The sequence below is a fragment of the Janthinobacterium sp. BHSEK genome, assembly GCF_056174685.1.
Map to the genome: position 1 here is coordinate 1 of NZ_JBWBYV010000005.1, position 56,364 is coordinate 56,364.

Consider the following 56,364-nt stretch of genomic DNA (forward strand, 5'->3'; position numbering starts at 1 on the left):
CTCACCCGTTCGCCACTCGCCACCAGAGCAAGCTCCGTGCTGCCGTTCGACTTGCATGTGTAAGGCATGCCGCCAGCGTTCAATCTGAGCCAGGATCAAACTCTTCAGTTTAATCTCTGTTACTTTGCCCTTTTACAGGCACCGTCATTGCTGACGGGTCGCTCACTCAAAAAACTGACAGGCTACTTCCGAAGAAGTATCCTATTTCATTATTTCTTGTGAACATTTGATATTTTAAGTATTACAGCAATCCGAAGATCACTGCTGCACTACATCAAATGCCCACACTTATCGACTGTTAATTGTTAAAGAACTGTATTCGGTTACTGCTTTCGCGCTATCGACAAAGCGTTGTGTTTGTCAGCTGCGAAGAAGGAAGAGTATGAAGCATTTCAGCACAATCGTCAACTCCTTCTTTTTACTGCATCGCCGTTTCCGGGGATCCTCAACTGCCGCATTTGACTGCGTCTCATTGGGGAGGCGAACTATAGCAAAGCGCCCCCGGAGTAGCAAGGCTTTTCCGGACGAATTGCATCGAACTGCTACAATTTCGCCCCCTCAGCGCAAATTCGCGTCCCACCATAGAAGATTCACCATGAAACAACAAGCTCAAGGATCAGGCCTGACCCTGAAACGAGCTGGCTTTACCACTGGCTTCGGCGTGCTCGCCGCCACCCTCGGTTCCGCAGTCGGTCTCGGCAATATCTGGAAGTTCCCCTATCTGACAGGCGCCAATGGCGGCGCCGGCTTCCTGCTCATCTATCTGCTCGCTACCTTATTAGTAGGACTGCCCGTGATGATCGCGGAAATCACCCTCGGACGCCGCGCCAAGGTCAATCCGATCTCCACCATGGAACAGCTGGCACCCAAGGGCAAGCCCTGGTGGCTGGTCGGCCTCATCGGCATGGTCGCCGCCTTCCTGATCGTCGCGTTCTACTCGGAAGTGGTGGGCTGGGTGTTTGCCTATATCGCCAAGGCCATCGACGGCTCCATCCTCAGCAGCGACAAACTTGTGACGGAAGCGGCCTTCGCTTCGCTGATCAGCAATCCTTTGCAATCGCTGTTGTGGCAATGGGGCGTGCTGCTGTTTATCGGCGGCATATTGATGCTGGGCGTGACCAAGGGCATCGAGGCGATCGCCAAGAAACTGATGCCGCTGCTGTTCCTGTTGTTGCTGCTGCTGTGCGCGGTCAGCCTGTCGCTCGATAAGGCGGGCGAGGGACTGGCGTTCCTGTTCCGTCCTGATTTTTCCAAGCTGACGGCTTCCGTCGTGCTGACGGCCATGGGCCTGGCCTTCTTTAAATTGTCCGTCGGCATGGGCACGATGATGACCTACGGCAGCTATTTCCGCGATGACCAGAATATCCCCGTGACCACCTTGCGCGTGATGGCGGCCGACCTCGGTGTATCGATGCTGGCCGGTATCGCCATCTTCCCCGCCGTGTTTACGTTTGGCTTCGCTCCCAGTGCGGGACCGTCGCTCGTGTTCATCACGATTCCCGCCGTGTTTTCGCAAATTCCCATGGGACAAGTGCTGATGGTGGTGTTCTTCATCCTGGCCGCCGTCGCCGCCACGGGGGCGATGCTGTCGCTGATGGAAGTGCCCGTGGTGATTTTCCATGAACGTTTCGGCTGGACGCGCACCAGAGCCACCATGGTGACCATGCTGCTGCTGGCCGTGCTCGGTTCCGTGTGCGCGCTGAGTAACAGCACCCTGGCGGACTTCAAGCTATTCAATTTGAATATGTTTGATCTGTTCGACTTCGTCTCGTCGAATATCTTCCTGCCCGTGGGCGGCATCGCCATTGCCTTGTTTACAGGCTGGGCCTGGGGCAAGCAGCATTTCATCGAGGCGATCAGCAATCATGGCCAGTTGCAGAATAGAACTCTGGCGCACGTGCTGCTGTTCCTGCTGCGTTTTGTCTCGCCCGTGCTGATCCTGATCGTGATGCTGAAGGGTTTAAAGGTCTTCTAATCAGAGTACCCGGGTGTAGGTCTGGCGCACCAGCACCCGGTCGCCGCAATCGAAATGCCACCACTCGCTGTTGATGCCGAAGAAGCCCGCCTGGAACATGGCGTCGCGCAACAAACGGCGGTGTGCCACTTGCTCCTCCGTGATTTCCCCCTTCTCCAGCAAGACCAGCTCCAGCACCGGATGCGAGCGCTCACTCAGGTCGTCAAAGCCTGTCCCCATATCCAGTTCCTGCCCGTCGGGCCCCACGATGGTGATGTCGAGCGCCATGCCGAACGAGTGGATCGAGCCGCGCGACGGCTCGGCGATATAGCCGAGCAACTCCGTTCCCTGCAGCGCATCCCACAATTGCTGCTGCACCCGCTGCGGGCGCAGGGCGTCGAGCACCAACAGATGATGATCGGGGCGCTGCGCGGCCAGCCAGGCCACGGCCTGCTCCAGCGCGGCGGCCGCGTCGCGGTGCAGCCAGGAGCAATCGATGGGGCTGTATAAGTCGCGGCCAACGAAATTGTCGGGCGTGGCATAGCGCAAGTCGACGGCGATGCCGGCGATGCTGCTCAGATGGCGAAATTGCGGATCGCTGCCGACCGCTTCCAATTGCAAACTTGCAACAGACATCAGACTCCTCTTTCCAGGCAGTTGCGCGCCGCCACGCCGATGCTGTCGGCCAGGCGCCGCGCGCCATGCGACAGCGGCGAGTGGCTCGCCGTCAATAAATATAGTTGGATCGGTATCGTGGGCGCCCAGGGGCGGCGCTGCAGCCGCTCGGGCGAGCCGGACGCGGCCGTAAACGGGTCGACCACGGCCATGCCGGCGCCCGCTTCCACCAGGGAACGGGCGATTTGATAGGTCTGCACCACAGTGGAAAACACGGGGTGGATATCCTGCGCCTCGCAGGCGGCGACCACCAGTTCGCCCAGCGGATCGTTGTCCGCATGGCCGATCAATTCGCCATTCAGGCCATGCGCCGTCAACGGTGTGCCGCAATCGGCCGCATGCCAGGTGCCGGCTGGCGCGATCACCGTCATGACACCCTGCGCGATCGGTTCGGCCACGATGCCCGGATGACGCGGGTCTTGCAGCGATACGGCCAGATCCGCTTCACCGAGGCGCAAGGTATTGACGATCTCGCCCGTGTGGTGAGTAGCCAGCTGGCAACGCGTGTGAGGAAAGTCGCGCCGCCACTGCGTCATGGCAAATGGCAAGACGCTGATGGCGATCGTCGGCGTGGACACCAGGCGGATGGTTTCCACCGCGTGGCCCTTCAGGCTGGCCGCCAGGCGGCGGATGCCCAATAAATCGCGGTTGAGCTTTTCCGTTTCGACAAACAAACGGTGCGCCTCGGGCTTCGGGTACAGCTTGCCCCGCACGCGCTCGAACAGCGGCATGCCCAGTTGCAACTCGCAATGCTGCAAGACCTTGGTCACGGCCGGCTGCGAGATATGCAGCACCTGGGCGGCGCCGCTGATGGTGCCAACTTGCATGATGGCGTGAAACACTTCGATATGACGCAGCCGCATGAGCTATTCCTTTACCTTGCTTTGGCCGCCTGGGCCGTAACGTTCAGCATATAAGAAAAAGTCATGGGCTGAAATGGCCATGCTACTTTGCTACAACAGCTGCGGCCGGCGTCGTCAGCACTTCCAGCAGGGCTGCCGTCTCGCCGTCGGGCATGCCGTCAAAGCGCGTATTGCGGTACTTCATCTGGAAGGCGATCAGCACATTGCGCGTCGCTTCGTCGAACACGCCCGTATTCGGCGTCGCATAGCCATGCTGGGCCAGCTTTTTCTGGAACCAGACGGCGTCCGGCACTTGCTGCTCAAAAATGAGGCGTTGCGCGGCCACGCGGTTGGCATCGGGCCAGACGATCAGGCCCGCATCGGCCAGCTGGCGCCATGGAAACAACGGACCCGGGTCCTGCTTGCGCTGCGGGGCGATTTCGTTGTGGCCCAGGATATTTTCCGGCGCGATGTTGTAGCGGGCCTGGATATCTTTTAACAGCGGAATCAGCTCATCGATCTGTGCCTGGGGAAACGGATACCAAAGGCGGCCTTCCGGCGTGTCCTTGTAGCCAGGGTTGACGATTTCGATGCCGATCGAGCTGACATTCAACTGTGTATAAGTCTTCCAGTTACTCACACCCGCGTGATTGGCCTGGCGCGATTCGTCGACCAGCACGTAAAACTTCGGCTTGTCCGTGTCCGTCAGCAAATAATGGCTGCTGACCACTTGTTCCGTCAGGATCTTGATCGAGCGGGGCAGGTCGCTGACCGTGTAATGGATGACGATGAATTTGACGCGCGGGCTCTGGCTGCGCGCATTCAAGCTATGGTCGAGGTGCGGCGCGGGCGTGGTGCAGGCGGAAAGCAGGGCCACCAGCAGGGCGAGGGCGATTTTTTTCATGAAAGATCCGTGTTCGGGTTAATAAAATATTCAGTTCTTGCCAATGCGCTGGCTCGCCGTCCTGGCCGCCAGCTTGGCCGCGGCCTCATGCGAACGGGCAACTTTTTGCTCCATCATCAACGATACAGGCAAAGCGGCGCGCATGGCAGCCGCGATGGCCGGGTGCAATTGCGCCGCGCGCCCGGCCAGCACCACAGGACGGGGGCCATAGCGCGCCGCCAGGGCCAGCGCCAACCGCGCCAGTTCCTGTCCCGCGCGCCGCAAGATGTCCAGCGCCAGCGGGTCGGCATCCGCACTGGCGGCCACGGCCAGCGCCAGCCGCCCGATGGCGCCCCGATCCTGGCCATACATGAAGGCGCGCGACAGCGACCAGTCGCTGCCGCCCAGTTGCGCAAACACGGCCCCGGCCATGGGCGAGCTGTGCCAGCTGCCGGGCGCCTCGTCTTCGCGGCGCCAGATGTGGCGCAAGGCTTCGCGGGCGATCCAGTAGCCGCCGCCGCCATCGTCGAGCAGCACGCCGCGCCCGCCGGCGCGGTGAAACACGCCGTCCGCATCGATCCAGGCGGCGATCGAACCCGTGCCAGCGTAGACCAGATAACCCTCGCCTGGTTCAAAACTGTCGCGGTAGGCGATGTCGATATCGTTGCCGATGCGGACGTCGCCGGCATCCAGCGCCAGCAAGGCGGACAACATTTGTGCCAGCACAACATCGTCGCCGCCAAAGCCCGTCAAACCGGCCACCACGGCGCGCGGCTGGCCGAGGGCCAGCACTTGCTTGCACAATGTTGCAAACGTGGCATGCACAGTAGCGCGGCCCGCATCGCTGCTCATTAGCAAGGCAGACAAGCCTTCCACGGCGCCGTCGGCCACGATGGCGCCGTCCCCGCTAGCCAGGGCCCAGCGCGTCTGCGTGCCGCCCGCGTCGATGCCCAGGCCCAGCACGGGCACCGCATTATTGGCTGTAGGGAAGGAAATCATGGCATGAGTGTAAAGCCAAGCGGGTCTTGCAGGCATGAAAGCTTGCGCATGTTTCATGCCTGCAGGTTATGGACTGCCGGTGAACGGTCAACAATTACTTGGCGGGGGCCGTAAACGGTGCGCGCACGGTGACGCGGGGGCTTTCGTTGCCGAGGCGGTCCACGGCGCTGACCACCACCGCATTGACTTTACCGATGGCGTCGTCGACCAGGGTCAGCTCGCCCTGCACGCCCGTGACCACGGTGAAGCGCCAGTCTTCGCCGTAGCGGGCCCAGACGGCATACTGGGCCACGGGTTTGCCGCCGCCCGACGTCAACTTGACGTTCAGGCTGCTGGAATCGCGGCGCAAGGCCAGCACAGGCGTGCCCGGTGCTTCCTTGCCCAGCCATGGCGTGGCGGGGATCAGGGCAGGGCTTTGATACACGCTCGCCTTGAGTTGCTCGCTGACACCCTTGCGGTTCTGCATCAGCGGCACCATGCTGAAATGCACTTGTCCATTCGCGCCGGGGCGCGTGCGCGTCACTTCGATCTGCTTGATGATCTCTTGCGGCGTGAAGGACTTGGCGGAATTGTCGATGCGGCTCGTATATAAACCGGGCCACACGTGACGGCCATACGGATTCTGCGCCAGCCAGTAGTCGAGCAGCACGCCGAACGCCTGCGGCGCCTGCGCCACGGGCCAGTACAGCTGCGGCGACAGATAATCGAGCCAGCCCTTGGCCAGCCACAGTTCCGCATCCGCATACAGTTTATCGTACTGGCTGAAGCCGACGATGCCGGCAGGGCGGCGGTCCGGGCGGCCGATGCCGAACGGGCTGATGCCGAAACGCACCCAGCTCTTTTCACGGTGGATGCCGGTATATAAGGCTTCGATCAGCTGGTTGACGTTCTGGCGGCGCCAGGAAGCGCGATCCAGCTGGCCGCCGGCCAGCAGATATTGCTGCCAGGAAGGTTCATCGGGAAATGGCAGTTCGCGCTTGGCGCCGCCATTGCCCGCGTCCAGCGCGGCCGTTTCGGCTCCCGCACCGGCGCCAGGCGCGTCGATCGGGTATGGATAAAAGTAATCGTCGATGTGCACGCCGTCGATATCGTAGCGGCGCACCACGTCCAGCACCACGTCCGTCGTATGCTTCGAGGCGGCCGCATCGCCCGGGTCCATCCACAGGTAGCGGCCGTATTGCTTGACGGACGCCGGGTTGGTGGACGCAAAACTATCGCGCGCCAGCGGCGACTTGGCCGTCGCGTGGCGGGCCCGGTAGGGGTTGAACCAGGCGTGCAATTCCAGGCCGCGCGCATGCGCCTGGGCCACCCAGAAAGCCAGCGGGTCATACATGGGCAATGGCGGCTGGCCTTGCTTGCCCGTCAGGTATTCCGACCATGGTTCCAGTTGCGATGGGTAAATCGTGTCGGCGCTGGGACGCACCTGCAGCACAATCGCGTTCAGATTCAAGGACTTGGCGCGGTCGAGGATGGCGATGGCCTCGGCTTGCTGCTTGGCGACAGGCAAATTGCTGCGGCTGGGCCAATCGATATTGGCCACCGTCGAGACCCAGGCGGCGCGAAACTCGCGCGGCGCCGGCGGCGGCACTTCGCCCGTGATGTGCTGCACGGGCGGCACGGCCGGCAAGCCCGCTTCGCCTGGCGTCACTGCGGAAGGCAGTTTGGTGCTGGTACAGCTGCTGAGCAATGTGGCGGTGGCCAACGCGGCCAGCACGCCGGCCGTGGCGCCCAGGCGTTTTTTGAAAGTAGACAACAAAACAATTCCTTGCAGTGGTGAAGCGCAGGTCTATCGGTGCGGGCATTTTACTGTGCGCCCGCCATCCTTGCGGGCGCACGGTTCAAAAGAATCAGGCCTCGGCCTTCTTGCCGAATTCCGGGTCGATCTTGACCAGCGCGGCCATGATGAAAGCGGGAATGGTGGCGATGCAGACCCAGATGAAGAAGTGCTGGTAACCAAGCATTTGCTGTATCCAGCCGCTGGCCATGCCCGGCAACATCATGCCCAGGGCCATGAAACCCGTGCAAATGGCGTAATGGGCCGTTTTATGCGCGCCATCGGAGACCATGATCATGTACAACATGTACGAGGCGAAACCGAAGCCATAGCCAAATTGCTCCAACGCAATACCACTGGCGATCACATAGATGTTGCTGGGCAAGGCGCTGGCCAGATAGACGAAGACCAGGTCGGGCAGGTGGACGGACAACACCATGATCCACAGGCAACGCTTCAAGCCGAAGCGGGAAATGATGAATCCGCCCAGCAAGCCGCCGAGGGTCAGGGCGATTACGCCGATTGTGCCGTAGACGAGACCCACCTGTTCCGTGCTCAGCCCCAGGCCGCCCTTGACGATAGGGTCGAGCAGGAAGGGCGCGGCCAATTTGAGCAATTGCGCTTCGCCGAGGCGGAACAGCAGCAAGAAGCCAAGGATGACGAGAATATCCTTCTTCTTGAAGAAGGCGGCAAAGGTGGCGATGAACTCTTGCAGCGGAGAAATGCCGGCGCCCTGGATGCTGGGGCGGTCGTCCTTCGGTTTCGGCAAGACAAAATAGTGGTACAGGAAGAGGGCGATGAACAGGCCCGCCAGGATCGCGAACACGACGGACCAGGCCAGCTGCACATTGCCCGTCGCATGCGTCAGATAGCCAGCCAGATACACCAGGCCGCCCTGGCCCGCGATCATCGCCAGGCGGTAAAACGTGCTGCGCACGCCGACGAAGGCCGCCTGCTGGTGCTCTTCCAGGCCCAGCATATAAAAGCCGTCGGCGGCGATATCATGCGTGGCGGAACTAAAGGCCATCAGCCAGAAGATGGCCAGGCTGATCTGGAAGAAATGGGGCAGCGACGTCGTCAGGGCCACCAGCGCCAGCGCGGCGCCGATCACCAGTTGCAAGCCGACGATCCAGAAGCGCTTGGTGCGGTACATATCGATGAAGGGCGACCACAGGGGTTTGATAACCCACGGCAAGTACAGCCAGCTCGTGTACAGCGCGATATCCGTATTGGAAAAGCCGTAATTCTTGTACATGATCACGGACAAGGTCATGACCACTACATAGGGGATGCCCTGGCCGAAATACAGGGAAGGGATCCACAGCCACGGATTTTTCGCGCGCGCCGGGACGGGTTGTTTCACTAGCTCCATACATCCTTCTTTGTCTCCCAGACAGAAGAATGCCGCGCCATCGGATCACGCCGCCAGTGCCGCCCGCACACTGCCGCCCGCGCCGGCCAACAATGCCTGTGCCTGGTTTGTGTTGATTTTTTTGATCAAGGCAACAATCGCCACCTTGACGTGATAGTGGCATTGCTCCAGCACGGTCCTGGCCTGCACCTCGCTGGCGCCCGTGGCATGCATGGTCAGACGCACCGCCCGCCAGATCAGCTTGGCGTTGGTCGGCTTCAAGTCTACCATCAAGTTTCCGTAAGTTTTGTGCAAACCCACCATCAGGGCGCTGGAAATCGTGTTCAGGGTGATTTTTTGCGCCGTGCCCGCTTTCAGCCGTGTGCTGCCCGAAATGACTTCCGTGCCCGTGTCGAGCACGATGCCATATTGCGCCTCGTGCGCCACGGGGGCGTCCACATTGTTGGCGATGCCTATCGTCAAGGCACCGGCCTTGCGCGCGGCCAGCAGCGCGCCCAGCACATACGGCGTGGCGCCGGAGGCGGCCAGCAGGATCACGACGTCATTTTCTTGCGGCAACAAGGCCAGCACATCCCGCTCGCCTTGCTGTACATCATCTTCCGCCCCTTCGACGGCCGTGAACATGGCGCCCGCGCCGCCGGCCAGGATGGCGACGGCCCGCTCGGGCGGCCAGGAAAACGTGGGCGTCAATTCAACGCTGTCGAGCACGCCCAGACGGCCCGACGTGCCCGCGCCCACGTACAGCAAGCGTCCGCCGGCGGCGATGCGGGGCAGGGCGGCCGTGATGGCGGCCCCGATTTGCGGCGACGCCAGCCGCACGGCTTCGACGGCCCAGAACTGGTCATCGACCAGCGCCGCCACCAGTTGCTCCACCGGATACAGGTCCAGATCCGGATGCCGCCGGCTCGGGGTTTCAGTTTTCAACATGATTTCAGAACATGGTTGAAGGTGAAACCAGTTTAATACCAACGAGCAAGATCAACCATGAAAGGTTGGCGGGCGGGCATAACGGGAGTTTATGGCTGGCGCAGGAACCTGGTGTCCTACTTGTACTTCGATACGCTCCCGTTTATGTCTATACTTGGGTTCGACGCCCAAATTCACGACACGCCCCATGATCGCTCGCCAATTGCTGTTCCTGTTTAGCGCCCTTGGCGCCATCAACGGCATTTTCCTGGCCGTCTATTTTTTCAGCCGTCGGCCTCGCTGCCTGGCCGACTGCATGCTGGGTGCATTGCTGCTTGCCGTGGGGGTGCGCACCGCCAAATCCGCCTTCCTCTACTTCAACCCTGCGATCGCCATCGAATTCCGACAGCTGGGCCTGTCGGCTTGCCTGCTGATCGGTCCCTTGACCTATCTGTACGTGCGCTCTTTCCTGGCCGGACTCGCGCAACAGCCTGCCGGCCAACAATGGCGCTGGCATCTCGGCCTGTCCTTCCTGCTGATAGGCATAGGCGTTGCCTTTCCGTATTCCGCGTATCGTCCTGTGTGGGACCGTTCAAGTCATGCCATTCATCTGTTCTGGCTATGCTACCTGCTGGCGACCGCCAGCTTGCTCTGGCAAACCCGCCATGCATGGCTGAATGACGGACAGCGGATGGCGACCAGCAGCATGCTGATGCTGAGCGTCTTTGCGGGCAGCTGTGTCATGTTGGCGGCGTACGCGAGCACGCCGTTCACGTCGTATATTGTCGGCGCCTTGTCGTTTACCTTCTCGCTGCATGTCGCGGTCATGGTCTTTCTGCTGAGAAAGGAAACCTCGACGCCTGCCGAACCGAAGCCGAAGTACCAGAACAGCCGCCTGACGCACGACGATGCGCTTGCCGTGCTCGCTGCGCTGGAACAACAGATGAGCGGGCAGAAATCCTATCTGAATCCGAACCTGACCCTGGCCCAACTGGCCAAGCGGGCGGGATGTACGCAGGCGCAGGTGTCGCAGGTGCTGAATGACAAGCTGAGCAAGAGCTTCACTACCTACGTCAACGAATACCGTATCGCCGAAGCGAAACAGGTCTTGGCCGACGAGCCGCAATTGAACATGGATACCGTTGCCGAGCGCTGCGGGTTCAATTCCAGTTCCACCTTCTACTCGACCTTCAAGAAAGTTGCTGGGCAGACTCCCGCCAGCTTCCGCGCCCAACCCAGCCAGGCGGCCACGGCCATTTCCGCGTAAAACCGCTCCGGAATCGCCATTCCGGAGTCTGAAATCATGTTTGGCGACATCAACTCCCCTGCATTTCGATAACTTATCGACCAGCAACGACCTGAAATAGTCGTTGCTCCGATAAACGCAGTTATTCACTCAGGGTAAAGTCATGATTCAGTTTTTATTGCGAACGGTACTCGCCTGTTGCTTGCTCGGCAGCGCCGCCGTCGGCACCGCCGCAACCGCCGACCAGGACGAAAATGCGATCCGGGAAACCGTGCGCTTGTATCTGCATGGCACCAGCTTCAACGTACAGGACGAGATCAACCAGGCCTTCCATGCTACCGCCCGTCTTTATCTGGACGGCAAAAACGATACGGAATGGGAGCTCAGCGGTCCGGAATACGCCAAACTCTTTTCCCAAGAGAAAATAGGCCAATTCAATGGGCGTCACGGGCGGCTGATCAAGGTGGAGGTGAGCGGCAAGGTGGCCACCGCCAAGGCCGAGATCCACATTCCCCAGCAAGGGGTCCGCTATGTGGATGTATTTCTTCTGAAAAAGATCGCCGGCAACTGGAAGATCATCAGCAAGTCGGCCGATCGCGAGCCGGCAGCCCCGCGCCATGCACGCAAGGTGTTGCTGGTCGTGTCGAATGTGCATCAATATCCCGGCACAAAAATTAACGCAGGCAATAATTTTCCCGAACTGGCCTATACCTACGATGCCTTTCGCAAAGCAGGGTACGCGGTCGACTTCGTCAGTCCCGAGGGGGGCGCCATTCCTTTGGAAATGATCGTCACGTCGGACGAATTGCTCAAAAAGCATCTGTACGACAGTGATTTCATGTGGGCACTGGCCCATACCAAGCCCGTCTCCGAGGTCAGGGCCGACGAGTATGCGGGCATGGCTTTCGTCGGCGGCGGCGCGGCCATCGTCGGCATCCCGGACAACAAGCCGCTGCAGGACATCGCTGTGCGGATCTACGAACAACAAGGCGGGGTGATCGCGGCCATCTGCCATGGCACCGAGGGGATCAAGAATGTGAAGCTCAGTGACGGTACTTTCCTGATCCAGGGCAAGGTGCTCACCTCGTTCCCCGATGCGTATCTCAACAAGGAATCGCCGATATACAAGGCCTATCCGTTTTCGGCGGAAGCGAGCATCAAGCGCCATGGCGGCATCTTCAGGCACGGCGCCAACGGCAAGAGTCACGTCGAGGTCGATGGCCGGCTGGTGACCGGCATGAGCTGGGAGTCGTCCGTGGGCGTGGCCGAATCCATGATTCGCCTGATCCAGCAGTAATTCAGGCGGCTGAATTAAGGAGAACGGCGCATTTCCGCCACGAAGTCGTAGTGGTCGCTGCGGCAATACGAATGCGTCAGTTCCACCGCCTCGCCCGACTCCAGGTAGGCGATGCGCGTGATGAACAGCACGGCCTGGCCATCGGGGATGCCCAGCTGCTTGGCCAGCACGTCCGTCGCATTCATGGCGCGGATGTGCTGCAAGGCGCGCACGGGCGCCTTCTTGATGCTGCTCAAGTATTCATACAGCGAATCGCCCATGGCATCCGGGTCCGGCACCACGCTGAAGGGCAGCACGCTCACTTCATACGCCATCACCACGTCGTCGGCCAAGCGCAGGCGCTCCAGGCGCGCCACTTTCGTGTTCTGCGCCAGGCCCAGGCTCAGCTGTTCATCGCTGCTGGCGATGACGACTTCGCGCTTGAGCCAGCGCGAGCCGGGGCGGTAGCCGCGCTGCTGCAGCTGCTCGGAAAAGCTCGACAGGTTCGACAGGGGCTGCTCGATGCGCGGGGCAATATAGTTGCCCGAACCGCGGCGGCGCACGACGAGACCTTGCTCGACGAGCTGGTCGATGGCCTTGCGGGCAGTCACGCGCGATACGTCGAGCAGTTCGGACAGGGTACGTTCAGATGGCAGGGCCTGGTCTACCTGGTAGCGGCCGTTGCGTACGTCATCGCTCAGCTTGCGGGCGATCTGCATATATAAAGGCGAATTGTCATTTAAATCGACCTTGAGTTCTACGCTGGTCTGGCTCATACAGTTCTCCTTGTCCTCCTAGTGTAATAGCGATGGCGCTTGCGCGTAGCCCGTCCACCCATGAATAAATGGAAAATGGGCATAAATAACGGTTATACACTTAAAAAAACAATGTTTTACCGTACGTATAGCTTTGCATTATAGATAAATAAGCAATTTTCATTAGCCTTGGAAACGATCCCGCCCTATGCTGGCGGCGCATCCACACATGGTATGAGAATATGAAAAAGCGAATCACGGGTTTGCTCGGCTTGCTGCTGCTGGGCGGTATCTGGCCGGCAATGGCCGCACCACCCGGCAGCGGCAGCGCACCCGTCGCCGGCCCGCAACAGCGCGCGCTCGACGCGGCCCTGTCGGCCATCGTCGACGATGCGGCCCACCCGCTGGCCAGCCTGTCCGTGCTGGCCATTCGCAATGGTAAGGTGTCGTATCAGCAACAATTTGGCTACCGGCACATAGTCGCCACGCCGGCGGACAGCTTGCCCGTGACGCCGGCCACCCTGTTCCGCATCGCTTCCGTCTCGAAGATGATGACGACCCTGGGCTTGATGCGGCTGGTCGAGCAGGGCAAGCTGAGCCTGGACCAGGACGTGGGCATTTATTTAGGCTTTTCCCTGCGCAACCCGCATTTCCCCCAGCGGCCCGTGACCTTGCGCAGCTTGCTCAGCCACACGTCCTCGCTGCGCGACGCAGGCGGCTATGCCTGGGGCCCCGAACGTAGCCTGCGCGACGTGTTTACGGCCGGCGGGGACGCGATGTGGGATTCCAGCGCGGCACCCGGCCGCTACTTTACGTATTCCAACCTGAACTGGGGTGTGATCGGCACCGTGATGGAACAAGTCACGGGCGAGCGCTTCGACTTGCTGATGCGGCGCCTGCTGCTCGATCCCCTCGACGTGCGCGGCGGCTACAACCCGGCCACCTTCTCCCCGGAAGAGGTCGCCAATACGGCCACCCTGTACCGCAAGCGCACGCTGGAGACGGAAGTGTGGCAGCCGCACGGGCCATGGATCGCCCAGGCCGACGATTTTGATCAGCGCCCGCCGGCCGGCATCGAGCGTTATGTAATCGGCAGCAACGCCACCGTCTTCAGCCCCACGGGCGGCTTGCGCATTTCCGCCGCCGGACTGGGCACCGTCATGCGGATGCTGCTCGATGGCGGCCGCTACCAGAATACGCAGCTATTGCAGCCGGCCAGCATCGCCTTGATGTTTGGCCGGCAATGGCAGCTGGCACCCGATGGCGGCAATGGCAACAGCGAACGGGGCCTGTACCGCGCCTGGGGCCTGGGAAATCAGCAGTTCGATGCCGTGGCGGGGCAGGGCAATGGCCTGGTCGAGGGCGCCAGTTTTCATGCGGTCGGCCATTTAGGCGACGCGTATGGCCTCGTCTCTGCCTTCGTGCTCGATTTCAAGCACAAGAATGGCATGGTGATGCTGGTGGGCGGCACGGGCAGCGATCCCGCACAGTATCCGGGCGCCTATTCCGCCATGGGGCGCAGCGAGGAATTGATCCTCACCACCTTGTACCGTGGTGCGATTGGCAATAATGAATAACTTGCACAAAAACAGTGCATTCCTGAAAGTTATGGCTGCACCATGATGTTTCATTGGCTCACGTGATGGCCAGCCTCTAAGCTCTCATCGAATGCTCCCGCACCATGGGAGCGCAACGCAGCGAGGCAACATGCAGCAACAAGTCATCATCATCGGCGGCGGCGTCGTCGGTCTGACATCGGCCTGGTGGCTGGCCGAGGCCGGCTACAAGGTCACCTTACTCGAACGCAATGAACAGGTGGCAATCGCCGCCAGCTACCGCAATGGCGGCCAGCTCAGCTATCGCTATGTGGCGCCCCTGGCGGACGCGGGCGTACCCTTGAAAGCCCTGCAATGGCTGCTGCAGAAAGATGGTCCGCTGCGCTTCCGTCCCGAGGCCGACTGGCGCCAATGGCGCTGGCTGGCCAGTTTCCTGCGCAATTGCAATGCTGCCAGCAATGCCCGCACGACGGCCAAGCTGCTGCAACTGGGCGAATGGAGCCGCGCCGGCATGGCGCAGCTGGAGTTGGTGGTACCGCCCGAGGCGTATGCCTGGCGCGATGCCGGCAAACTCATCGTCTACCGCTCGCCCGCCATCTTCCAGCGGGCCGTGGCGCGGCCGGAATCGGAAGAGGCGCGCATCGTGCTGTCGCCGCAGGAAGCCGTGCAGCGCGAACCGGCGCTGGCCGCCTTGCAGGGCGTGCTGGCGGGCGGCATCTTTACGGAAGGAGAAGCGGTGGCCGATTGCCACGCCTTTTGCCTGGCGCTGGAAGCGCGATTGCTGCAGCACCCGAACTGCTCGCTCATCTTGAAAGGCGAGGCGCGCCGTCTCCTCACGCACAAGGGCAGGATCACGGGCGTCGACACCAGCCTGGGCCTGCTGCAAGCGGACCACTACGTGCTGGCGGCCGGCATCCAGAGCCGCGACCTGGCCGCCACGGCGGGCGTCTACCTGCCCCTGTACCCGCTGAAGGGCTACAGCCTGACGGCCCCCATCCGCGCGCAGGACAAGGCGCCCGAGATCAGCATCACGGATTTCGAGCGCAAGGTGCTGTATGCGCGCATCGGCGGCGACCTGCGCGTGGCCGCCATGGTCGACATGGTGGGCGCCGACAACAGCATCGACTGGGGCCGCATCGCCGGCCTGACGCGGCTGGCGCGCGAAGCCATGCCGCACGGCGCCGATTACGACCAGGCCACAGCCTGGGCCGGCCTGCGCCCCGCCACGCCGAACAGCGCGCCGCTGGTGGGCGCCAGCAAAGTTGCGAACTTGTGGCTCAACGTGGGTCATGGCCCGCTGGGCTTTACCTTTGCCGCCGGCACGGCGCGCATCCTGGCCGATATCATGGCCGGCAAGGCGCCGCCGTTCGCGCTGGACTTCCTCAGTCCGAAAAAATAGCTGGCCAAGGCGGCGCGCACGCGCTGCTGCCGATATGGCGGATAATTGCGGAACTTTTCTGTTCCCTCTTTTCTGTTGCATATCGTCAGCGCATGCCCACACCTTCGAAATTGTCTGCCTGCCCCTGTGGCGGCGCCTCCTACGCCAGCTGCTGCGGCCCGTACATCGCGGGCGACGCCTTGCCGTCCACGGCCGAAGCCCTGATGCGTTCGCGCTACACGGCCTTCACCTTGCGCGACGAGCCCTACCTGCGCGCCACCTGGCATGCCAGCACCCGTCCCGCCGACGCCTTGTTTGCCGACGAAGAAAAAGTCCACTGGCTGGGACTTGAGGTAAAATCTGCTTTACGTTTACGTCAACGTAAAGCAGAATCAGCAGATCAAGCCGAAGAGATACATCGCGACACCGTCGAATTCGTGGCCCGCTACAAGGTCAACGGCCGCGCGCACCGCCTGCATGAGGTGAGCCGCTTCGTGCGCGAGGCGGGCGAGGGCGGTGGCGCCCTGCGCTGGTTTTATCTCGACGGCAGTTTTCCCGAATAGCGCGACCCGAGAGACCGGGCGATCATAAAAAGGAACCGCAATGCCGCATATCGAAAGCAAACTCAATCCGCGCAGTGAAGATTTCAAGGCCAATGCCGCGGCCATGCAAGCCATCGTCGACGATCTGCGCGACAAGGTGGAAAAGATCGCGGCCGGCGGCGGCGAAGCGGCGGCCGCCAAGCACCTGGCGCGCGGCAAACTGCTGCCGCGCGACCGAGTGCAGATGCTGCTCGATCCCGGCACGCCCTTCCTCGAGTTTTCCCAGATGGCGGCCTACGCCATGTACCAGGACGCCAAAGGCGTCGATGCGGCCCCTAGCGCCGGCATCATCACCGGCATCGGCAGGGTCTCGGGCCAGGAATGCGTCATCGTGTGTAACGACGCCACCGTCAAGGGCGGCACCTATTACCCGATGACGGTGAAAAAGCATTTGCGCGCCCAGGAAATCGCCGACCAGAACAACCTGCCGTGCATCTACCTGGTCGACTCGGGCGGCGCCAACCTGCCGAACCAGGACGACGTCTTCCCCGACCGCGACCATTTCGGCCGCATCTTCTATAACCAGGCGAATTTATCGGCCAAGGGCATTCCGCAAATCGCCGTCGTGATGGGCTCTTGCACGGCGGGCGGCGCCTACGTGCCGGCCATGAGCGACGAGTCGATCATCGTCAAGGAGCAGGGCACGATTTTCCTCGGCGGCCCGCCGCTGGTAAAAGCGGCAACGGGCGAAGTGGTGACGGCCGAAGACCTGGGCGGCGGCGACGTGCACACGCGCCTGTCCGGCGTGGTCGACCACCTGGCGCAGAACGATTTGCACGCGCTGTCGCTGGCGCGCACCATCGTCTCGAACCTGAATCGTACAAAACCGCAGCAGATGGCGCTGCGCGAGTCGGTCGAGCCGAAATACCCGACACAGGAACTGTATGGCGTAATCCCCGTCGATACGCGCAAGCCCTTCGACGTGCGCGAGGTGATCGCGCGCATCGTCGACGGCAGCGATTTCGACGAATTCAAGGCCCGCTACGGCACCACCCTGATCTGCGGCTTCGCGCACATCTATGGCGTCAAGGTCGGCATCATCGCCAATAACGGCATCTTGTTCTCCGAATCGGCCTTGAAAGGCACGCATTTCATCGAATTGTGCTGCCAGCGCAAGATCCCGCTGGTCTTCCTGCAAAACATCACGGGCTTCATGGTGGGCCGCAAGTACGAAAACGAGGGCATCGCCCGCAATGGCGCCAAGATGGTGACGGCCGTGGCCACGGCTGCCGTGCCGAAATTCACGGTGATCATCGGCGGCAGCTTCGGCGCCGGCAACTACGGCATGTGCGGCCGCGCGTTTTCGCCCCGTTTCATGTGGATGTGGCCGAATGCGCGCATTTCCGTCATGGGCGGCGACCAGGCGGCTTCCGTGCTGGCGACCGTCAAGCGCGACGGCATCGAAGGCAAGGGCGGCGCATGGAGCGCGGACGAGGAAGCGGCCTTCAAGCAGCCGATCAAGGATCAATACGAACACCAGGGCCACCCATACTATGCCACCGCGCGCCTGTGGGACGATGGCGTGATCGACCCGGCCGACACCCGCATGGTGCTGGGCCTGGGCCTGTCGGCCGCCTTGAACGCGGAAATCCCGGACACGAAGTTCGGCGTATTCCGCATGTAAGCGGCACTCAGGGAGAAGAGCATGGAATTTGAAACCTTAAAGCTGGTCATCGAGGGCAATGTCGCCACCGTGACCCTGAACCGCCCCGACGTGCGCAACGCCTTCAACGAGACGACGATCGCCGAACTGGCGCGCGCCTTCGAGGGCCTGGGGCGCAGCGAGATGGTGCGCGCCATCGTGCTGGCGGCGAACGGCGCCGCCTTTTGCGCCGGCGCGGACCTGAACTGGATGAAGAAGATGGCAGGCTACACGCATGCCGAAAACCAGGCCGACGCGCTGCAGCTGGCGCAGATGCTGCGCACGATTTACCTGTGTCCGAAACCCGTCGTGGCGAAGATCCAGGGCGACTGCTATGCGGGCGGCATGGGCCTCGTCGCCGCATGCGATATCATTCTGGTTGCGGAAGACGTGCATTTCTGCCTGAGCGAAGTGCGGCTGGGACTGATCCCGGCCACTATTTCACCGTATGTCATCAAGGCCATGGGCGAAAACGCGGCACGCCGCTATTTCCTGACGGCGGAGCGATTCTCCGCCCAGGAAGCGCTGCGCATCGGCTTTGCCCACGAGGTAGTCGAGGCAAGCGCGCTGGACGCGAAAACCGCCGAGGTGCTGAAAGCGCTGACGGGCAACAGCCCGCACGCCGTGGCGCAAGCGAAAACGCTGGTGCGCGAGATCGTTGGCCAGCCGGTCGACGACGCGCTGCTGGCGGACACCGCCGAGCGCATCGCGCAGATCCGCGCCTCGGAGCAGGGACGCGAAGGCGTGCAATCCTTCCTCGACAAGCGCAAGCCGGGTTGGCTCATGGGCTAGTGCATGGATTAAGAAAATCATTGGAGCAGTTTTGAAAGCAGAAAAACAATCGGGCTGGGTCGAACGCAGTCTGCGCAGCGTGTGGCATCCGTGCACACAGATGCAGCACCACGAGACTGTACCGCTCATCCCCGTCAGCCACGGCCGCGGCGCCTGGCTGTATGACCACGAAGGACGACGCTACCTGGACGCCATCAGCTCCTGGTGGGTGAACCTGTTCGGCCATGCCAATCCGCGCATCAATGCGGAACTGAAGGACCAACTGGACCGGCTGGAACACGCGATGCTGGCCGGTTTCACGCATGAACCGGTGATCGAGCTGTCGGAAAAGCTCTCCGCCTTGACGGGCGGCGTGCTTGGTCACAGCTTTTACGCGTCCGATGGTGCCTCGGCGGTGGAAATCGCCCTGAAAATGAGCTTTCACGCCTGGCGCAACAGCGACAAGAGCGAAAAACAGGAATTCGTGTGCCTGAAGGGCAGCTACCACGGCGAAACCATCGGCGCGCTGGCCGTCACCGATGTCGCCCTGTTCAAGGATGCCTACGGCCCCCTGCTGCGTGCCACGCAGACGGTGATGTCGCCCGACTTCCGCCAGGCGGCTGACAACGAATCGGCGCAGGACGTGGCGCGCCGCGCGGCGGCCGACGTGGAACGGCTGTTCCAGGAAAAGTCCGAAAGAATCGCCGCCATCATCATCGAGCCGCTGGTGCAATGCGCCACCGGCATGGCCATGCACGACCCGCTGTACCTGTCGCTGGTGCGCGCCCTGTGCGACCGCTATCAGGTCCATTTGATCCTCGACGAGATCGCCGTCGGCTGCGGGCGCACGGGCACCTTCTTTGCGTGCGAGCAGGCCGGCATCTGGCCCGATTTCGTCTGCCTGTCGAAGGGCATCAGCGGAGGCTATTTGCCGCTGTCCCTCGTGATGACGCGCGAAGACATCTATCAAGCGTTCTACAGCACCGACGTGCGCCGCGGCTTCCTGCATTCGCACTCGTACACGGGCAACCCGCTGGCTTGCCGCGCGGCGCTGGCGACCCTGTCGATTTTCGAGGAAGACGATGTGCTGGCGGCCAACCGCGCACGTGCTGAAAAAATCACACACGCCCTGGCGCCGCTGGCGCAGCACGAGCGCGTAAAACACTTCCGCCAGCAGGGCATGATCTGGGCCTTTGACGCCGTGGAAGCGGCGCCCGATTTTTCGCGCCGCTTCTTCAGCACGGCGCTGGAACACGAACTGCTGATGCGCCCCATCGGCGCGACCGTCTACCTGATGCCGCCCTACATTCTCGACGACGCCGAAATCGCGGGCCTGGGCCAACAGACGCTGGCCGTCTTCAACAAAGTGATCGGCGCCTGAGATGGAACTGCTCACACGCTTGAAGCAGCAGTTGCAGGGGCTGGAAGAGCGCAGTCTGATCCGCCGTCGCCGCACCGTCGACACGCCGTGCGCGCCGCGCCTGACGGTCGATGGGCGCGACATGCTGGCCTTTTGCAGCAATGACTATCTGGGCCTGGCCGCGCATCCGCGCATCGTGGACGCGCTGAAAGAGGGCGCGGACCTGTATGGCGCCGGCAGCGGCGCTTCCCACCTGATCAGCGGCCACAGCCGCGCCCACGCGCAGCTGGAAGAGCGCCTGGCCGCGTTTGTCGGCGCCAACCTGGAACAGGCGCGCGCGCTGTATTTCTGCACCGGCTACATGGCGAATCTGGCTGTGCTGACGGCCCTGTCGGCGGGCGACGCGGAAACCGAGATCTTCTCGGAAGCGCTGAACCACGCTTCGCTGATCGACGGTACGCGTTTGTCCCGCGTCAAGACGCGCGTGTACCCGCACGCGGACCTCGATGCCCTGGCGGCCCTGCTGGCGGCCAGCACGGCACAAACGAAAATCGTCGTCACGGACAGCGTCTTCAGCATGGATGGCGACCTGGCGCCGCTGCCCGCGCTGCTGGCCCTGTGCGAACAATACGGCGCCTGGCTGGTGGTCGACGACGCGCACGGCTTCGGCGCGCTGGGCGAGAACGGCCGCGGCGCGCTGGAACACTTCGGCCTGCATTCGCCGTACCTGGTCTACGTGGGCACCCTGGGCAAATCGGCCGGCGTGGGCGGCGCCTTCGTTTGCGCGCATGAAGCCGTGATCGAAACGCTGATCCAGAAGGCGCGCCCCTACATCTTCACCACGGCGGCAGCGCCCGCGCTCGCGCATGCGCTGCTGGCCAGCCTGGACATCATCGCCGGCGAGGAAGGCCGGCAGCGCCGCGCCCACCTGGCCGCGCTGGTGACGCAATGGAACGAGGGCTTGCAGCTGCAGCACTGGCAAGCCTTGCCTTCGCTCTCCGCCATCCAGCCCGTCATCATCGGCGAGAATGCAGACATGCTGGCCGTCGCCGCGAATCTGTACCAGCAAGGCCTGTGGGTCGGCGCCATCCGCCCGCCCACCGTCCCTGCCGGCACGGCGCGCCTGCGCGTGACCCTGTCGGCCGGCCATACGGCGCAGGAAGTGGCGCAATTGATCAACGCAGTCAACACCCTGGAAAGGAATCGCCATGAGCCTTGATGACCCTATCGTGGCGGAAGTGCTGGCGGACCTGGCGCCGGCCGTGCAGCCGGCACCGGCAGCCACCGGCCTGCCATCGCGCTTTGCCTGTTTCGTCACCGGCACGGACACGGAAATCGGCAAGACCTTGACCTCGTCGGCCCTGCTGCACGCGCTGGTGGCGCGCGGCGTGCGCGCCTGCGGCATGAAGCCCGTGGCCGCCGGCGCCGAGATGCGCGATGGCGAACTGCATAATGAAGACGCCGACAGCCTGATCGCCGCCGGCAACGTCACCATGCTGCGCAATATCACCACGCCGTATATGCTGAAGGAACCGGCCGCGCCGCACATCGCCGCCGCGCTCGAAGGCGTGAGCATCGAATCGGTGCCGATTCTGGCCGCCTACCTGGAAATCGCCGCCGCCTCGGACGCCGTCGTGGTCGAAGGCGTGGGTGGATTCCGCGTACCGCTGTCGCCCGGTTTCGATTCGGCCGACCTGGCGCAGCAGCTCGATTTGCCCGTGATCCTCGTGGTCGGCATGCGTCTGGGCTGCATCAGCCAGGCCTTGCTGACGGTGGAAGCCATCGAAGCGCGCGGCCTGACGGTGATCGGCTGGGTCGCCAACACCCTGGAAGTGGAAATGCGCTTCCTCGATGAAAATATCGATGCGCTGATCGAGCGCATCCCGGCGCCGCTGCTGGGCAGGGTGCCGCGCCTGGCGCAGCCCACTGCGGAAGCGGCGGCGGCGTATCTCGATTTCACCGGCTTGCCCAACTGGCCGGCGCAACAGCCAAACATTTAACGTATTTAAAAAATAGAAGCGAAGGAATCACATGTCTCACGTCCAAGAAGCAGCAAAAACCGTCGAACTGCACCGCCCAGCGGCGCGCATCACCGTGCCGGAAGCGGCCACCTGGCCCGTCGCCGATGTGCTGGCCCTGTTCGACCTGCCATTCAATGAGCTGATGTTCAAGGCCCAGCAAACCCACCGCGTCAATTTCCCCGACGGCGACGTGGAACTGGCGACCCTGTTGTCGATCAAGACGGGCGGCTGCGAGGAAGACTGCGGCTACTGCCCGCAGGCGGCCCGCTACGACACGAGCGTGGAAGCGAAAAAAATCCTCGACATCGACACGGTGCTCGACGCGGCCCGCCAGGCGAAAGCCAACGGCGCCACGCGCTTCTGCATGGGTGCCGCCTGGCGCAGCCCGAAAGAGCGCGACATGGAAAAAGTCGAAGAGATGGTGACCAAGGTCAAGGCGCTGGGCCTGGAAACCTGCGCTACTTTGGGCATGCTGGAAGAGGGACAAGCGGACCGCCTGAAAAATGCGGGCCTGGACTTCTACAACCATAACCTGGATACGGCGCCCGAGTTCTACGACAACGTCATCTCGACGCGCGAATACCAGGACCGTCTGGACACGTTGGGCCGCGTGCGCGAAGCGGGCTTGAAAGTGTGCTGCGGCGGCATCGTCGGCATGGGCGAGACGCGTCTGCAGCGCGCGGGCCTGATCGCCCAGCTGGCCAATCTGAATCCGTACCCGGAATCGGTGCCCGTCAACCACCTGGTGCAGGTAGAGGGCACGCCTTTGTTCGGCCTGGAAGCGCTGGACCCGTTCGAATTCGTGCGCACGATCGCCGTGGCCCGCATCACCATGCCGAAAGCGCGCGTGCGTTTGTCGGCCGGCCGCCGCCAGATGGGCGAAGCCGTGCAAGCCATGTGCTTCCTGGCTGGCGCCAACTCCATCTTCTACGGCGACAAGCTGCTCACCACCGACAACCCGGAAGCGGAAGACGACCGCGTCTTGTTGAACAAACTGGGCCTGCAGACGCGCGGCGCCATGCTGGACTCGGTGCAGAAAGAGAAGTGCGGCTGCTGATGACAGCCTTGTCGGGTTACGCCGTGCCGGCTAACCCGACCTACGAATACCGCCTCACCAATGCGTAGGTCGGCTTAGCGCAAAGCGCGTAAGCCGACACGCCAGCACACAACGTCCATGACAAGAGACAGCTGCCCCTTTTTGAGAGAATAGAGAGAGACCATGTTCACTAAAATCCTGATCGCCAACCGCGGCGAAATCGCTTGCCGTGTCGCCGCTACCGCGCGCCGCATGGGCATCCAGACCGTCGCCGTGTATTCGGAAGCGGACGCCAACGCCAAGCACGTCGCCGTCTGCGACGAAGCCGTCCTGATCGGCCCCGCGCCGGCCAAGGAAAGCTATCTGTGCGGCGACAAGATCATCGCCGTAGCGCTGGCGACAGGTGCGCAGGCGATCCACCCCGGCTACGGATTTTTGTCCGAGAACGCCGACTTCGCCGACGCCTGCCAGGCTGCAGGCCTGGTCTTCATCGGCCCGCCGGCATCCGCCATGCGCGCCATGGGCTCGAAATCGGCCGCCAAGTCGCTGATGGAAAAAGCGAACGTGCCGCTGGTGCCCGGCTACCACGGCGAGAATCAGGATGCGGACTTCCTGCACGGCCAGGCCGACAAGATCGGCTACCCCGTGCTGCTGAAGGCGTCCGCCGGCGGCGGCGGCAAGGGCATGCGCGTCATCGAGAACAGCGCCGACTTCAAGGCTGCGCTGGCCTCGTGCAAGCGCGAAGCGATCAGCTCTTTCGGCGACGACAAGGTACTGGCCGAAAAATACCTGTCGCGTCCACGGCATATCGAAATCCAGGTGTTCGCCGACACGCTCGGCAACTGCATCTACCTGTTCGAGCGCGATTGCTCGGTGCAGCGCCGTCATCAGAAGGTGCTGGAAGAGGCGCCGGCGCCGGGCATGCCGGCGGATCGCCGCGCGGCCATGGGCGAGGCGGCCGTCGCCGCCGCCAAGGCCGTCGGCTACGTGGGTGCGGGCACGGTGGAATTCATCGCCAACCAGGACGGCTCGTTCTACTTCATGGAGATGAACACGCGCCTGCAGGTGGAACACCCGGTAACGGAAATGATCACCGGCACCGACCTGGTGGAATGGCAGTTGCGCGTCGCCTTTGGCGAGCCGCTGCCGAAAAAACAGGGCGAACTGACGATCCACGGCCACGCCATCGAGGCGCGCATCTACGCGGAAAATCCTGAAAAAGGCTTCCTGCCGTCGATCGGCACCGTGCGCCACATGCAGTCGCCATCGGCCGTGACGTTCGAACTGGGCGGCACGCTGGTTCCCGCCGCCGTGCGCATCGATTCGGGCGTGCGCGAGGGCGACGCGATCTCTCCGTTCTACGACCCGATGATCGCCAAGCTGATCGTCTGGGGCGCGGACCGCCGCGAAGCGCTGGCGCGCATGGCGCAGGCGCTGGCCGACTACCAGATCGTGGGCCTGGCCAGCAATATCGCCTTTTTAAAACGCCTGGTGGAAGGCCAGGCGTTTGCCAGCGCCGACCTCGACACGGGTCTGATCGAGCGCAATCAAGCATCGCTGTTCCCCGCCCTGCAGGCAGCGCCCGACACGGCCCTAGCGCTGGCGGCAGTCAGCCTGCTGACGGAGGAAAAAGCGGCGTCCGAAGCGCAATCGGGCAACCCCGCCGACCCGTGGGGCAATGCCCTGGGCTGGCGCTTGAACAGCACCCTGGGCCGCAGCCTGTCATTTACCGACGAGTTCGCGCTGGCCGGCGACAGCAAGGCCTATGCCGCGCGCATCGCCTACAAGACCGATGGCTGGCTGTTCAACGGCCAGCCCCTGATCTTGACGGCGCGCACAGGCAACGAGCTGCACATCAAGCTGGGTGAACGTGCCGTGCACGGCACGGTGCTGCGCGACGGCGAGCAGTTCCACGTATTCACCGGTGGCTTGCACTACACGCTGCACTACAGCGACCCGATGGCCCATGCGGGCGAAACGGAAGCGGAAGGCGGGCGCCTGACGGCGCCAATGCCGGGCAAGGTCGTCGCCGTACTCGTAAATAAAGGCCAGGACGTCAAGAAGGGCGAGCCGCTGGTCATCATGGAAGCGATGAAGATGGAGCACACGATCGCCGCGCCGCACGATGGCCTGGTGGAAGACGTGCTGTATGCGGTCGGAGACCAGGTGGCCGACGGTGCGCCGCTGCTGGCCTTCAAGGCCGCCGCATAGAGGCTGCGACGATGCGCATCCTTTTACAACGTTCGGACGGCAAGGAAGCGGCGTGGATCGCCGATTTCAAGGACTTGCTGCCCGAAGCCGAGATAGTCTTCTGGCGCGAAGGCGAGGCGGCTCCGCCATGCGACTATGCCGTCGTGTGGCAGCCTCCCGCCGCCATGCTGCCCGAGCTGGCCAACGTCAAAGCCATCTTCAACACGGGCGCCGGCGTTGACGCGCTGTTGAAGTTCGGCGACGCGCTGCCAGCCCATGTGCCGCTGGTGCGCCTCGACGACGCGGGCATGGGCGTGCAGATGGCCGAATATGTGAGCCACGCCGTGCTGCGCCACTTCCGCCGTTTCGACGATTACGAGGCGCAGGGCCGCGCCGGCATCTGGCAGCCGCTGCCCGCGTACGACAAGATGGATTTCCCCGTCGGCGTGCTGGGCATGGGCGTGCTGGGCACGCGCGTACTGCAAGCGCTGGCGCAGTTCGAATTCCCCCTGCGCGGATGGAGCCGCAGCCGGAAGCACATCGATGGCGTCGCATGCTTCGCGGGCGAGGAGGGGCTGGAAGCCTTTTTGCGCGGCACGCGCGTGCTGGTGTGCATGCTGCCGCTCACGCCGGACACACACAACCTGCTCGACCGCGCGCGCCTGTCCATGCTGCTGCCCGGCGCGTATGTCATCAACGTGGCGCGCGGCGCGCATCTGGCCGAACCGGATCTGCTGACCCTGATCCGCTCCGGGCATATCGCCGGGGCCACGCTCGACGTGTTCCGCAACGAGCCGCTGCCGCAGCAGCACCCGTTCTGGCAAGAACCGCGCATCACCATCACGCCGCATATTTCGGCCGCCACCCTGCGCCGCGAAAGCGTGGCGCAGATCGCCGCCAAGATGCGCCGCCTGCACGCCGGAGACTCCGTCGCCGGCATCGTCAACCGTTCGCAAGGATATTGAAATGACTCCTACTACCAGTCTGCCCAAGCAGGTCAAGATCGTCGAAGTGGGCCCGCGCGACGGCTTGCAAAACGAGAAGGACACCATCAGCGCCGCCGTCAAGATTGAGCTGGTCGACCGCCTGACCCTGGCCGGCTTCGCCAATATCGAGGCGGCGTCCTTCGTCTCGCCGAAATGGGTGCCGCAGATGGCCACCAGCGCGGAAGTGATGGAAAAAATCGCGCGCCGCCCCGGCACGATTTACTCGGCGCTGACGCCGAACATGCAGGGTTTCGATGCGGCGCTGGCTGCGAAAGCCGATGAAGTAGTGATCTTCGGTTCTGCGTCGGAGGCGTTCTCGCAAAAGAACATCAATTGCTCGATCGCCGAATCGATCGCCCGCTTCGAAGGCGTGGCGAAGGCCGCCAAGGAACACGGCCTGCGCCTGCGCGGCAGCATCAGCTGCGCCTTCGGCTGCCCCTACCAGGGGGAAGTGCCGCTGGACGCCGTGGCCGACGTGGTGGGCCGCATGCGCGACCTCGGTTGCGACGAGATCGACATCGCCGACACCATCGGCGTGGCCACGCCGAGAAAGACGCAGGCGGTGATGCAGCGCGCCATCGCGGCGTTCCACGTGGGTGGCCTGTCCGGCCACTTCCACGATACCTATGGCCAGGCGCTGGCGAACATCTACGCCAGCCTGGAAACGGGCATCGCGATCTATCACTCGTCCGTCTCCGGCCTGGGCGGCTGCCCGTACGCCAAGGGCGCCACCGGCAACGTGGCCACCGAGGACGTGCTGTACATGATGCAGGGACTGGGTATCGCCACCGGCATCGACCTGGACCTGGTGGTGGACGCGGGGCAGTTCATCTCGCAGCAGCTGGGGCGCAAGGGGTCCAGCCGCGCGGGCAATGCGATTGCGGCGAAACGCCTCGCGGCGTAGGTCGGATTAGCGTGGCGGAGCCACGCGTAATCCGACGCCACCCGGGCCATGGCCAACACTGTTGTCGGGTTACGCGCTTTGCGCTAACCCGACCTACCTGACCTGCCTGAACCATACAGACGAAAAAAAACCCAAGAGCCGAAACTCTTGGGTTTTTTTCTACAAATTTGGTCGGAGTACAAGGATTCGAACCTTGGACCCCCTGGTCCCAAACCAGGTGCGCTACCGGGCTGCGCCACACTCCGAAGACCAAGATAATACAGGCCGTATCGGCTTCGGTCAAGGGTCAGGTGAAACTCTGTGTAAATTATTTACGCACGGCATAGTGACTCATGTATTTTTCAACACGCAAGAAATATGCGACACTGGCTTGGCAAGTTTTCCCGACACACATGAAGGCGACGACGGCAATGGATTTCAGTATAGAAAGAAGCGGCGGCGGCCAGCTCATGCCGAAGGGCCGCGGCATCGTCCTGGGCATCGGCGTGTCCCTGCTGCTGCATGGCGCCTTGATCTATCTGTGGCGCCACGTCCAGCCGCCTGCCCCGCCGGACACGGCCCCGCGCGTGGAGTCGATCGCCGTGTGGATACGCCCGCTGGCCGCCCAGCCCCCGCCACCGCCTGTCGAAGTCGTCAAGCCGCAGCGCGAACCCAAGCCCATCAGCAAGCCGCAACGCGCCGCTGCCCGCGAAACGCCGGCGGCGGCCACGGCGCAAGAATCCAGCCCGCAAGCCATCACGGTCGTACCAGCCTCACCAGTCACGCCGACGGCCAGTCCAGATGCATTGACGCAAGAGGCACCGAAATTCGACATGGAAGCGGCCAGGAAGACGGCGCGCAAGATGGCGGGCGAGCGCGACCCGTCCAAGGTGGGCACGGCCGTGGGACAAATCCCCGACAAGCCCCTGCAAACGGAAACCCAGCTGGCGCGCGACATCGCGCAAGGCAAGCGCGGCGATTGCCGCACCGCCTATGCAGGGGCGGGCTTGCTGGCGCCCGTGCTGATGTTGCTCGACAAGAAGGATAGCGGTTGCAAGTGGTGAAAATTTAACAACATCCCCACTTGGGCATGATCCCACCCAAAATGGGTATGTAGGAAAAATTATTCCTGCCCCTTCAACTGCAACGCCCGCTCATACAGGGCGTTTTTCTTGCGGCCCGTGATTTGCGCCGTCAAATTCGCCGCCTGCTTGACGCTGCATTCGGCCAGCAGGATATTGAGGATGCGTTCCGCTTCCACGTCTTCCGCGTCCTGCGCCTCGGTGGCGCCTTCCAGCAGGACGACGAACTCGCCCTTTTCGCGGTGCGCGTCGGCACGGATCCAGCTTTCCGCCTCGGACAGGGGGCAGCGGTGGATTTCCTCGAACAGTTTCGTCAGTTCGCGCGCGAACACCACCTGGCGCGTGGGCTCGAACGCTTCGGCCAGGGCCGTGGCGCAATCGAGGATGCGGTGCGGCGCTTCATAGAACACCATGGTCGCCGTCACGCCGCGCAGGCTGTGCAAGATGTTTTCGCGCTGCTTGGCTTTCGCCGGCAGGAAGCCGACAAAGTAAAACTGGTCATTCAACAGGCCGCTGGCGGAAATGGCGGTGATCGCCGCCGACGGGCCGGGCAGGGGCAGCACGCGCAGTCCCGCCGCGCGCACGGCGTCGACGATGCGCGCGCCGGGGTCGGACACGGCAGGCGTGCCGGCGTCGGAAACGAGGGCGATGCGCTCGCCCGCCTGCAGGCGCGCGATCAAAGTCTGCGCCACTTCGCGTTCGTTATGTTGATGCGCCGCAATCAATGGCTTGTTCAAGCCGAAGCGCGTCAGCAGGTGCGCCGTGTTGCGCGTATCTTCACAGGCGACGGCGTCGGCAAGGCTCAGCAAGTGCAGCGCGCGCAGGCTGATATCGGTCACATTACCGATGGGCGTGGCCACTATATACAATGTTGCGATAGGATAGACCTGGTGCGCCGCCTCTGTCATGATGGGCAGGCTGGCGATGGAACTGATTTCTTGTACGGTCATTTTGGAGGTTAAATGCTTGCTAATAGTGTGAAGTTACTGCTTGTTTGTGCCGCGACCGGCATGCTGAGCGCTTGCAGCACGCCTTGCGACGCGCCCGGGCAATTGTGCGCGCCTATTGAATCTAACACAAGGGCGCTACCGCCACCGAAGCCGCTGCCGCCTCCCGTGCCGCCCAAGCCGCCCGCGCCCGAACCGGTGACGTTCGCCGTGGCCGTGCCCGATATTACCGCGTACGACGGCAGCGGCGCGCCGCTGGCGCCCATCACCACCAAGCCGGCCACGGGCACGCCGCAAGACATGCCGGCCGCCACGGCGCCGGCGCCGTCCGACGGCAATCTGCACCACATCGGCCTGCTGCTGCCGCTACGCTCCGCTTCCCTGGGTCCGGCCGCCGAACTGCTGCGCGCCGGCTTCATGGCCGCGTACGAGCGCGATCGCAGCGGCTTCGAAGTGACGGTGATCGACACGGGCGACGGCAGCAGCGACGTCCTGAACAAGTTTGCGCAGGCGCAAGAGGAACAGGACATCGTCGTGGGGCCTTTGTCGCGCTCGGCGGTGACGGCCGTGGCGAACAGCGACCTGGTGCGTAAACCAACGATCGCCCTGAACCACCCGGACAACCGCGGCGAGGCGCGCCTGCCGGCCAAGCTGCTGGTGATGGGCCTGTCGATCGAGGCGGAAGCGCGCCAGGTCGCCGCCTGGGCCGCCAGCGAACAGCCGGGCGCCAGCGCCCTGATCCTGTCGGCCGGTTCGCCCTCGCAGCGCCGCATCAGCGCCGCCTTCAAGCAGGAATGGCTGCGCCAGGGCGGCAAGGTCGATGTGATGGACTTGACGGCCACGAATGGCTACCTGAGCGATGCGGAACTGGTGCAACTGCGCGCGCGCCTGGCCGCCACGCCGCCTGGCCTGCTGTTTGCCGCGCTGGACGCCGACCAGGCGCGCCAGATGCGCGTGGCCATCGGCAGCGACCTGCCCCTGTATGGCACCTCATCACTGAACCCCGGCGCCGGGCGCGGCGCCAGCGGCCCCGAACTCGACGGCGCGCGCCTGCTGGACCTGCCATGGCAAGTGCGGCGCGACCATCCGCAAGTGATGGTGTATCCGCAGCCGCCGCAACCGGCTGACGCCCGTTTGACGGCCGACATGGAACGCCTGTACGCTCTGGGCATCGATGCCTTCCGCGTGGCGCGCGAAGTGGCGCTGCGGCCGAACGCGCCATTCACGCTCGACGGCGTGACGGGCCGCCTGGCCGTGCGCTTTGAGAATGATCAAAGCGTGTTCGAACGCACGGAACAGGCCGCCACCTACCAGCAGGGCGTGCTGGGCACCTGGCCACCGGCCCCGCCGGCACCTGTCACCATGCCGCCGGTACAATAAGGGTACCGCCATGCCGCCCTTCTGGAACAAAAGGGAACGGGGACGGCAGGGGGAAGACGATGCGCTCGCGTATCTGCTGCTGCAGGGCTTGGTGCTGCTGCAACGCAATTATCTGTGCAAGGGCGGCGAGCTGGACCTGATCATGCGCGATGGCGCCGCCATCGTTTTCGTCGAAGTGCGGCTGCGCAGCAGCGCGGCCTTCGGCGGCGCCCTGGCCAGCATCACGCCGGCCAAGCAGCGGCGCATGGCGGTGGCCGCGCAAACCTGGCTGCTGGGACAAAAAACCGTGCCGCCATGCCGCTTCGACGCGCTGGCCATCGACGGCGGGCGCATCAGCTGGCTGAAGAACATCCTCGATATGTAAGCATTTTTAACAGTGCTTGTCCGCCATGCCGCGCGCCTGCACTATAATCGGCAGACTATGAATAATCAACGCATCCTCTCGCACTTCCACGAAAGTGCCGAACTCAAGATCCAGGCCGCTACCGTGCTGGCGCAACCCATTGCGCAGGCGATCGACCTGATGTTTTATGCATTGTCCAACGGCAACAAAATCCTGGCTTGCGGCAACGGCGGTTCCGCCGCCGACTGCCAGCATTTCGCGGCCGAGCTGGTCGGGCGCTTCGAACGCGAGCGCTTTCCGCTGCCGGCCCTGGCGCTGACGACGGATACGTCGATCCTGACGGCCGTGGCGAACGACTACAGCTACCGCGAGATCTTCTCGAAGCAGGTGCAGGCCTTCGGCCAGGCCGGCGACATCCTGCTGGCCATCTCCACGTCGGGCAATTCGGCCAACGTGATGGCGGCCGTGGAAGCGGCGCTCGAGCGCGAAATGCGCGTCGTGGCGCTGACGGGCAAGGACGGCGGCGCCATCGGCAAGATGCTGACGGACGCCGACGTGCATATCTGCGTGCCGGCCGAGCGCACGGCGCGCATCCAGGAAGTCCATCTGACCACCATACATTGCATCTGCGACGGCATCGACGTCGCGCTATTCGGAGGAGACGTGAATGACTAAATTCGGTACTGGCCCAGGCTGGAAACGCGTACAACGCCCGCTGGCCACCGCACTGCTGTGCGGCGCCATGCTCACTTCGCTCACCGGCTGCATCGAACTGATGGTCGGCGGCGCGGTGATGGGCGGCGTTGCCGCGGCGGACCGCCGCACCCTGGGCGCCCAGACCGAAGACAAGTCGATCGCCCTGAAAGGCGAGTCGCGCATCCCCTCCATCGTCGGCGACGTGGGCCACGTGAACGTCACCAGCTTCAACCGCCGCGTCCTGCTGACGGGCGAAGTGCGCGACGAGGCGATGAAAAATGCCGTCGAGCGCGAAGTGCGCAACATCGAAGGCGTGGAATCGGTGGCCAATGAATTGATCATCGCCGGCCCGGCCAGCTATACCTCGCGCTCGAACGATGCGCTGATCACCACCAAGGTCAAGGCCAGCCTGGTCGACATGAAAACCATCTCGGCCGCCTCGTTCAAGGTCGTCACGGAAAACGCCACCGTCTTTCTGATGGGACGCGTGACCCAGCGCGAAGGCACGGTCGCGGCCGACGTGGCGCGCGGCGTGGGCGGCGTGCAGAAAGTGGTCAAGCTGTTCGACTACATTTCGGAAGCGGAACTGAAGCAATTGCAGCCCGACCCGCCGCAGCAACGCACGACGAACACCGTCAGCGACACGGTCCAGCAGTAAGCGCCTCCGCCGTTTGACCTACGGCGCCTGAGTGACGATGCGTCTATAATGGCCGCATCGTTGCTCTACATTAGTGAAACTTTGCCATGTCAACTTCGCCCTCCGCCAGCAAGTCCTGGATCAAGCCCGCCCTGATCGCCGTCTTCGTGGCGGGCGTGGCGGCGGCCGGCTATCTGTCGCTGAACGACAAGCAAAGTGCGCCGGACGTGACCTTCCACGGCATCCATGGCGAGAAGATCACTTCGGCCAGCCTGCGCGGCAAGGTGGTGATGGTCAATTTCTGGGCCACCTCGTGCACCACTTGCGTGGCGGAAATGCCGGACATGGTCGACACCTACAACAAGTACAAGGGGCAGGGGCTGGAATTCGTGGCCGTGGCCATGAAATACGATCCGGCCAACTACGTACTGAACTTCGCCGAAACACGCCAGCTGCCGTTCAAGGTGGCGCTCGACGTGACGGGCGAGGCGGCCAAGGCCTACGGCGACGTGGCCCTCACGCCCACCACCTTCGTCCTGGACAAACAGGGCAAGATCCTCAAGCGCTACGTGGGCAAGCCGGAATTTGCCGAACTGCACAAATTGCTCGAATCGGCCATCGCCGGTTAAGGCACCGCGCAAACACGGCGCAAAACCTTGTTGCCAAGCGTTGTCAATCTGTTATAACCTTCCCAGGCGTGATCCCATTCACCTTGTGAAGGCCAGCCGTGTCCCCAGCCGCTCAATCGCTTGACCCGCAGCAACTCAAAGCCTGGCTGCTTGCCACCGGGAACAAGGACGCCGCGGCGTTCCGCCAGCTATATACTTCCACCTCATCGAAACTGTTTGGCTTCGCGCTGCGTATATTGCATAAGCAAGAGCTCGCTGAAGAAGCCTTGCAAGAGGGGTTCGTCGCCATCTGGAACAACGCCGCCGCTTACCAGAGCCATCTGGCCGCGCCGATGACCTGGATGGCCACCATCGTGCGCAACAAGGCGTTCGATGTGTTGCGGCGCAGCGACGATACCGTGGAAATCGATGCCGAACAGTTTGATAGCGAAGTCATGAATGCACTCCGGGACCCCCAGGCCACGCCGATCGAATCACTGCAGCTGAGCGGTGACGCCAAGGCGCTGGCGTTTTGCATGTCGGCCCTGGAAGGGCTGCACCGGCAGGTGGTCGCCCTGGCCTTCTATCACGACCTGTCGCACAGCGAAGTGGCGCAGCAGATGTCGCTGCCGATCGGTACCGTGAAGACGTGGATACGCCGCAGCCTGGAACGGCTGCGCACGTGCCTGGCGAAACGGGAGGCATCATGAATATCCGCGGCAATGACGCGCTGCGCCAGAAACTGGCGTCCGAATACGTGCTGGGCACCCTGAAAGGGGGCGCGCGGCGGCGTTTCGAAGGCTGGCTGCACAACGACGCCGACTTGCGCAATATCACGGCCGAATGGCGCCAGCGCCTGGAACCGATGGCCGAATTCGCCACCCCCGTGGCGCCGCCCAAGCGCGTGTGGCAGCAGATCGAGCAGCGCCTGCACCTGGCGCCGCAGGGCGGCTGGTCCTGGTTCGGCGATGCGCTGTCGTTCTGGCGTGGCCTGGGCATGGCGTCGAGCGCCATCGCCGCGCTGCTGGTGATCGTCTTGGCCACGCGCGTGATGGAGGCGCCGCAGATCAGCTATGTCGCCAGCCTGACGGACGAGAAGGCGCAAACGGCCCTGCTGCTGACGGCCGACAGCCGCCACGGCGCGCTCGAGGTGCGCATGGTGGGCAACGCGCCCGTGCCTGCCGACCGCGACCTGGAACTGTGGGCCGTGCCGAAGAGCGGCAACCCCCGTTCGCTCGGCTTGCTGGCCGACAAGGGCAATATAAAACTGGCCCTGTCGCAGCGCGCCCTCGGCAACGACGTGGCCTTGCTGGCCGTTACCCTGGAACCGAAAGGCGGTTCGCCGGATCCGAACGGACCGACGGGACCCGTTTTGTATAAAGGTAACTGGGTAAAAATTTAACCCTAACGCAAAATCCGGGGGTCAGACCCGTCGGGTCTGACCCCAGCAGTTGATTTGGGTTGCTTACCTTACTTTGGATACAGAATCATCTGCGTGCAGCGGAAGAGGGCGATGGTCTTGCCCGTTTCCTTGCTTTTCACCACGGCATCCCACACTTGCGTGTTGCGGCCCTTGTGCTCGACCTTGGCCGTGCAGGTGAGCGTGCCTTCGCGGGCCGTGCCCAGGTGGTTCGATTTCAGCTCGATGGTGGTGAAATTCGTCGCGCCTTCGGGCAGGTTGACGATGCAGCCGTAGCCGGACGCCGTGTCGGCCAGCGTCACCACGCTGCCCGCGTGCAGGTAGCCGTTCGGCGCCAGCAGGTGCGGCAAGACGGGCAATTCCGCCGTCAGCTGGCCGTCGCCCACGGCCGTGATGACGATGCCCAGGTGGCCAGGCAGGCGGTCCGTGCCGCGTTCATTCAACATTGCTACGGTGATCTCGGGATTGCTCATGCTGGTCCTTGTGCGGGTGGGTCCGGACAGCGGATCTGCCGGAAAATACTATGATGATAGCAACTTTCCCGGCAATGGTTTGAGCACAGCTATTTTTTGCCGCGCCGCCGCTTCCACCACACCAGCGTCCCCGTCAGCAGGAACAGCAAGGGCATCAGGCCGAAGACGGTAATGAAGGCGCGCCCGGCCACGCCAAAGGCCTGGCCCGAATGCAGGGGGAATTGCCAGCCCAGGAAGACATCGCCGGCCGGCGCCCGCAAGGGATCGCGTATGCGCAGGGGCAAGCCGCTGCGCGCGTCCAGGGTGATGCGCGTGGCGCCGTCGCCGTGGGCGATTTCGCCGGGCTGGCGCACGCGCACGTCGTATGGCTGATCCTTCTTGGCCGGCAGCACGATGCGCGACACGCGCGCCTGCGGATACAGCTGCTGCGCGGCGGCCATGGCCTGGCCGGCATCGAGCAGGGCGCCATCCCGGGCCACATTCTTCAACTTTGCCGTGTCCGGCACCGTCGACACGAGTTCCACCAGGGGCACGATCAATTGCGGCAAATTGAAATAGATGCCGGAAAAGGCCAGCACGGCCAGCACGGGCGCGGCAAAGAAGCCCGCCGCCTTGTGCAAGGTGTAATTAAAACGGGGCCAGGAGCCGCCATGCGACACCGTCAGGGCGCGCCGGATTGCCGTCCACTGCAGGCGCGGCCACCACAGGTAGATGCCGCTCATGGCCATCAGCAGCAGGGCCACGCCGGAGATACCCGTGATGGTCTTGCCCGCGTCGCCGGACAATACATAGCGGTGCAAATGAAACATGCCCGACATCAGCAATGGGCGCGTGAGGCCGAAGCGCCCCCAGTCGCGCTCGCCTTTGACTTGCAGGGTGTACGGGTCGACCATCACCTGGCGCACGATGGCCTGGCTGAAGAGGGATGGCTTGCCTGGCTGACGGTACGAGGCCACATACACGTCGCGCGCATCGGCGGGCGGATTGAGCTGGCTCGGCTTGCCGTAGGCGGGGTCGGCCGTGAGCCCATCCACCACCGCCTGCAGCGTGCGCGGCGTCACCTGGAACACCTGGCCAGGCGCGGGCGTGCTCGCCTGCAACAAATTGGGATTCAGATATGCGTCGAGTTCCGGCATCCAGGCGATGGCGGAACCGGTCAAGCCCAGCAGGACGAACAGGGCGCCGAACCATAGCCCCACGTACAGGTGCAGTTTGCTGAGCAACCACTTGATCGGGCGTCGGGACATGGAAACTTTGGGAAATTTAGGCTGCGGAACGATAGCATGAAAGCCCGACAGTGAAAATCATGCGCGGTCAGAAAGCGGCAAACCGCACAACACGCTCATGCAAACGTCGGAAATAGGATAAAACGAGCGTTTCGGCACCATCAGCGAGCGCATCGGCATCGCGCGGTTATGTTGCGCGACATACACTTTCCCCTATACTTATCGAAAGGAAAATTATGACCGCCTCCCGCTTCCTCGCCGCCACCTTGGGCCTCGCTCTTCAACTGGGCGCGCACGCCGCCGATTTCACGGTGACCAGCACCGACATCGCCCCCGGCCAGCGCCTGGCGAGCGCGCAAGTATTCCAGGGCTTCGGCTGCACGGGCGGCAACCTGTCGCCGCAATTGTCGTGGAGCAACGCGCCGGCCGGCACCAAAAGCTACGCCATCACCCTGTACGACCCGGACGCGCCCACGGGCAGCGGCTGGTGGCACTGGAGCGTGTTCAATGTGCCAACCAGCACCACGTCCTTGCCTGCGGGAACGACAACCGCCACCTTGCCGGCCGGCGCCGTACAAGGGCGCAACGATTACGGCGACAGCGCCTACGGCGGCGCCTGCCCGCCACCGGGCGACAAGGCCCACCGCTACCAGCTCACGGTCTGGGCCCTGAAAACGGACAAACTGCCGCTGGACCGGCACGCCAGCGGCGCCATGCTGGGCTACATGCTCAACGCCAACGCGCTGGGCAAGGCACAGCTGACGGGACTGTATGGCAGATGACGTGGGGGCGGTGGCCCTGAGCGAGCTGCGCATCGCCCACGGCACCATCGAGGCGCGCCGCGCGCAAACCCTGCGCCGCGTACCCGTCTTCCAGAGCGCCCTGTGCCGCGTGCGGCAAGGAACGAAATTGCTGGAATGGGGCGCCCGCCAGGCGCGCGCCGGCACGCACGACGTGGTGCTGATGCCGGCGGGACAAGAACTGGGCGTGGCCAACCTGCCCGGCGCGCAAGGCTACCGGGCGGAAGTGCTGAGTTTTTCGCCGGCCCTGATCGCCCGTTTCCGCGCGCGCCATGGCGGCCTCGTCGACGCCCAGCTGCGCCAGGCGGCCACGGCCAGCCTGTGCGTGCCGCTCGACCTGCACGCGGCGCTGGCCTGGGACCAGCTGATGGCCAGCCTGGCGAGCAGCACACCGCCTGCGCTGCTGGCGCACCAGGCGGAAGGCTTGCTGCTGGCCCTGGCCTTGGGCGGCCATTGCGGCCCGCTGCTGCTGGACCGCCGCGATCCGCTGGCCGCGCGCGTACAGCAAGTGCTGCTGCTGGACCCGGGCGCCGACTGGAGCGTGGCCAAGGTTGCCAGCCACCTGCACCTGGGTGCCTCCACCCTGCGCCGCCAGCTGGCCCTGGAACAGCGCCATTTCCGCGCCATCCTGGAAGACGTGCGGCTGGGACTGGCCTTGCAGGAATTGCAATCTGGCATCTTACCCATCGGCGACATCGCCGCCGCCTGCGGCTATGCCTCGCCATCGCGCTTCGCGGCCCGTTTCCGCCAGCATTACGGCCTGTCGCCGCGCGACCTGCGCGCCACCGTGTAAGCCCGCTCCAGCGCAAATGACGCAACAAGCGCTGACAGCGGGGCGATTTTCTTGCTACTATGCGCCCATGTCTTCCCGCCAGCCCACCCGCAAGCCTTACCCGGCGTCCGCCCTCGCGCGCACGCCGTGGCAGCTGTGCGTGGCGCTGTTCAGTGCGCTGGCCCTCGTGTTCCTGCTGTCGACGGCCGCCTCGCACCTGCACAAGACGACGCTCGACGCGGAAGAATGCGCGCTGTGCGCCACCGCCATCGACAAGGTGGCCGACATCGCCGTGCCGCCGGCCATCGCCGAGCCGCCCGCCCAGTTACTGCCGTACCGCCTGCTAGCCCTCGCGCCCGCTACCCTGGCGCCCATCGCCGTCCTCGTCCTGCCGCCCGTGCGCGGCCCGCCTGCCGCCTCACTGTAGTTTCCACGCTGTTTTTTATCCTTTTCAGGCTGCCCTTTGCCGCACTTTGATGCGCGCCGGGCCGCCTGGCGTTGACTATCTTTGAGGTTTACCATGCAACACACACCACGCCTGAGCGCGCTGTCGCTCGCCCTTGCCAGCCTGTTTACCGTTTCCGCCCATGCCGCCGAGCCTGCCGAAGCCAGCACCGATGCCGCCCCGCCGGAAATGCAAAAGGTCGAAGTCACCTCCGCCCACTTGAAAAGCGCGCGCATCGCGCTGTCGCCGAAGGTCGGCACCACCATCTACAGCATCGACAGCCATATGGTCGACATGCTGGGCCAGGGCGACAACACGCCGTTCAATGAAGTGCTGCTGCGCCTGCCGGGCGTGTCGCAGGATTCGAAGGGTTCCGGCGCCCTGCACGTGCGCGACGACCATGCCAACGTGCAATACCGCATCAACGGCGTGCAACTGCCCGAAAGCATCAGCGGCTTCGGCCAGTCGATCGACACGCGATTGATCGACAAGACGGATTTCATGACGGGCGCCTTGCCGGCCCAGTTCGGCCTGCGCACGGCCGGCATCGTCGATATTGAAACGAAGGAGGGCGGACTGACGCCGGGCGGGCGCATCGGTATCATGGTCGGCAGCCACGACCATGTGGAGCCGAGTGCCGAATTTTTCGGCAGCATGGGCAAGTTCAATTACTACCTGTCCGGCAGCTATCTCGGCAATGCACTGGGCGTGGAAAACCCGCAAGCCACGCGCAGCGCCCTGCACGACAAGACGCGCCAGAACAAATCGTTCGGCAGCCTGTCGTATTTCCTCGATGACAACACGCGTCTGGGCGCCATGTTCGGCACGTACAACGGCCGCTTCCAGATCCCGAACAACCCGGACCAGGCACCGGCATTCAGCTTGGCCGGCCATAGCGACGCGCAGGCGGGCACGGCCAGCATTCCTTCATCGCAGCTGAATGAAAACCAGCGCGAAGTGAACCGTTTTCTCGTGCTGTCGCTGCAAAAAAGCTTGGGCGACGTGAATTACCAGGTGTCGGCCTTCCACCAGTATTCGGAACTGCACTTCACGCCCGACGCCATCGGCGACCTGATCTACAACGGCGTGGCCTCCGATTCGCGCCGCGCGAACAGCGCTTCCGGCGCCCAGTTCGACATCAGCTACAAATGGCACCAGGACCACACCGTGCGCGCGGGACTGGCCTACACGCGCCAGAAGACGACCAGCGACAACACGGTGGCCGTCTTCCCCGCGCTGGACGGCGTGCAAACCTCCACCACGCCGGTCAGCATTCTGGACAACAGCGGCAAGACGGGCACCCTGGCCAGTGTCTACCTGCAGGATGAATGGCATATCAGCAAGCCTTTGACCCTGAACTACGGCGCCCGCTTCGACAAGGTCTCGGCCTACACGAACGAGCAGCAATGGAGCCCGCGCGTCAACCTGGCCTACCAGATCGCGCCGGGCACGGCCCTGCACGCAGGCTATTCGCGCTACTTCACGCCGCCGCCGCAGGAACTGGCGGCGCAGGGCAGCATCGACCTGTACGCGAACACGACGAATGCGCCGGAAATCGGCCAGTCGGACAACGTCAAGGCCGAGCGCACGCATTACTATGACGTGGGCATCAGCCACCAGGTCAATTCAAAACTGACCGTGACGGCCGATGTGTACTATAAAAAGATCAACAACCTGCTCGACGAAGGCCAGTTCGGCCAGGCTTTGATCCTGACCCCGTTCAACTATGCGGACGGCTACGCCAAGGGCCTGGAATTGTCCGCCATCTACAGCGAGAAAAACTGGGGCCTGTTCCTCAACGCCAGCACGCAAAAGGCGCAGGGCCGCAACATCAATTCGGGGCAAGCCCTGTTTGGCGCCGATGAGTTGAACTACATCAGCTCTCACTATGTCTACCTCGATCATGACCAGAAATACACGCTGTCGGGAGGTGGCCATTATCACTTCGGCGATTCGCAAGTGAGCGCTGACTTCCTCTACGGCAGCGGCCTGCGCATGACGCCGGACGGCGGCGCACCGAATTCCGGCCATTTGCCGAGTTACTTCACCGTCAACACGGCGCTCACGCACACGTGGAAGAACACGCCTGTGGGCAAGGTGGAAGGACGCCTGGCCCTGATCAACCTGTTCGACAAGTCGTATTTGCTGCGCGACGGTTCCGGCGTGGGCGTGGGAGCGCCGCAGTATGGCGCGCGCCGCAGCATCTACGCCGGCCTGTCCACCAGTTTTTAACACCTGACAGTACCTACTGCGCGGCGTGGGGCGCAGCCTCCGATGCTCACTGTGCTAAAGCACAGCTGCGCTTCTCGGCCACGCCGCACATCCGCTCGCTACGGTTCTGTCCAGGTGTTGTAAGTCGCGCGAAGACAGCGGCAGGGAGCAACGCCTGCCGCTGTCGGTTGCCGTACTGTGTCATGACTTATCCCCAGGCGATGGCTTTCTGTCCATGTGCCTGCAGATACGCATTCGTCAGACTGAACGGCTTGCTGCCAAAGAAACCTTTGCTGGCCGACAAGGGCGAAGGGTGGGGCGCCGTCAGCACCAGGTGCTTGCCGGGGTCGATCAGGCTGCGCTTGGCTTGCGCATAGCCGCCCCACAGGATGAACACGAGGTGCTCGCGCTCGGCGGACAGGTGGCCGATGGCGCTGTCCGTCAGCTTTTCCCACCCCTTGGCCGCGTGCGAACCGGCCGCCCCGGCGCGCACCGTCAGCACGCTGTTGAGCAAGAACACGCCTTGCTGCGCCCAATCAGACAAATCCGTGCGCGTGCGCACCACGCCCACGTCGCTCTGTAATTCCTTGAAGATATTCTGCAGGCTAGGCTGCGGCGGCGTGCCTTCGGGAATCGAAAAACACAGCCCCATGGCGGCGCCCGGCGTGTGATACGGGTCTTGCCCCAGGATCACGACTTTGACTTGCTCGAACGGCGTCAGGTCGAAGGCGCGAAAAATGTATTTACCGGGAGGAAAACACGGCCCCGCCGCGTACTCTTCCTTCACGAAGGCGGCCAGGCGCTCCCAGTAGGGCTGGGCAAACTCCCCCTCCAGCCGCGCCTTCCACGATGCGTCGATGCGTACGTCCATGGCTCCCCCGTCAATCATGTTTTTAAAACATCATTGATCAGTATAGCCGCGTCACGTCCGTTACCGCGTTACGGTACGGCTGGGCAATGCCTATTTGTCATCATAGTGATAACGGCAGGCCGCCACGTAGATGCAGCCCGCGTCGGGCAGATACACGAGCCGGTGCTGGCGGTCGATGCGGCGCGACCAAAAGCCCGTCAGGTCGCCTTTCAGCGGTTCCGGCTTGCCCGTGCCCTTGAACGGATCGGCCAGGCAAGCATCGAGCAAGTCATTGATTTTTTGCAGGATTTTCAGGTCGCGCTCTTGCCAGAACAGATAATCTTCCCAGGCATGATCGGTCCAGGCCAGCACGGCGGCGCGCGCCTGCTGCTTGTTTTCAGTCTTCCGGTTTTTCATGCCGCGTCAATGCCCGTGGCTGCGCCTTGCCCGCCTTGATCTGCGCCACGGACGCCATCAGCCGGCTGGCATTCTTGGCCGTGCCCAGCAAATACAGGGTTTCCTCGATGCTGTTGTAGTCCGACAAGGACAGCATCACCACGTGTTCGCCATTCACGCGCGTGATCACCGTGGGCGTGTGGTCGTTGCAGACGTCGTCCATCACGCTTTTCAGGCCCGCGCGCGCCTCGCTGAAAGTCAGGATATTCATGCCGTGCCACCGCTCCATGGAAAGTACATGCCAATAATTGTACAGGATGTTGTACATCACTTCAATCAGGCAAAAAAAAGCCGCCAGCGCTATCGCGGGCGGCTTTGATCTGGCGCAAGGTGCTTAGAAATTCAGCGCCGATTCCACGCCGGCGCTGTGCGCCTGTTCATCCGCGTGGTACGAGCTGCGCACCATGGCGCCCACGGCGGCGTGGGTGAAGCCCATTTTATAGGCTTCTTCCTCGAACATTTTAAACACGTCCGGGTGCACGTAGCGGCGCACGGGCAGGTGGCTGTTCGATGGCGCCAGGTATTGCCCGATGGTCAGCATGTCGATGTCGTGCTCGCGCATGTCGCGCATGACTTGCAGGATTTCCTCGTCCGTCTCGCCCAGGCCCACCATGATGCCGGACTTGGTCTTCACGTCCGGGTACATGGCCTTGAAATCCTTCAGCAGTTTCAGCGAGTGCATGTAGTCGGAGCCGGGACGGGCTTCCTTGTACAGGCGCGGCGCCGTTTCCAGGTTGTGGTTCATGACGTCAGGCAAGCCATCCTTGAACAGATTCAACGCTTTTTCCAGGCGGCCACGGAAGTCGGGTACCAGCACTTCGATGCGGGTGTTCGGCGACAGGGCGCGCGTTTGCTGGATGCACTCGACGAAATGGCCGGCGCCGCCGTCGCGCAAGTCATCGCGGTCGACGGAGGTGATGACGACGTAGTTCAGGCGCAGCTTGGCGATGGTTTTCGACAGGTTGGCCGGCTCTTCCTTGTCCAGCGGGTCCGGACGGCCGTGGCCCACGTCGCAGAACGGGCAGCGGCGCGTACACTTGTCGCCCATGATCATGAAGGTGGCCGTGCCCTTGCCGAAGCACTCGCCGATGTTCGGGCAGCTGGCTTCCTCGCACACGGTCACAAGCTTGTTTTCGCGCAGGATATCCTTGATTTCATAGAAACGGGTCGAAGCCGAAGCGGCCTTGACGCGGATCCAGTCCGGCTTTTTCAGGCGCTCGATCTGCTCGATCGGGACGATCTTGATCGGGATGCGCGAAGTCTTGCTGGCGCCTTTTTGCTTTTCACTCGGGTTGTAGGCGGGAGCGGCGGGGGCGGTGCTGGAAATGGTCTCAGAAGTCATGGCTGCAAGCCCTTGACGGGCATGTTGGTTTGTTTGCTCAGGCATCCGCTGCCTGAGGCGCGCCTGCGGCGCTGTTTACTTCGCTTACATCGAGTAATACGGTCAATTCATGGGCCAGGGCCCGCTGCACCTCGGCCAGCGGCGCCGCGACGCCCATGCTGCGCATGTCCACCGTCTTCAGGCCGGAATAGCCGCAAGGGTTAATCCAGGAAAACGGCGCCAGGTCCATCGCCACGTTGAGCGATACGCCATGGTAGGTGCAGCCATTGCCGCGCACTTTCAATCCCAGCGCGGCGATCTTCGCACCCTTGTCTGGCCCGCCGGCGATATAGATGCCGGGCGCGCCATCGATGCGCTCGCCAGCGAGATTATACGCCGCCAGCACGTTGATGATGGCTTGCTCGATTTTATGCACGAACTGGCGCGCATACAGCTTGCCGCCCGGCTTGTTGCGGCGCAAGTCCATCAGCAGGTAAATCACCACCTGGCCGGGGCCGTGGAACGTCACTTCGCCGCCCCGGTCCGTCTGCACCACGGGCACATTCTCGGCGCCGGCCAGCAGATGGCCGCGGTCGGCCGCCAGGCCCAAAGTAAATACGGGCGGATGTTCGACGATCCACAGTTCGTCGCGCGTGTCGGTCGTGCGCGCGTCGGTAAAGGCGCGCATGGCGGCAAAGGTCGGCTCGTAATCGACGCGGCCCAGCTCGCGGATCAGCGCCGTTTCGGTGCGGGTGGTGGTCATGACAGATTCTGTAATCAGCTGCCGGCGCCCTGCGGACGCTGCGGCGAAGCCGTGATTATAAGCCAGGCCGCCGTTTCATTCAGCCGCGGGCGCCGGAGACAGCAGCAAGCTGCCCAATTTTTGTGCAGCGTAGCGCACCTGGGCCAGGCTCAGGGCCGTGTAACCGAGCAGCACGGCCGGCGCCAGCCTGGCGCTGTGGCAAAAATCGCCGAGCGGCTGCAGCGCCAGGCCCTCCTGCGCCGCGCGCGCGCAAAATGCCCGTTCGTCGCCATCGGGCGGCAGCCACAGCACGCAATGAAAACCCGCCTGCTGGCCGGAAATCGTGTAGCGCCCGGGGGCAAGCTGCTCGAGGCAGGCCAGCAGCAGGTCGCGCCGCTCCTTGTAGGCCAGCCGCGCCTGCCGCAGATGGCGCACGAAGGCGCCTTCCTCCATCCAGGCGGCCAGCGCCAGCTGTTCCGTCACGCCCACGGACCGGCCCGTCAACTGCACGATGCGCAGCAGCTGCGGGCGCAGGGCGGGCGGCAGCACCATGAAGCCCACGCGCAGGCCGGCAAACAGGGTCTTGTTGAAACTGCCGCAATAAATCACGCGCTGGTACTGGTCCAGCGCCTTCAGGGCCGCCAGCGGCGCGCTGTGGTAATTGAATTCGCTGTCGTAATCGTCCTCCACCACCCAGGCGCCGCTGTCGTTCGCCCATTCCAGCAAGGCCAGGCGGCGCGTGACGGACATGGTCACGCCCAGCGGCGACTGGTGCGCCGGCGTCACGTAGGCGAGGCAGGCGTCCGTCTGCGCGGCCAGCGCGGCGCAATCGATGCCCTCGGCATCGACGGCAATATCCACCGGCACGGCGCCGGCCAGGGCGAACAGGGCGCGCGCGGCCGGGTACCCCGGTTCTTCCAGGCACACCTTGTCGCCAGCGCGCACGATGCCGCGCGCCAGCAAGTCGATCGCGTGGCGGATGCCGGTGGTGACGACAATGTCGTGCGGATCGCAGCGGATGCCGCGGTACTTGGCGAGGAAATCGGCAATCTGCTGGCGCAGCTGGGGCAAGCCGGCCGGATCGGCGCTGCACAGCTGCTCCGGCGTGGCGGCGGCCAGCGCCCGCGTGGCGCATTTGGACCAGGCGGCCATGGGAAACAGGCTGGCGTCGGCGCGCCGCGCCACGAAGGGCAAGCCGTCGCGCACGCCCGTGTCCGGGGCGGGCGCGGGCACGCTGGCCGGCGCGGCCGGAGCGGCATCGCCGAAACCCGCCATCAGGAAGCGCTCCGGCACCACGGCGCACACGCGCGTGCCGGAACCGGGCACGCGCGTCACGTACGCTTCCGCGTGCAGGCGGTCGAACACGGTTTCGATGGTGCCGCGCGACAACTCCCACCGTTCCGCCAGGGTGCGGCTCGATGGCAGCCGGCTGCCCGCCGGCAGCATCTTCGTCAGGATGGCCGAGCGCAGCGCTTCATACGCGCCATCCTGCTTGTTGACGCCTGCCTTGTCGAGCCAGCTGGTGGGGCGAGGCAAGTCCAGGGCGTGTGGTGATTTTCCTCGCGGCATGATAATCGTCCAAGTGGTCCAATGCGTTTTCTGATGAGTGGCACTTCGCATTACACCACAACCATCCTATTCTCACCGTTCCGGTGCGCCAGCGGGGCGCACGTTTGCAAGGATCGTATAAAACAATGCAGAAACACATCGCTGTATGGGCCTGGGGCGGCATCGTGCTGCTGCTGGTCTGCCTGTCGCGCATCAGCATCGACATCTATCTCCCTTCGCTGCCGGCCATGGCCGATGCCCTGCATGCCAGCGATGCCCAGTTGCAACTGACCCTGAGCCTGTTCATGGCCGGCTCGGCCGCCTCGATGCTCGCTTGCGGGCCGCTGGCCGACCGCTACGGACGCCGGCCCGTGCTGCTGGCCGGCACGGGCATTTTTGTGCTCGCCAGCATCGTCTGCACCGTGACTTCCGACGTGCACGTGCTGATCGCCGCGCGCGTGCTGCAGGCGTTCGGCGGCTGCAGCGGCACCATCATCGGCCGGGTCATGGTGCGCGACCGCTTCGATCCCGCCACGCAGGCGCGCATGCTGGGGCAAATCTCGATGGTGATGGGCCTGTCGCCGATCCTGGCGCCGCTGGCCGGCAGCGTGCTCGACGCGGCGTTCGGCTGGCGCGCCGTGTTTGGCGTGCTGTGCCTGCTGGGTGCGCTGTCGCTGTGGCTGATCGCCGCATACGTGCCGGAAACCAAACCGGCCGACGTCGTGCTGCAAGGCAATACCCTGGCCCTGTACCGCCGCCTGCTGGGCGACAGATATTTCCTGCGCTATGCGCTGGCCATCGGTTGTGTGTATTGCACGTATTTCCCCTTCATCGCGGAATCGTCCGTGCTGCTGCAAAGGGGCATGCACCTGTCGCCTGGCGCGTATGCGCTGGTGTTCGGGCTGACGGTAAGCGGCTATATCGCGGGGTCGAGCCTGTTCCGCGCGCTGGGACCGCGCCTGGGCGCCGATCACATGCTGGGCGTGGCGGTGCTGCTGAATGTGGCGGGGGCGGCCAGCCTGTTGCTGGCGGGTACGTTGGCGCCGCAGCACGTGGCGTCGCTGGTGGCGCCCATGCTGCTGGTGATGGTGTCGGTGGGCATGGCGATTCCCGCCTGCCAGCTGGCCGTGCTGCAGCCGTATGGCGCCCAGGCGGGCAGCGCCTCGGGCCTGTTCTTCTTCGTGCAGATGGCGATCACGGCCGCCTGCGGCGCCGTCATCGCCGCCATCACGGACGGCAGCGAAAAACCGCTGCTGTGGGTGACGGCGGCGGCCAGTGGCGCCTTTGCCGCCGTCTGGCTGCTCACGAAGAGCCGGGCCAGCGTGGCGGCAGCCAGCCTTACATGACGATCTTCACCATCGGGTGGCCCGACAGCGCCATGTACAGGGCGTCGAGCTGTTCGCGGCTGATGGCGCGCACGGTGACGGTCAGGCCCGTGTAATTGCCCTTGCCCGATGGACGCTCTTCCATGCGGCCCGCGTGGAAGGTGGGATCGTGGCTGATGACCAGCTCGAGCATGGTCGGCGCGAAATCGACATGCGTCGGGCCCATGATCTTGATGGGAAAGTCGCTCGGATATTCGATCAGCGATTCGCTGGGAGGAATCGTCACTTCGGTCGGTGGGGTCGTTTGCATGGGAAATCCAATCAGTGCCGGTCAGAACAGGCAGCGCTTATCGCGCGGCGGCTGCATAAAGACGTATTGTAGCCAACTTTGGGGGCGGATGCGCCCGCCGCCATGACGCCGGCCTGGCGCAAAAAAAAAGCCAGCTGGGTAAGCTGGCGGAAAACTATTTCGTTTAGACAAAATAGCCGGAAAAGTCGTGCTGTCACTTGGAGGATAAGCAGTGGTCGTACTGTAAGCAAAATACGGCGGCTTTGCCTCCGGCATGTGACGAACTGCGCATTTTGCGGCTTGAACGTCGATACGGCGCGACAGACGGGAGCGCCGCCGCTCTCAGCGCTCCACTTCCTGCATCCGGCCATTGCGGCCGGGACCGCCGCGCTCGTTGTTGCGCTCATTGTTGCGTTCACGGGGCGGATTGGCGCGCTCGGCGCTGCGCGCCTCCTGGGCCGGACGCGCGGCAGGGGCCGGCATCGGCGGCGCAGGGCGCGGGGCGGCCACGGGTGGCGGGGCGGGCAAGGATGGCGGCGGCGCCGTCTGCAGCACTTCGCGGCGGGGGCCACGTTCGGCGCGGGGCCAATCGGCGCGGGGCCGCTCCTCGCCACGCCAGCCGGGACGGGCCACATGGTCTTGCACCGGGGGCAAGGCCGGCATCGCGGGCATCACGGGCTGTTGCGGCACGGGCGGCTGTTGCGGCTGCGCCGGCACGGGCGGCCGGTTGGGCTGCATGGGACGGGGCGCCAGGTGCGTCTGGCCATCGTCCGTCTGCAGGCGGCCAGGGCGGTTGACCCAATCGCGCCGGGACTCCCGGTCGCCGCGCGGCGCCTCAACGGGGCGTTGCCAGTTCCCGGCCGGCGCAGGCGCCGTGCTCAGCGGCAAGCTTTGCATGACGGGCGGCGGCATGGTGGTGCGGTTGCGGCGCGGCACGTCGACCGTGCGCGCGCCGCCAAAACGCTCGCCCGGCAGCATGCTCATGCCGGCACGGCGTTCGCGCTCACCCATGATCGGGCGGCGGCCCTCGGCGACGCGGTTGATGCGGCGCTCATAGTCCGCGCTGGCGCGGTAGCCGGGCACATAGCGGTCGTGCGGCGACAGGGGGAACCAGCCGACACCGGGCCCCGGCCGCTGGCCGTGCTGCTGCCAGTGGTTGCCGCCGACCCAGCCCACCACGGCCGGCGCCCAAGGCGCGCGCACGCGCTCGCGGCCCGGCGCCCAGCCCCAGCGGTGGCCCAGCAGCACCCAGCGGCCGTAGTGCGAGGGCGCGTAGCCCCACGGCGCATTGTCGACCCAGGTCCAGCCCCACGGCGCGATCCACGTCCAGCGCCCGTCGCTGTACGGTGCCCAGCCGGCCGGCACCGCGCTGGGCAGCCACAGGGGGCCGTACTCCGCATCGTCCTGCCAGGCGCCGTAGCGGTCCAGCTCTTCGTAGCCGGTGGTATCGTCCGTGACATAGCGCAAGGCCGGCGCGGCGGCGGGCAAGGCTTCGGGCCAGTTGTCAAACGCCACGCGCTGCACGGCGCCCGTGCGCAATTCCTCATCCGTCAGCTCGGCGCGCTTGCCGGCACGCAAGGTGACGCTGCCCGTCGCGCCATCCACGTCGGCCGCGCCGTCGAGCACGCTGACGACGCTGGTGCCGGGCTGGCGTCCCGCCTCGATGCGCACCCAGCCCGGCTGGGTCAGGCTCACGCGGGCCTGGGCCGTGGTCAGCTCGAAGCCGCGCAGCGCATCGGGATTGCGCACGCGCACGCTGACCGTGCCATGGCCGAGGTGCAGCTTGAAACTGTCGTCATCGAGTTCGCTCACTTCCAGCTCGGAATCGCCATCGAGGCGCACGGCGGCGGCGCCCACGCGAAATTCCGCCAGCGCGCCGCGCAGGGTAGTCAAGCGGTTATCCGTCGTGACGGGCCAGTTCAAGAGGGCGTTTTGCGCGTCGCCATCGCCGGCGCGCACCAGCACCTGCCCTTCGACGGTGGAAATGCGGCCCACGCGGGCGGGCGGGTCCTGCGCCAGGGCGAAGGCGCACGCCGACGACAGCAGCACGGCGCACACGGCGTTCAGGAGGGGGAAAGACAGGGTAGGACGCATGGCAGCGCTCCAGGCAGGACTTACAAGGAAGACATATTACCGATTACATCCGCATCGTGCCGGCATCGCAAGCGGGCTTACAAATGTTTGCATCTTGATTTGCATATTGCCCTGGCTCAGGATGCCGCCTGGCTGCCGCGCTTGACGAAGAACAGGGCCGCGCCGACGGCCATCAGCAAGCCGCCAAAGAAGCGGTTCTGCTTTTTCACGGCGCGCGCGTCGCGGAAAAAGCGCTGCATCGACGAGGCTAAAAAGGCGTAGCTGTGCATGACGATCTGGTCGATCGTGCACATGGTGACGGCCAGGATCAGCAGCTGCGGCAGCAGCGGCGCTGCCGGGCTGATAAATTGCGGCAACACCGCCACCATGAAAATGATGCCTTTCGGATTCGTCACATTGGTCAGAAAGCCCGTCAGCACGCGCCGGCCCATAGAAGGCACCACGGCGTCCGCATGCAGGTCGCCCGTGACGGCCACCTTGGCGCGCCATTGCGACAGGCCCAGGTAGATCAGGTAAAAGGCGCCCACCGTCTTGACGATATTGAACGCCACTTCGGAGGCCAGCAGCAGCGAACCCACGCCGGCGCCGGCGATGCCCAGCACCACCAGCAGCCCCAGCTGCAGGCCCAGAATCGTCGCGCTGGCCTTTCTGACCCCGTACGACAGGCCGTGCGACATCGACAGCACGGCGCCCGATCCCGGCGAGACGGCAATGATGGTGGCGGCGAAGACAAAGGCGATCCAGGTGGCGAAGTGCATGCGGTTTCCCAAAAAAATGGTGGCAAGAGGCAATTTTAACCCGGTCAGTGCGGCCTTGCCGGCCCGCCCTGGGGTAAGATCGCAGTCACGCCTTACCGACGCCATCCCTTGCCGTACAACCAAGAACAACACCATGAAAAACAACACTTTCCTCGCTCCACAATTTCCTGTCGCCACCGTGGGAGCGCGCTGAGATGGCCGGCTCCAGCCTGTTGGCCCTGCTCGACGACATCGCCAGCATCCTCGATGACGTTTCCCTGATGACCAAAGTGGCCGCCAAGAAGACGGCCGGCGTGCTCGGCGACGACCTGGCCCTGAACGCGCAGCAAGTGGCCGGCGTGCGCGCCGAGCGCGAACTACCCGTCGTCTGGGCCGTCGCCGTCGGCTCGCTGAAGAACAAGGCCATCCTCGTGCCCGCCGCGCTGGCCATCAGCGCGTTTGCGCCGTGGGCCATCACGCCCCTCTTGATGGTGGGCGGCGCCTACCTGTGCTTCGAGGGTTTCGAAAAGATCGCGCACAAATACCTGCACCCGGACGACAGCCACAAGGCCGAGCTGGCGCAGGCCCTGCGCGACCCGCAGGTCGACCTCGTCGCGCTGGAAAAAGACAAGATCAAGGGCGCCATCCGCACCGATTTCATTTTGTCGGCGGAGATCATCGTCATCGCGCTGGGCACGGTGGCCGCGGCCACCTTCGCCGAGCAGGTGGCCGTCGTCGTCGGCATCGCCCTCCTCATGACGGTGGGCGTGTATGGCCTGGTGGCCGGCATCGTCAAGCTCGATGACGCGGGCTTTTATTTGTCCGCGCGCAAGGGTGCGGGCGCGCTGATGGATGGCGTGCGCGGCTTTGGCCGCATGCTCGTGTCGGCGGCGCCGAAACTGATGAAATTCCTGTCCGTGGTGGGCACGCTGGCCATGTTCATGGTGGGTGGCGGCATCCTGACGCACGGCTGGCCGTGGGCCAGCGCCATGCTGCACCATGCGGAAGAGGCCGTCGGCGGCGTGGCCGGCATCGGCCCCGTGCTGGCGGCCGTCACGCCCAGCCTGATCAACGCGGTGGCCGGCCTGATCGCCGGCGGCCTGGTGCTGGCCGGCGTCACCGCCGTGTCGGCTTTGTTGCGCATGATCAAGCCCAGCAAATAAACTTTCTGGTCTGATGGGGCGGCAGGCGCATCCGTGCCTGCCGCCCCGGCCATGCCGGCGGCGCCCGCTGCCCATGGAGACCCTATGCATGCTTCCCCCGCCCCACGCCCCAGCAGCGCCTTCATCGGCGCGTCCTGGGCGGCATTGCTGATCGGCATCGTCACTTACCTGTCCGGCCTGTGGAACGCCAGCATGGCCCTCAACGAGAAGGGCTATTATTTTACGATCCTCATGTACGGCCTGTTCGCCGCCATCTCGCTGCAAAAATCCGTGCGCGACCGCAGCGAAGGCATCGGCGTGACGGGGATTTACTTTGGCCTGTGCTGGATTTCCGTGCTGCTGGCCTTGCTGTTATTGACTGTGGGCCTGTGGAACGCTAATCTGCAAAATAGCGAGAAGGGGTTCTATGCCATGGCATTCCTGCTGAGCCTGTTTGCAGCCGTGGCCGTGCAAAAGAATGTGCGCGACGTGGCGCGCGCCGCGGCCACCGCGCCGGCCGAGCTGCCGGGAACTTAAACGCCGGCGCCGCGTCTATCCCAGTATCCATGTCGGGAGGGGATGATGGGCGACCAGCAGAAACGTTTACAGATGGCGCTGGAGGCGGCGCACATGGCCATCTGGGATTCGCGCATCGTCGATGGCCAGGTCATCGACGGCACGGTCAGCTGGTCGGCCAAGGGCGCCACCTTGCTGGGCCTGGAGGAGCGCCCGCTGACGCAGCCGTTCCGCGTCTTTCTCGACTGCGTGCACGCCAGCGACCGCGACAAGGTGCTGAGCGTGCTGCAGGACGGCGTGCGCCGGCGCGCCGGCTATGCCCTGCAATACCGCGTCATCTGGCCCGACGACAGCGAACACTGGCTGGCGGCCAAGGCGCACGTCTTCATGGATGACGCCGGGCATCCCGAACGCACCCTGGGCATCATTTGGGATATCACCGAGCACATGGCGCGCGAGCTGATGATCGCCGAGCGCAAGGAACTGGCCGAAGTGACGCTCAGCTCCATCGGCGACGGCGTCATCACCACCGATCCGCAGGGCAAGACGCGCTACCTGAACCGGGTAGCCGAGCAGTTGACGGGCTGGAGCAACGACATGGCGCGGGGCATGGACATCGGCCAGACCATGCCGCTGGCCGACGAACGCACGGGCGAAGCGCTCGAGCACGTGGCCATGCGCTGCCTGCAACAGCGCCAGGCCATCGGCATTTCCCCCCGCTCGCAACTGGTCACGCGCGAAGGCCGGCGCATCGCCATCGAGGAGTCGGCCGCGCCGATCTGGTCGCGCGACGGCGAGATCCTCGGCGCCGTCGTCGTGTTTCGCGACGTCAGCCACGAACGCAAGCTGAGCCAGCAGCTGTCGTGGCAAGCCACGCACGACGCCCTGACGGGCCTGATCAACCGGCGCGAATTCGAGCATCTGGTGGCCGGCGCCCTGCACACGGCCAAGCAGGACGGCCACACGCATGCGCTGCTGTACCTGGACCTGGACCAGTTCAAGGTCATCAACGACACCTGCGGCCACGGCGCCGGCGACGTGCTGCTGCAGCTGCTGGCGAAGATGCTGCAGGGCCGCATGCGCGACAGCGACATCCTGGCGCGCCTGGGCGGCGACGAACTGGGCGTGCTGCTGCCCCACTGTCCGCTCGAGCATGCGCGCCAGATCGGCGAACAGCTGCGCCAATCCATCCGCGAATTCCGCTTCGCCTGGGATGAACGCAGCTTCGAGCTGGGCGTGAGCATCGGCATCGTGGAAATCAACCAGGACAGCAAATCCATGAGCGAGCTGCTGAGCGCCGCCGACCAGGCCTGCTACCTGGCCAAGGAGCAGGGCCGCAACCGCCTGCACGTGTATCAGGAGTCCGACGTCATGCTGGCGCAGCGGCATGGCGAAATGCTGTGGATTTCACGCCTGAACGAAGCGTTCACGCACGATTATTTCCGCCTGTACGCCATGCCCATCGTGCACCTGCGCGACAATCCGGAACACCACGACGAAGTGCTGATCCGCATCCGCAACAGCAAGGGCGACCTGATCCTGCCCGGCGCCTTCATCCCGGCCGCCGAACGCTACGACATGATGCTGTCCATCGACCGCTGGGTCATCCGCGCCGTCTGCGCGCATATCCAGAGCGTGCGCGACAGCCTGCCGCCGCTCGAGGCGCTGGCCGAAAGCCGGCGCCGCGCACCGGCCCTGTATTCCGTCAACCTGTCGGGCATGTCGCTGGCCGACACGGGCTTGCACGACTACATCACCGAGCAGTTCGTGCAATTCGCGATTGCGCCCGAGCAAATCTGCTTTGAGATCACGGAAACGGCCGTCATCGCCAACCTGCCCAAGGCGCAAATATTCATGCGCCAGCTCAAGGCCATGGGCTGCCGCTTCTCGCTCGACGACTTCGGCAGCGGCTTTTCCTCGTTCGGCTACCTGAAGGCCCTGCCCGTCGACTATCTGAAGATCGACGGCGTCTTCGTGCGCGACATCGCCACCAATGCCATCAACCGCGCCATGGTCAAAGCCATCAATGAAGTGGGCCACGTGATGGGCCTGCAAACGGTGGCCGAATACGTGGAAGACGACGCCACCCTGGCCATCATCCGCGAACTGGGCATCGACTACGCGCAAGGCTACGCCGTGGGCAGCCTGCGGCCCCTGACGGCGGGCGTGGATTAAGCGCCTATCCCGGTAGATGAATACATCCCCTGCTGGCGCCCGTCAGAAGCGGGGACTGCGTTGCTCGTCGTCGCGTGGCTCGCCACGCGTCCTCCTCACGCCTTGTCCGCGCTCCTGATGCGCTGCCAGCAGAAGACGCTCCCTACCGGGATAGGCTCTAAGCGCCGCCGGCAACCAGTACCTTTAAAACAATGCCGCATTGCTATCGCTAAATGCGTACAAGCACGACCAATCTGGAGGATTTTGATCTACATCAATAAATTTGCGCAGGCGACTCCTTACACTGATCTCCATTCTTGCAATCGTGCAAGTCTTACTCACCAATTGCTCATTTAACCGATCAGGAAGCCGCGACCATGCGACAAAATTTGCCAGTGACTAACCGTGAAGTCCTCGTCCAGGACGACCAGGCCATCGTGTCGAAAACGGATATGAACGGCAATATCGTGTACGTGAATCCGTACTTCAGCCAGGTCAGCGGCTTCAGCGAGGCAGAGCTGCTCGGTTCACCGCAAAACATCGTGCGCCACCCGGACATGCCGGCCGAAGCGTTTGCCGACCTGTGGGCCTCGATCCAGGCCGGCACGCCGTGGACGGGCCTGGTCAAGAACCGCTGCAAGAACGGCGATTTCTACTGGGTGCGCGCCAACGTCACGCCCATCCGCGAAGCGGGCAAGACCATCGGCTACATGTCGGTACGCGTGAAGGCCGACAAGGACCAGGTCAAGGCGGCCGAGGAAGCCTACGCGGCCATCCGCAACAAGGAAGGCGGCAACATCGTCATCAAGCACGGGCAGATCGTGCGCCCGGGCCTGGCGCACCTGCTGCACAACCTGACGCACATGTCGCTCAACCTGCGCATCTGGGCCGCCACCTCCATCGTCAACTGCCTGCAGTTGCTGGTGTGCGTCATCAGCCTGTTCGCCAGCGGCGGCAAGATCACCAATTACGCCATCTTCGGCGCCACCCTGTTCGGCTTCCTGATCAACGTTTTCCTCTGGTACACCTTGCGCATGTCCGTGCTCAAGCCGCTGGGCAAGGCCCTGAACGGCGCGCGGGCGATTGCCGCCGGCGACCTGTCGGGCAGTTTTGAAACGGACAGCACGGATGAAATGGGCCAGCTGCTGCGCGCGCTGCAACAGATGAACAGCAACCTGATCGCCACCATCCGCGACGTGCGCATCAACGTGGAAACCATGGCCGTGGCCACCAAGCAGATCGCCGTCGGCAATATGGACCTGTCGGGCCGCACGGAATCGCAGGCGGCCAGCCTGGAAGAGACGGCCTCAAGCATCGAGGAATTCTCGTCGACCGTGAAACAGAACGCGGACAACTCGGTGCAGGCGAATGAGCTGGCCGTGGCCGCCTCGAAAGTGGCCGTGCAGGGCGGCGAGATCGTTTCCGAAGTCATCACCACCATGGACGACATCAATACCTCGTCGAAGAAGATCGTCGACATCATCGGCCTGATCGAAGGCATCGCCTTCCAGACCAACATCCTGGCCCTGAACGCGGCCGTGGAAGCGGCGCGCGCCGGCGAGCAGGGCAGGGGCTTTGCCGTGGTGGCGGGCGAAGTGCGCAACCTGGCGCAGCGCTCGTCCGTGGCGGCCAAGGACATCAAGCAGCTGATCGAAATTTCCGTCGGCAAGGTGGGCGCCGGCATGCTGCAGGTGAACCGCGCCGGCGCCACCATGGAGCAGGTGGTCAGCTCCGTCAAGCAGGTGACGGCCATCATGCAGGAAATTTCCATCGCCTCGCGCGAACAGAGCATCGGCGTCGACCAGGTCAACCAGGCCATCGCCCACATGGACCAGGTGACGCAGCAGAACGCGGCCCTGGTGGAAGAAGCCGCCGCGGCCGCCACGCGCCTGGCGGAAGAAGCAGCCAGCCTGTCGCAAGCCGTGAGCCTGTTCAATTTCGGCAAGATGCCGCCCCCGCGCCGCGTCGCCATGCCCGGCGGCAAATCGGGTGCCGCGAACGCCGGCAAACCCGCCATGAAACGCCTGGCCGCCTAAACCTTTCAAGACATACAAACACATCATGCCTACACTCCTCAGCAGTGCTTCCGCCGACCTGGACGCCGTCGTCGAATTCGACCCGGTCATCATCGGCAAGATGAGCCAGTCCGGCCCCCGCTACACGTCGTACCCGACGGCCGACCGTTTCAATGCCGACTTCGGCTACGGCAATTTCCTCGAAGCGCTGGCCGCGCTGCGCATGCGCGGCGGCCGCCGTCCGCTGTCGCTGTACGTGCACGTGCCGTTCTGCGACACCCTGTGCTACTACTGCGCCTGCAACAAGATCATCACGAAAGACCGCAGCAAGGCCGCCACCTACCTCAGCTACCTGAAGCAGGAAATCGCCATGCAGGGCAAGCTGTTTGCCGGCATGAACCAGATCGAGCAATTGCACTTCGGCGGCGGCACGCCCACCTACCTGAGCGAAAAGCAGATGGACGAACTGATGGCGCACCTGCGCCAGCATTTCGAGTTCGCCTCCGATGAAGACGGCGAATATTCGATCGAGATCGACCCGCGCACCGTGTCGCGCGAACGCGTATTTTCACTGCGCGCGCAAGGTTTCAACCGCATCAGCCTCGGCGTGCAGGATTTCGACGCCGACGTGCAGAAAGCCGTCAACCGCATCCAGCCGGAAGCGGAAACGGTGGCCATCATGCAGGCGGCGCGCGACGCCGGTTTCCGCTCGATCAGCATCGACCTGATCTACGGCCTGCCCAAGCAAAGCCTGGAGACGATGACGGAAACCCTGCGCAAGGTGATCAACGCCAGCCCCGACCGCATCGCCCTGTACCACTACGCGCACATGCCGCACCTGTTCAAGCCGCAGCGCCGCATCCTCGACGCCGACATGCCCGACAGCGCCACCAAGCTGGCCATGCTGGGCCTGTGCATCGCGCGCCTGACGGCCGCCGGCTACGTCTACATCGGCATGGACCATTTCGCCAAGCCGACGGACGACCTTGCCGTGGCGCAGCGCCAGGGCCGCTTGCACCGCAATTTCC

At 63.9% G+C, this 56,364-nt stretch carries 53 protein-coding genes, 1 tRNA gene and 1 rRNA gene (1 of these 55 only partly in view); 33 read left to right on the forward strand and 22 right to left on the reverse strand.

All coding sequences use genetic code 11. The annotated features are described in order from the left end of the window. Positions 1–111 (reverse strand): 16S ribosomal RNA (locus tag AC0V2Y_RS02580); the annotation flags it as partial. A 484-nt stretch (positions 112–595) separates the two neighbouring features. Here AC0V2Y_RS02580 and AC0V2Y_RS02585 point away from each other — a divergent pair. Then, positions 596–1,975, forward strand: a complete 1,380-nt coding sequence (locus tag AC0V2Y_RS02585) for a sodium-dependent transporter (RefSeq protein WP_475417195.1) — start codon at positions 596–598, stop codon at positions 1,973–1,975. On the opposite strand, the gene AC0V2Y_RS02590 is transcribed toward AC0V2Y_RS02585, so the two are convergent. From AC0V2Y_RS02590 to AC0V2Y_RS02620, 7 genes are all read right to left on the reverse strand, one after another. After that, positions 1,976–2,590, reverse strand: a complete 615-nt coding sequence (locus AC0V2Y_RS02590; RefSeq protein ID WP_475417196.1) for a M15 family metallopeptidase — start codon at positions 2,588–2,590, stop codon at positions 1,976–1,978. Then, complete coding sequence (locus tag AC0V2Y_RS02595) at positions 2,590–3,492, reverse strand: LysR family transcriptional regulator (RefSeq protein ID WP_219309855.1); 903 nt, start codon at positions 3,490–3,492, stop codon at positions 2,590–2,592. Before AC0V2Y_RS02595 ends, AC0V2Y_RS02590 begins: the two co-directional genes overlap by 1 nt. 82 nt (positions 3,493–3,574) lie before the next feature. Then, positions 3,575–4,375: an N-acetylmuramoyl-L-alanine amidase gene (locus tag AC0V2Y_RS02600; RefSeq protein WP_475417197.1), complete on the reverse strand. Its 801-nt coding sequence runs from the start codon at positions 4,373–4,375 to the stop codon at positions 3,575–3,577. A gap of 30 nt (positions 4,376–4,405) precedes the next feature. Further along, positions 4,406–5,353 carry a BadF/BadG/BcrA/BcrD ATPase family protein gene (locus tag AC0V2Y_RS02605; RefSeq protein WP_475417198.1) on the reverse strand — a complete coding sequence of 316 codons (948 nt, stop codon included), beginning with the start codon at positions 5,351–5,353 and terminating at the stop codon, positions 4,406–4,408. A 94-nt stretch (positions 5,354–5,447) separates the two neighbouring features. Then, complete coding sequence (locus AC0V2Y_RS02610; protein ID WP_475417199.1) at positions 5,448–7,109, reverse strand: glycoside hydrolase family 10-like protein; 1,662 nt, start codon at positions 7,107–7,109, stop codon at positions 5,448–5,450. 91 nt (positions 7,110–7,200) lie between these two features. After that, a complete protein-coding gene (locus AC0V2Y_RS02615) occupies positions 7,201–8,499 on the reverse strand; it encodes an MFS transporter (protein ID WP_475417200.1) in 1,299 nt (432 codons plus the stop codon). 45 nt (positions 8,500–8,544) lie between these two features. Continuing rightward, positions 8,545–9,426: an N-acetylmuramic acid 6-phosphate etherase gene (locus AC0V2Y_RS02620; RefSeq protein WP_475417201.1), complete on the reverse strand. Its 882-nt coding sequence runs from the start codon at positions 9,424–9,426 to the stop codon at positions 8,545–8,547. A gap of 187 nt (positions 9,427–9,613) precedes the next feature. Between AC0V2Y_RS02620 and AC0V2Y_RS02625 the strand changes: the two genes are divergently transcribed. Beyond that, positions 9,614–10,672, forward strand: coding sequence for a helix-turn-helix transcriptional regulator (locus AC0V2Y_RS02625; protein WP_475417202.1), 1,059 nt, complete (start codon positions 9,614–9,616; stop codon positions 10,670–10,672). 142 nt (positions 10,673–10,814) lie between these two features. Further along, the gene (locus AC0V2Y_RS02630) at positions 10,815–11,948 is read left to right on the forward strand and encodes a nuclear transport factor 2 family protein (RefSeq protein ID WP_475417203.1); all 1,134 of its coding nucleotides are present in this window, start codon (positions 10,815–10,817) and stop codon (positions 11,946–11,948) included. Between the two features lie 14 nt (positions 11,949–11,962). On the opposite strand, the gene AC0V2Y_RS02635 is transcribed toward AC0V2Y_RS02630, so the two are convergent. Next, a complete protein-coding gene (locus AC0V2Y_RS02635) occupies positions 11,963–12,703 on the reverse strand; it encodes a GntR family transcriptional regulator (RefSeq protein ID WP_475417204.1) in 741 nt (246 codons plus the stop codon). A 221-nt stretch (positions 12,704–12,924) separates the two neighbouring features. Here AC0V2Y_RS02635 and AC0V2Y_RS02640 point away from each other — a divergent pair, with 221 nt between their 5' ends. The 12 genes from AC0V2Y_RS02640 (at position 12,925) to AC0V2Y_RS02695 (ending at position 27,128) form a co-directional block, all read left to right on the forward strand. Beyond that, positions 12,925–14,259 carry a serine hydrolase domain-containing protein gene (locus AC0V2Y_RS02640; RefSeq protein ID WP_475417205.1) on the forward strand — a complete coding sequence of 445 codons (1,335 nt, stop codon included), beginning with the start codon at positions 12,925–12,927 and terminating at the stop codon, positions 14,257–14,259. 91 nt (positions 14,260–14,350) lie between these two features. Next, complete coding sequence (locus AC0V2Y_RS02645; RefSeq protein ID WP_475417206.1) at positions 14,351–15,637, forward strand: D-amino acid dehydrogenase; 1,287 nt, start codon at positions 14,351–14,353, stop codon at positions 15,635–15,637. A 92-nt stretch (positions 15,638–15,729) separates the two neighbouring features. Then, positions 15,730–16,179 (forward strand): YchJ family protein, encoded by a 450-nt coding sequence (locus tag AC0V2Y_RS02650; protein ID WP_475417207.1) that lies wholly within the window; start codon positions 15,730–15,732, stop codon positions 16,177–16,179. Positions 16,180–16,219: 40 nt separating this feature from the next. Continuing rightward, entirely contained in the window at positions 16,220–17,842 is a 1,623-nt protein-coding gene (locus AC0V2Y_RS02655) for a carboxyl transferase domain-containing protein (protein ID WP_099408245.1), read from the forward strand. Positions 17,843–17,863: 21 nt separating this feature from the next. After that, the gene (locus AC0V2Y_RS02660) at positions 17,864–18,652 is read left to right on the forward strand and encodes an enoyl-CoA hydratase/isomerase family protein (protein WP_475417208.1); all 789 of its coding nucleotides are present in this window, start codon (positions 17,864–17,866) and stop codon (positions 18,650–18,652) included. 31 nt (positions 18,653–18,683) lie between these two features. Continuing rightward, the gene (gene bioA / locus AC0V2Y_RS02665) at positions 18,684–20,012 is read left to right on the forward strand and encodes an adenosylmethionine--8-amino-7-oxononanoate transaminase (RefSeq protein WP_475417209.1); all 1,329 of its coding nucleotides are present in this window, start codon (positions 18,684–18,686) and stop codon (positions 20,010–20,012) included. A gap of 1 nt (position 20,013) precedes the next feature. Then, positions 20,014–21,210: an 8-amino-7-oxononanoate synthase gene (gene bioF, locus AC0V2Y_RS02670; RefSeq protein ID WP_475417210.1), complete on the forward strand. Its 1,197-nt coding sequence runs from the start codon at positions 20,014–20,016 to the stop codon at positions 21,208–21,210. Then, on the forward strand, positions 21,200–21,991 hold the full coding sequence (gene bioD, locus AC0V2Y_RS02675) for a dethiobiotin synthase (protein ID WP_475417211.1): 792 nt from the start codon (positions 21,200–21,202) through the stop codon (positions 21,989–21,991). The genes bioF and bioD overlap by 11 nt, the downstream gene beginning before the upstream one ends. Positions 21,992–22,022: 31 nt before the next feature. Then, complete coding sequence (gene bioB / locus AC0V2Y_RS02680) at positions 22,023–23,069, forward strand: biotin synthase BioB (RefSeq protein ID WP_475417212.1); 1,047 nt, start codon at positions 22,023–22,025, stop codon at positions 23,067–23,069. A gap of 162 nt (positions 23,070–23,231) precedes the next feature. Continuing rightward, positions 23,232–25,259, forward strand: coding sequence for an acetyl/propionyl/methylcrotonyl-CoA carboxylase subunit alpha (locus AC0V2Y_RS02685; protein ID WP_475417213.1), 2,028 nt, complete (start codon positions 23,232–23,234; stop codon positions 25,257–25,259). Between the two features lie 11 nt (positions 25,260–25,270). Beyond that, positions 25,271–26,203: a 2-hydroxyacid dehydrogenase gene (locus AC0V2Y_RS02690; protein WP_475417214.1), complete on the forward strand. Its 933-nt coding sequence runs from the start codon at positions 25,271–25,273 to the stop codon at positions 26,201–26,203. A 1-nt stretch (position 26,204) separates the two neighbouring features. Beyond that, positions 26,205–27,128, forward strand: coding sequence for a hydroxymethylglutaryl-CoA lyase (locus AC0V2Y_RS02695; protein WP_475417215.1), 924 nt, complete (start codon positions 26,205–26,207; stop codon positions 27,126–27,128). Between the two features lie 168 nt (positions 27,129–27,296). Here the strand turns inward: AC0V2Y_RS02695 and AC0V2Y_RS02700 are convergent. Further along, positions 27,297–27,373, reverse strand: a tRNA-Pro gene (locus tag AC0V2Y_RS02700). A 165-nt stretch (positions 27,374–27,538) separates the two neighbouring features. Here AC0V2Y_RS02700 and AC0V2Y_RS02705 point away from each other — a divergent pair. Further along, positions 27,539–28,171 carry a hypothetical protein gene (locus AC0V2Y_RS02705; protein WP_475417216.1) on the forward strand — a complete coding sequence of 211 codons (633 nt, stop codon included), beginning with the start codon at positions 27,539–27,541 and terminating at the stop codon, positions 28,169–28,171. A 59-nt stretch (positions 28,172–28,230) separates the two neighbouring features. Here AC0V2Y_RS02705 and rsmI read toward each other — a convergent pair whose 3' ends face one another. Further along, positions 28,231–29,139: a 16S rRNA (cytidine(1402)-2'-O)-methyltransferase gene (rsmI, locus tag AC0V2Y_RS02710; protein WP_475417217.1), complete on the reverse strand. Its 909-nt coding sequence runs from the start codon at positions 29,137–29,139 to the stop codon at positions 28,231–28,233. 165 nt (positions 29,140–29,304) lie between these two features. Between rsmI and AC0V2Y_RS02715 the strand changes: the two genes are divergently transcribed. The 7 genes from AC0V2Y_RS02715 to AC0V2Y_RS02745 all read left to right on the forward strand — a co-directional run bounded on the left by AC0V2Y_RS02715 (position 29,305) and on the right by AC0V2Y_RS02745 (position 34,202). After that, the gene (locus AC0V2Y_RS02715) at positions 29,305–30,516 is read left to right on the forward strand and encodes a penicillin-binding protein activator (RefSeq protein WP_475417218.1); all 1,212 of its coding nucleotides are present in this window, start codon (positions 29,305–29,307) and stop codon (positions 30,514–30,516) included. Between the two features lie 10 nt (positions 30,517–30,526). Continuing rightward, the gene (locus AC0V2Y_RS02720; protein WP_475417219.1) at positions 30,527–30,880 is read left to right on the forward strand and encodes a YraN family protein; all 354 of its coding nucleotides are present in this window, start codon (positions 30,527–30,529) and stop codon (positions 30,878–30,880) included. 57 nt (positions 30,881–30,937) lie between these two features. Then, positions 30,938–31,534: a phosphoheptose isomerase gene (locus AC0V2Y_RS02725; RefSeq protein WP_034752465.1), complete on the forward strand. Its 597-nt coding sequence runs from the start codon at positions 30,938–30,940 to the stop codon at positions 31,532–31,534. After that, complete coding sequence (locus tag AC0V2Y_RS02730) at positions 31,527–32,213, forward strand: BON domain-containing protein (RefSeq protein ID WP_215410182.1); 687 nt, start codon at positions 31,527–31,529, stop codon at positions 32,211–32,213. The genes AC0V2Y_RS02725 and AC0V2Y_RS02730 overlap by 8 nt, the downstream gene beginning before the upstream one ends. 86 nt (positions 32,214–32,299) lie before the next feature. Beyond that, the gene (locus AC0V2Y_RS02735) at positions 32,300–32,821 is read left to right on the forward strand and encodes a peroxiredoxin family protein (RefSeq protein WP_475417220.1); all 522 of its coding nucleotides are present in this window, start codon (positions 32,300–32,302) and stop codon (positions 32,819–32,821) included. 98 nt (positions 32,822–32,919) lie between these two features. Continuing rightward, complete coding sequence (locus AC0V2Y_RS02740; RefSeq protein WP_475417221.1) at positions 32,920–33,510, forward strand: sigma-70 family RNA polymerase sigma factor; 591 nt, start codon at positions 32,920–32,922, stop codon at positions 33,508–33,510. Then, positions 33,507–34,202 carry an anti-sigma factor gene (locus tag AC0V2Y_RS02745; protein ID WP_475417222.1) on the forward strand — a complete coding sequence of 232 codons (696 nt, stop codon included), beginning with the start codon at positions 33,507–33,509 and terminating at the stop codon, positions 34,200–34,202. Before AC0V2Y_RS02740 ends, AC0V2Y_RS02745 begins: the two co-directional genes overlap by 4 nt. A 68-nt stretch (positions 34,203–34,270) precedes the next feature. On the opposite strand, the gene AC0V2Y_RS02750 is transcribed toward AC0V2Y_RS02745, so the two are convergent. After that, positions 34,271–34,693, reverse strand: coding sequence for a PaaI family thioesterase (locus AC0V2Y_RS02750; RefSeq protein WP_475417223.1), 423 nt, complete (start codon positions 34,691–34,693; stop codon positions 34,271–34,273). 89 nt (positions 34,694–34,782) lie between these two features. Next, positions 34,783–35,940, reverse strand: coding sequence for a PepSY-associated TM helix domain-containing protein (locus AC0V2Y_RS02755; RefSeq protein ID WP_475417224.1), 1,158 nt, complete (start codon positions 35,938–35,940; stop codon positions 34,783–34,785). Between the two features lie 215 nt (positions 35,941–36,155). Here AC0V2Y_RS02755 and AC0V2Y_RS02760 point away from each other — a divergent pair, with 215 nt between their 5' ends. From AC0V2Y_RS02760 to AC0V2Y_RS02775, 4 genes are all read left to right on the forward strand, one after another. Continuing rightward, positions 36,156–36,701 (forward strand): YbhB/YbcL family Raf kinase inhibitor-like protein, encoded by a 546-nt coding sequence (locus AC0V2Y_RS02760; protein WP_475417225.1) that lies wholly within the window; start codon positions 36,156–36,158, stop codon positions 36,699–36,701. After that, positions 36,691–37,512 (forward strand): helix-turn-helix transcriptional regulator, encoded by an 822-nt coding sequence (locus AC0V2Y_RS02765; protein ID WP_475417226.1) that lies wholly within the window; start codon positions 36,691–36,693, stop codon positions 37,510–37,512. The genes AC0V2Y_RS02760 and AC0V2Y_RS02765 overlap by 11 nt, the downstream gene beginning before the upstream one ends. A 67-nt stretch (positions 37,513–37,579) precedes the next feature. Beyond that, the gene (locus AC0V2Y_RS02770) at positions 37,580–37,918 is read left to right on the forward strand and encodes a hypothetical protein (protein ID WP_475417227.1); all 339 of its coding nucleotides are present in this window, start codon (positions 37,580–37,582) and stop codon (positions 37,916–37,918) included. 93 nt (positions 37,919–38,011) lie between these two features. Further along, a complete protein-coding gene (locus AC0V2Y_RS02775; RefSeq protein ID WP_475417228.1) occupies positions 38,012–40,168 on the forward strand; it encodes a TonB-dependent receptor in 2,157 nt (718 codons plus the stop codon). A gap of 187 nt (positions 40,169–40,355) precedes the next feature. Here the strand turns inward: AC0V2Y_RS02775 and ung are convergent, their stop codons facing one another. The 6 genes from ung to pdxR form a co-directional block, all read right to left on the reverse strand. Further along, positions 40,356–41,018 carry a uracil-DNA glycosylase gene (ung, locus tag AC0V2Y_RS02780; protein WP_475417229.1) on the reverse strand — a complete coding sequence of 221 codons (663 nt, stop codon included), beginning with the start codon at positions 41,016–41,018 and terminating at the stop codon, positions 40,356–40,358. A gap of 90 nt (positions 41,019–41,108) precedes the next feature. Next, positions 41,109–41,414 (reverse strand): Txe/YoeB family addiction module toxin, encoded by a 306-nt coding sequence (locus tag AC0V2Y_RS02785; RefSeq protein WP_099408225.1) that lies wholly within the window; start codon positions 41,412–41,414, stop codon positions 41,109–41,111. Continuing rightward, entirely contained in the window at positions 41,395–41,664 is a 270-nt protein-coding gene (locus AC0V2Y_RS02790; protein ID WP_475417230.1) for a type II toxin-antitoxin system Phd/YefM family antitoxin, read from the reverse strand. Before AC0V2Y_RS02790 ends, AC0V2Y_RS02785 begins: the two co-directional genes overlap by 20 nt. A gap of 123 nt (positions 41,665–41,787) precedes the next feature. Beyond that, positions 41,788–42,795, reverse strand: a complete 1,008-nt coding sequence (gene lipA / locus AC0V2Y_RS02795) for a lipoyl synthase (RefSeq protein WP_326459871.1) — start codon at positions 42,793–42,795, stop codon at positions 41,788–41,790. A 37-nt stretch (positions 42,796–42,832) separates the two neighbouring features. Then, positions 42,833–43,537 (reverse strand): lipoyl(octanoyl) transferase LipB, encoded by a 705-nt coding sequence (gene lipB / locus AC0V2Y_RS02800; RefSeq protein ID WP_475417231.1) that lies wholly within the window; start codon positions 43,535–43,537, stop codon positions 42,833–42,835. Between the two features lie 75 nt (positions 43,538–43,612). After that, positions 43,613–45,085: a MocR-like pyridoxine biosynthesis transcription factor PdxR gene (pdxR, locus tag AC0V2Y_RS02805; protein WP_475417232.1), complete on the reverse strand. Its 1,473-nt coding sequence runs from the start codon at positions 45,083–45,085 to the stop codon at positions 43,613–43,615. A 125-nt stretch (positions 45,086–45,210) separates the two neighbouring features. Here pdxR and AC0V2Y_RS02810 point away from each other — a divergent pair, with 125 nt between their 5' ends. After that, positions 45,211–46,410 carry a multidrug effflux MFS transporter gene (locus AC0V2Y_RS02810; RefSeq protein ID WP_475417233.1) on the forward strand — a complete coding sequence of 400 codons (1,200 nt, stop codon included), beginning with the start codon at positions 45,211–45,213 and terminating at the stop codon, positions 46,408–46,410. Here AC0V2Y_RS02810 and AC0V2Y_RS02815 read toward each other — a convergent pair. From AC0V2Y_RS02815 to AC0V2Y_RS02825, 3 genes are all read right to left on the reverse strand, one after another. Continuing rightward, the gene (locus AC0V2Y_RS02815; protein ID WP_070257888.1) at positions 46,403–46,699 is read right to left on the reverse strand and encodes a DUF493 family protein; all 297 of its coding nucleotides are present in this window, start codon (positions 46,697–46,699) and stop codon (positions 46,403–46,405) included. The genes AC0V2Y_RS02810 and AC0V2Y_RS02815 overlap by 8 nt on opposite strands. Positions 46,700–47,020: 321 nt before the next feature. Next, positions 47,021–48,772, reverse strand: coding sequence for a DUF6600 domain-containing protein (locus AC0V2Y_RS02820; protein WP_475417234.1), 1,752 nt, complete (start codon positions 48,770–48,772; stop codon positions 47,021–47,023). Positions 48,773–48,888: 116 nt separating this feature from the next. Beyond that, entirely contained in the window at positions 48,889–49,530 is a 642-nt protein-coding gene (locus AC0V2Y_RS02825) for a LysE family transporter (protein ID WP_475417235.1), read from the reverse strand. A 194-nt stretch (positions 49,531–49,724) separates the two neighbouring features. Between AC0V2Y_RS02825 and AC0V2Y_RS02830 the strand changes: the two genes are divergently transcribed. The 5 genes from AC0V2Y_RS02830 to hemN form a co-directional block, all read left to right on the forward strand. Then, positions 49,725–50,672: a DUF808 domain-containing protein gene (locus tag AC0V2Y_RS02830; protein WP_475417236.1), complete on the forward strand. Its 948-nt coding sequence runs from the start codon at positions 49,725–49,727 to the stop codon at positions 50,670–50,672. A gap of 84 nt (positions 50,673–50,756) precedes the next feature. Then, positions 50,757–51,188, forward strand: a complete 432-nt coding sequence (gene yiaA, locus AC0V2Y_RS02835; RefSeq protein ID WP_475417237.1) for an inner membrane protein YiaA — start codon at positions 50,757–50,759, stop codon at positions 51,186–51,188. 42 nt (positions 51,189–51,230) lie between these two features. Further along, a complete protein-coding gene (locus tag AC0V2Y_RS02840; protein WP_475417238.1) occupies positions 51,231–53,342 on the forward strand; it encodes an EAL domain-containing protein in 2,112 nt (703 codons plus the stop codon). A gap of 356 nt (positions 53,343–53,698) precedes the next feature. Continuing rightward, positions 53,699–55,357, forward strand: coding sequence for a methyl-accepting chemotaxis protein (locus AC0V2Y_RS02845; RefSeq protein ID WP_475417239.1), 1,659 nt, complete (start codon positions 53,699–53,701; stop codon positions 55,355–55,357). Positions 55,358–55,382: 25 nt separating this feature from the next. Next, a protein-coding gene (gene hemN, locus AC0V2Y_RS02850) for an oxygen-independent coproporphyrinogen III oxidase (protein ID WP_475417240.1) crosses the window boundary here: on the forward strand, positions 55,383–56,364 show its 5' portion. 467 nt of this gene lie beyond the right edge of the window; 982 of the gene's 1,449 nt are visible here — the first part of the coding sequence; it begins with the start codon at positions 55,383–55,385; its stop codon lies off the right edge, out of view.

Bases quoted from the DNA above. Each gene is read 5' to 3' on its own strand.
- AC0V2Y_RS02585 (WP_475417195.1), top strand. From the start codon at position 596: ATGAAACAACAAGCTCAAGGATCAGGCCTGACCCTGAAACGAGCTGGC.
- AC0V2Y_RS02590 (WP_475417196.1), bottom strand. From the start codon at position 2,590: ATGTCTGTTGCAAGTTTGCAATTGGAAGCGGTCGGCAGCGATCCGCAA.
- AC0V2Y_RS02595 (WP_219309855.1), bottom strand. From the start codon at position 3,492: ATGCGGCTGCGTCATATCGAAGTGTTTCACGCCATCATGCAAGTTGGC.
- AC0V2Y_RS02600 (WP_475417197.1), bottom strand. From the start codon at position 4,375: ATGAAAAAAATCGCCCTCGCCCTGCTGGTGGCCCTGCTTTCCGCCTGC.
- AC0V2Y_RS02605 (WP_475417198.1), bottom strand. From the start codon at position 5,353: ATGATTTCCTTCCCTACAGCCAATAATGCGGTGCCCGTGCTGGGCCTG.
- AC0V2Y_RS02615 (WP_475417200.1), bottom strand. From the start codon at position 8,499: ATGGAGCTAGTGAAACAACCCGTCCCGGCGCGCGCGAAAAATCCGTGG.
- AC0V2Y_RS02620 (WP_475417201.1), bottom strand. From the start codon at position 9,426: ATGTTGAAAACTGAAACCCCGAGCCGGCGGCATCCGGATCTGGACCTG.
- AC0V2Y_RS02625 (WP_475417202.1), top strand. From the start codon at position 9,614: ATGATCGCTCGCCAATTGCTGTTCCTGTTTAGCGCCCTTGGCGCCATC.
- AC0V2Y_RS02630 (WP_475417203.1), top strand. From the start codon at position 10,815: ATGATTCAGTTTTTATTGCGAACGGTACTCGCCTGTTGCTTGCTCGGC.
- AC0V2Y_RS02635 (WP_475417204.1), bottom strand. From the start codon at position 12,703: ATGAGCCAGACCAGCGTAGAACTCAAGGTCGATTTAAATGACAATTCG.
- AC0V2Y_RS02640 (WP_475417205.1), top strand. From the start codon at position 12,925: ATGAAAAAGCGAATCACGGGTTTGCTCGGCTTGCTGCTGCTGGGCGGT.
- AC0V2Y_RS02645 (WP_475417206.1), top strand. From the start codon at position 14,351: ATGCTCCCGCACCATGGGAGCGCAACGCAGCGAGGCAACATGCAGCAA.
- AC0V2Y_RS02650 (WP_475417207.1), top strand. From the start codon at position 15,730: ATGCCCACACCTTCGAAATTGTCTGCCTGCCCCTGTGGCGGCGCCTCC.
- AC0V2Y_RS02655 (WP_099408245.1), top strand. From the start codon at position 16,220: ATGCCGCATATCGAAAGCAAACTCAATCCGCGCAGTGAAGATTTCAAG.
- AC0V2Y_RS02660 (WP_475417208.1), top strand. From the start codon at position 17,864: ATGGAATTTGAAACCTTAAAGCTGGTCATCGAGGGCAATGTCGCCACC.
- bioF (WP_475417210.1), top strand. From the start codon at position 20,014: ATGGAACTGCTCACACGCTTGAAGCAGCAGTTGCAGGGGCTGGAAGAG.
- bioD (WP_475417211.1), top strand. From the start codon at position 21,200: ATGAGCCTTGATGACCCTATCGTGGCGGAAGTGCTGGCGGACCTGGCG.
- bioB (WP_475417212.1), top strand. From the start codon at position 22,023: ATGTCTCACGTCCAAGAAGCAGCAAAAACCGTCGAACTGCACCGCCCA.
- AC0V2Y_RS02685 (WP_475417213.1), top strand. From the start codon at position 23,232: ATGTTCACTAAAATCCTGATCGCCAACCGCGGCGAAATCGCTTGCCGT.
- AC0V2Y_RS02690 (WP_475417214.1), top strand. From the start codon at position 25,271: ATGCGCATCCTTTTACAACGTTCGGACGGCAAGGAAGCGGCGTGGATC.
- AC0V2Y_RS02695 (WP_475417215.1), top strand. From the start codon at position 26,205: ATGACTCCTACTACCAGTCTGCCCAAGCAGGTCAAGATCGTCGAAGTG.
- AC0V2Y_RS02705 (WP_475417216.1), top strand. From the start codon at position 27,539: ATGGATTTCAGTATAGAAAGAAGCGGCGGCGGCCAGCTCATGCCGAAG.
- rsmI (WP_475417217.1), bottom strand. From the start codon at position 29,139: ATGACCGTACAAGAAATCAGTTCCATCGCCAGCCTGCCCATCATGACA.
- AC0V2Y_RS02720 (WP_475417219.1), top strand. From the start codon at position 30,527: ATGCCGCCCTTCTGGAACAAAAGGGAACGGGGACGGCAGGGGGAAGAC.
- AC0V2Y_RS02725 (WP_034752465.1), top strand. From the start codon at position 30,938: ATGAATAATCAACGCATCCTCTCGCACTTCCACGAAAGTGCCGAACTC.
- AC0V2Y_RS02730 (WP_215410182.1), top strand. From the start codon at position 31,527: ATGACTAAATTCGGTACTGGCCCAGGCTGGAAACGCGTACAACGCCCG.
- AC0V2Y_RS02735 (WP_475417220.1), top strand. From the start codon at position 32,300: ATGTCAACTTCGCCCTCCGCCAGCAAGTCCTGGATCAAGCCCGCCCTG.
- AC0V2Y_RS02745 (WP_475417222.1), top strand. From the start codon at position 33,507: ATGAATATCCGCGGCAATGACGCGCTGCGCCAGAAACTGGCGTCCGAA.
- AC0V2Y_RS02750 (WP_475417223.1), bottom strand. From the start codon at position 34,693: ATGAGCAATCCCGAGATCACCGTAGCAATGTTGAATGAACGCGGCACG.
- AC0V2Y_RS02755 (WP_475417224.1), bottom strand. From the start codon at position 35,940: ATGTCCCGACGCCCGATCAAGTGGTTGCTCAGCAAACTGCACCTGTAC.
- AC0V2Y_RS02760 (WP_475417225.1), top strand. From the start codon at position 36,156: ATGACCGCCTCCCGCTTCCTCGCCGCCACCTTGGGCCTCGCTCTTCAA.
- AC0V2Y_RS02765 (WP_475417226.1), top strand. From the start codon at position 36,691: ATGGCAGATGACGTGGGGGCGGTGGCCCTGAGCGAGCTGCGCATCGCC.
- AC0V2Y_RS02770 (WP_475417227.1), top strand. From the start codon at position 37,580: ATGTCTTCCCGCCAGCCCACCCGCAAGCCTTACCCGGCGTCCGCCCTC.
- AC0V2Y_RS02775 (WP_475417228.1), top strand. From the start codon at position 38,012: ATGCAACACACACCACGCCTGAGCGCGCTGTCGCTCGCCCTTGCCAGC.
- ung (WP_475417229.1), bottom strand. From the start codon at position 41,018: ATGGACGTACGCATCGACGCATCGTGGAAGGCGCGGCTGGAGGGGGAG.
- AC0V2Y_RS02785 (WP_099408225.1), bottom strand. From the start codon at position 41,414: ATGAAAAACCGGAAGACTGAAAACAAGCAGCAGGCGCGCGCCGCCGTG.
- AC0V2Y_RS02790 (WP_475417230.1), bottom strand. From the start codon at position 41,664: ATGAATATCCTGACTTTCAGCGAGGCGCGCGCGGGCCTGAAAAGCGTG.
- lipA (WP_326459871.1), bottom strand. From the start codon at position 42,795: ATGACTTCTGAGACCATTTCCAGCACCGCCCCCGCCGCTCCCGCCTAC.
- lipB (WP_475417231.1), bottom strand. From the start codon at position 43,537: ATGACCACCACCCGCACCGAAACGGCGCTGATCCGCGAGCTGGGCCGC.
- pdxR (WP_475417232.1), bottom strand. From the start codon at position 45,085: ATGCCGCGAGGAAAATCACCACACGCCCTGGACTTGCCTCGCCCCACC.
- AC0V2Y_RS02810 (WP_475417233.1), top strand. From the start codon at position 45,211: ATGCAGAAACACATCGCTGTATGGGCCTGGGGCGGCATCGTGCTGCTG.
- AC0V2Y_RS02815 (WP_070257888.1), bottom strand. From the start codon at position 46,699: ATGCAAACGACCCCACCGACCGAAGTGACGATTCCTCCCAGCGAATCG.
- AC0V2Y_RS02820 (WP_475417234.1), bottom strand. From the start codon at position 48,772: ATGCGTCCTACCCTGTCTTTCCCCCTCCTGAACGCCGTGTGCGCCGTG.
- AC0V2Y_RS02825 (WP_475417235.1), bottom strand. From the start codon at position 49,530: ATGCACTTCGCCACCTGGATCGCCTTTGTCTTCGCCGCCACCATCATT.
- AC0V2Y_RS02830 (WP_475417236.1), top strand. From the start codon at position 49,725: ATGGCCGGCTCCAGCCTGTTGGCCCTGCTCGACGACATCGCCAGCATC.
- yiaA (WP_475417237.1), top strand. From the start codon at position 50,757: ATGCATGCTTCCCCCGCCCCACGCCCCAGCAGCGCCTTCATCGGCGCG.
- AC0V2Y_RS02840 (WP_475417238.1), top strand. From the start codon at position 51,231: ATGATGGGCGACCAGCAGAAACGTTTACAGATGGCGCTGGAGGCGGCG.
- AC0V2Y_RS02845 (WP_475417239.1), top strand. From the start codon at position 53,699: ATGCGACAAAATTTGCCAGTGACTAACCGTGAAGTCCTCGTCCAGGAC.